Consider the following 57,671-nt stretch of genomic DNA (forward strand, 5'->3'; position numbering starts at 1 on the left):
TTATTTTTAATACAGTAGTTACTCACTGCTCGTTCAGTTTTTACTGAATCATCAGTGAGCAAGCACTGAACGAGCACTGAACAAGCACTGTCATAATGCAGGATTTGGTTGCGCTTTGGTCATAAGGTAATGCCGCTAAAAATTGAAGAAAAAAAAATGAAAAAGCTATGCTTACGTAACAAAAGGTGGATGCTGTATAGGAAGAAAAAATACTGATGACAAAATTTCGGTATAGCCCGATCATTTAGGGCCTGATAGAAAGTGATAATTAATCAAAAAAACACCCGAAAGCATGGGGTACCCCGGGTGTTTTAGCCATATTATTAACCTATTTTATGAAAAGTGCCCTTGAATGGGCAACACTAAAGTAAAAAATAACTTTGTATAAACAAAATAAAACTTTAAAAAAAAGCATTTTTTATCATTCACTAAATCGGTTAAACAGGACTTTAGCAATACGAATAGAAAAAACTAATCGTTGTTAGAAATATTGAAAGCCAGTTGCTTACAACCTGCTTTCAACCCAATATACTTTTCTTTGAACAATCTTAAAAACCGTCCCCATTAATCACAACAGTCTCCCCTCCTTTTTTGAGGTTGGCTGCATCTTGTTGGATTTTAAAATATTGCGCCGCTGGACAGGCCATCTGCGTCATCCGTCCCGCATGCATAGGCACTTCGATCACTTGCTTTGCATCATAACGGAGTAAAGTGGTGTAGGACCAAATCGCTTCCAATACTTTCGTCTTTGTTGCCTGTACAGGTTTGCCTTCATTGGCCACCTGATCGATAGCATTCACCCGCTTAAACTCACCCAATCCACCCAGGGTATATCCTGCACTTTCAAACGTAGCTTCATATTTTTTTCCTGCACCTTGTATTACAAACTTTAGCATGCCCGTGGATACAATTTCCAATGTCATCAACACCTTTTCTCCAGGATACCAATAATATTCCTCTTGTGCAGGTGCATTTTGGTAAAGACTTGCCTGGCCAGAGCTATGTGCTGCTCTTCGTAAAAATGGTCTGAAAGCTCGCCTGTCTTCGGTCACATTTCCTTTTTCATCTTTAATAACTTCCCAGGTAAGACCAATATCCGTTTCCTGTCCCCCCATGTTACCGCCCATATAAACAGAGGGATTATCCAGGTATTGCTTGGGTTTGCCCGGGTTCAACCGCGCCGGATCAAATTCCATCTTTGGTAAGGTAACTTCGGCCTTAATGCCGACCCAAACATCTGTACTGGAAACGACTTTTCGATAGTAGGCTCCTTGAAAACAAGCTTTTGAAGAAGCCGGACGCACCTCATTTTTGAGATACTCATTCCCATCAACACCTACGACCGGAAATTCTGGTTTAACAAATTCATTTTTTGCACTGCAGGCGGTCAGGCCTAGTAAAAAAAGTAAGAGTATGTGTTTCATTATTTCTTCGGATCAATGGGTAAAAAAATTAATGGTGTCGGTAGGCAGGAAGCTCCCGGAGGAGAATAGGTGAATTCTATTTCCTGTATTTCCTTCTTCGGGTCGGGCCAATAAGTTTCGATGAGAATTGCCTCTGGATAACCTTTTGTAATCAGCGCATTTTTGGGATATTGCATCACCGTCTTTTGACCGTCTTGCCCCACAAGTTCCATTGTCAGCCCCATACCACCACACCATTGGTTGTCACCAGATCGGCTGTTCCAGCTGACCAAAGCCAATCCTTTTCCGTCTGTACTCTTCCATTTGATCTTTGTTTTATACAGCACACCGTAGTTTCCGGCATTCTTGGCAAATTCCTTTTTCGCACCAATCGTTCCCGTGATCCACGGATCGTCCTGCCCGTCGGCAACAATCAGCTGCACTGCTCCCTTTTTGGTGTCAAGCGTATCTTTCGGATTAATCTGATAATTGGAAATTGGAAAAATACCACGCCCAGCGTTTGCGTGACTATGTGGAATCAGCGTCTTTATCCGCGGAAACACTTTTGGTCCAGACTCATTTGGGGCAAATTGTATGACAGCGATCTGCGCCGGCTGGTCTACCACAAATTCATAGAATCCATGGACAAGTTCATCGTATTGTACCAGCTGTTTTTCCAGTTTTTCATCGATAGCCATCACTTCCCCCGGTTTAAGCACTTTCACCTGATTGTTTACAGCAGATAAAAAGTAGTCCTCAAGCCCTTTCTTTCCAATTTCAAAGTAGTTTGAACTCGGTTTTTGTGAAGCATACTTCAACATGCGAAAATGCATATTTTCATGCCCCAGATTTTTTATGACCGCCGAAATCTTACGGGGCATTTTTTGAGGTTCTTTGACACCATTGACGTTATAGACATACAACCTAACTGCTCCGGGATCAACCGTCTCCTGTAGTGCAATGGCTTCCGGAACACGGATATACTCGGGATCATCAGATATGATATACTGCGGCCCCGGTAATACGGTCTTTGTGTAAGGCAACTTGGGAAAGTCCGTTTTTAGAAAATCCTCCAACAAAACGATATCGCCTTTATTTGCGCTGACAATCTTTTTGGACACGCTACTTAAATCACTTTTTTGTGCAAATCCAACTTTACACGAAACTAAACCTAACATCAACAATAAGCTTGTTTTGATGTGCTTGTTCATAATTTTATTTTTTTACGAATGAATACAATGTTCCTCCACTGCAACACAAGCTGCGTGAAGGAACGATTATTTTAATTTGAATCGGCATAAATGGTAAACTCCTGCGCAACGAGATAACCAAAGGTCGTCAACATATACACCTGAAGCCTTTGTCCATTTTCTGAAGTTCCCATACAGATGTCGCTGGTTGCGTTACCATTGGTACCGCCAGTAAACAGTTCGGACTCATAAACACGTAATTGGTTATAGGTCGTTGAACTCAGTGTGGTACCAATGCGGGCTCGATCGCTAATATCATAAACATATAGCTGACCAATCTCATTGCTTCCAAACAATTTGACCTGAGCCAAAATATCTGCGTTGTTAAAACGCTGAAAGGCGATACCACCATTCATAGCAGTACCTGTAATTGCCGGGAATGCTGCTAGCCGCCCCCAGGTACTTCCCGAAACATAAGCAAGTTCGGCGTTAGTGCTCGCGATCAGTTCGGCGTTAGTGCCGACCCCTAAAGGAAGATATTCCGGAAGGAAGCCCAATGATGTCGCACCATCCTTATATTCCAGGACATCGGCCGCGGTAGATTTTATCTGGCCATTTTCGACTGTCCAACGCAGGAGGTAACGACTGGTTGCAACCGAAGCGAGTAACTGACCGTTTCCGTCCATATCCCCTACCCAGTTAAGTTTACGACCGATATTGCCATCGCCGGCAGCTACCGCAGCAGGTTTGCTATAAGGTAGATCCAATAGCTTGGCAGGACTGGTATCAAAAACATCTCTGTATTTGTATAGCACAAAGCTCTGTCCATTCGGCGTATAAGTTCCTAACATAAATCGTCCTTTTTCATCGCTCACGCCTTGGAAGATCAAACGACCTGCCGGGAAAGGATTTGTTAGGTTATGGGAATAAGCTCCTGTGAAACGGTTATATACCTTAAATACAGATGGTGAAGTCCGGCTCACAATCACCAAGTAGTCGCCACTCACAAAACAGGACGTTTCACTATTTGCAGTGAAGCCCAAGTCTGCCGCTTTCTTCAGGAACAAGCGCCGGTTAATGCCCACCCCTTTTTCAAGTTTGACAGGTTCTTTGACAACCAATTTGAGCTGCCGCTTGATATTTCCGGCTCCAGAAATCGTCAGGGGTACTTCTGCACCGTTTGCTAAATTGACCTGAGCTCCGCTTGCTATAGAACCACTGGAATGTTTATTAATAACGTAACTCAGCGTAGATTGTGAAAGATCCATACCCGGCACCACATAAAACGTCACCGTATTCCCATTTAAGATCCCCTCAACCTCATTTTCCTTTTGTTCGCTGTCTTTAAATGTAATTTTGATTCCTGAAATATCTGTATTGCCTTTCTTCTCGGCAATAACCACATAATCCTTTGCGTCACCGTTTCCCGCGGTGACAGTAATTTTCTTGGGTGCCGTCAAGTCTGTAAATCCATTTAATCCCGGCGTCACCTGGGCATCAGCCGGAACGGAAGCGCGTAACATCAGTCGCGAAAGATCTACTTCATTGTCCGAATCGATCGGATAATAATAATCTACGTGCAAATACACCGTATCATTGCTGATCGTGCTCAAGAAGAGCCGATCTTGCCCTTTCCCATCAATCGTAGCGTAAAAATCCATCAATTGATTTTTCACATTCCGCTCCAGATAATTAGGTTTTTGACATCCTCCCAAAAGGATCGCACAGGCCCATAAACTGTAAAATTTTATTTTGTCCATTGCTAGTCTTTCATGTTTTTACCAACCTTTAATTTGAGTCAAAGCGCCGTTCAACTGCACTTCATTTTCAGGTATGGGCAGATAATATAATTTTGTACTGAAACTTCTGTTGGTTGCGTCTGCTGAGACAACTTCATACGTTAATCCTGTTGCGTTCGGACTGATCTTATGCCCTGTAAACTTCACATTATCTAACAGGAGGTGAGCTTTTCTCCAACGGCGCAAGTCCCAGAAACGATGTCCCTCGAAAGCCAGTTCAACTTTGCGCTCATGCTCCACTGCGGCCATTGCCTGATTATTGTTGGCAAGGCTAAGGGCATTAAGTCCACGCTTCTGACGAAGCTGATTGATGTAGGTAGTTGCAGTCGCAAAATCGCCCAATTGCGCTTTCGCTTCCGCCATAATCAACAAGACCTCGGCATAGCGCATTTCGATCCAGCTTTGTGTACTTTTATTTTGAACGAATGTCGTATTTGTAGGATCAAGCATTTTGCGTACATAGTATCCCGTAACGGTACGTTTGGGGTCACCACTCGCGCCAAATGTTGTAAATCCTTCTATCGCATCGGTCGTCGACGTATTCAGTGTTCTTCCTTTCCAGGTTGCACCATTGTATAAGATCGTCGCATAGAAACGAGGTTCACGATTTGTATAGGGAGCCGCTGCCTGCGCAGCATTCTGCCAGGAGAATTTGGATCCGTCAGCCATTTCAAATTCATTGACCAATTCAGCCGTTGGCACACCATAAACCAATGTATTACCCGGAGCATCTCGAGGTGGGGCATAGCCCAGGTCGTATTGATGCGTGACATCAGGTGCTGCAAAATCTACCCGGAAGATTGCTTCCTTTGTATTTTTATTGGTAAAAATGCTTGCAAAATTATCGTCCAAGGCATAGAGTCCCCCATTAGCCATATCGATGACTTTTTGCGCTGCATCGGCTGATTTTTTAAAATACTCCGCGCTCCTCGCCTGTGAAATGCCCGTCAAAGGATCCTGATTGAACTGCTTGAGATCATATTTAGCAATAGAGCCTGCATATAGTCCTACACGCGCCATCAGGGTATAGGCCGCGCCCTGGGTAGCCCGGCCGGCAAGATTGTTGAGCGGAAGATGATCCACCGCATATTGGAGATCCTCCAGGATAAAATCATAAACGGCTTCCTCACTCGAGCGTTCATGATCTTTTTCAGTATACTGATCCATACTCTTGAATAGAATCACGCTTCCATGGATCTTTGCCAGCCAGAAATAGGCATATGCTCTCACGAACCTGCCCTCAGCCTCATAAACCTGTTTTTGAGCATCGGAAAGGCTGGACTTGGTATTAATTCCATTGATCATTTCATTGATACGACGGATACGCTCATATCCACTCGCCCAATAATTCAATCCTACACTTGCGGAAGAAAACTGGTTTGAGTTGGATACAAGAATATTGACGGTACCATTCCCAGCGGTATTTGAGGTAAATTTCATTCCATCGGCTAAGGCATCCATTGCATTATCATAGCCTAAATTTGGAAATTGACCAAACTGGAATTTTTTAAATTCAGCATAGATACCCGACACATATAGTTCGGCCGAATTGGGGTCAGCCCATACTTTCTCTTCTGCGATCCGGTCCTGTGGAATTAGATCGACAGAACAACCTTGCAGCGCCATAAACAACAGGCCTAAAAATGAAAGCTGCCGACAGCTGGTATATAGAGTTGATTTCATCTGTAATAGTAATTTTTAGGAGATTAAAAAGTAACGCTTAAACCAAATTCAAAAATCCGTTGCTGCGGATAAAATCCATTATTGACGTTTGGCATTTCGGGATCGAGGTATTTCAAGTAATCCCATGTGAAAAGGTTTGAGCCCGAAGCAAACACGCGTACATGTTCAATCTTCGCTGCATTCAGCAATCCTTTCGGGAAAGTGTAGCCCAACTGCACGGATTTAAGCCGCAGATAATCTCCTTTTCTGATCCATCCTGAATTGGCATTTGCATTGTTCGTCGACATGCCTGTTGCTTTATAGGCACTCATACGTGGAAATTCGGCATTCGGATTGTCTTCGCGCCATGAGTTTTCAACCAAGAAATAAGGGGAGTTTCCATAGTTATAAAAAGGTCGCGTAAAAGGTGTATTATCCTCTACCCCTGAAGTTCCTGACGATCCTTCATAGGCTCCTGCTAGGGCAACATCAACACGTGCAGCACCTTGCAACAATGCTGAAAAGTCGAAGCCTTTATAAGCCATATCGAAATTCAAACCGAATGTTAATTCAGGTACGTTGGAGCGTCCAATATAGGTCATATCATCTGTTCTGGTAATCCGGCCGTCGCCATTCAAATCTTTAAATTTGAAAAAACCGGGAGCCATAAATCCCGAACTTGGTGAAGGTGTATTGCGTGCTTCCTCCCAGGTCTGTACCATCCCCTCTTTGACAAATCCAATTTTTGTTCCGATAGGTTTGCCAATGAGACTCTGCCAAGAAGGGATACCGTTCGCTTCATCCAGTTTCAGATACCTGTTTTTCGCCCAGTTGATATTGCCGGTTACGCCCAGTTTAAATTCACCAAAACGATCGTTATAACGCAATTGAGCATCAAAACCGCGATTATCAACTTCGCCAATATTGGCCAAACTCGGAAAATAACCACCCATCGACGCTGGATAAAGGTTTCCAACCTGTCCCAAAATACCGGAAGTATAACGATAGAACCATTCGAAATCAAAACCAAATTTTCCATTTAAAAACCGTGATTCAAATCCAACATTGGATGTGGTGGATTCTTCCCATTTCAATAGCGGGTTTTGAGGTGCATTGGTATATAAGGCTTTGACCGGCTTGCCGTCTATGACAATGACTGGTGTTGTATTTTGTGAAAGGGTATTAATGTAAGGGAAACTACCCACTTGTGCACGGTCGTTACCTGTACGCCCAATAGACCCTTTTAATTTAAGAAAATCTGCAAAAGGGACAGCTTCCTTAAAGAAGGACTCATTTGAGACAACCCAGCCCAATCCAATGGCCGGAAAAGATTTCCAGCGGTTTTCCTTGGCAAAGTTAGCGGAGGCGTCCCAACGCGATACCAACTCCACCAAATAACGATCGCGGAAAGCATAATTCAGCCGTGTCACAAATCCCGCACGTGCAGATTCGGCATCACTGGAACCTGTAGACTTGATAATGTCTTCCTGGGAAGCCGAACCATAGTTTATTTCCTGAATAATACTGATTGGAAAATTACTTGCGCCGGCACCAAATTGATTACCATGAGTTTTTGCATATTCATATAAACCTAACACACCGATGCTATGATCACCAAAAGTGCGGTTATAATTTAAACTGGCCTGCCAGGTGCTGCGATAGTTTGCAGCAAAACTCTGACGAAGAGATGTCTTCGTGATTCCGGGCAAAGTGGTCATCGCCACAAAGTCGCCTGCAACCTGGTCCCGCTGTCTTCCCATCGTCGGATAGGGTGTCAGCCAAGATTTGGATTCATCCGAATTATAGTCGTATGCGCCCTGAACTTTTGCCAGCAAACCTGTTACTCCCGGAACTTTAAAATCGATGTTTGCTGTTCCCTGAAAGATATTGCTTTTGAGCTTCTGGTATCCCGAATTTGCAACGGAAGCAATTGGGTTGACCCACCCTGCTCCGGCCTGATATGCTACCGGAAGTCCATTTGGGGCATACATAGGCAGATTCGGGAGCATCCGAACAGCCTGGTAAAATGGATTCATATAGGCCGAGTTATCGGGTGAAATACCGGGTAAATTGGTATTTTGATTACGTAAACCAATGTTCAAACCAACCGTCAGGTATTCATTAAGCTCACTTTTAAGGTTTGTACGGATATTGTAGCGTTTAAAATTGGTATTGTCGATCACCCCGTCCTGGTTCATATGGCTGACCGAAGCAAAATACTGCGTTTTGCCCGCTCCACCCGAAATTGTCGCTGCATGATGTTGCGAATAGCTATTATTATCTGCCAATAGGCCAATCCAGTCTGTATTCCCAAATAACGGATTGGTATTGGTTCCATTTGCCACAGCATCGATGAGTTCCTGAGTGTAGATGTAAGGTGCTTCAGTTTGCTTCGTATTTCGGAGAAAATCATTGTCCAGTTCTGTTCCTTTGTTATACCAGTTCATATAATCCGGTCCATTGAGGAATTTTGGAAAGCGGGTATTTTGGCCAATGCTGTATCCAAAGTCATAGGTTACTTTGGTCTGTTCCTTTCGTCCATTTTTTGTTTTAACCAATATAATACCATTGGCGGCCTGTACACCATAAGCGGCCGTGGAGACTGCATCCTTTAAAAAGGAAATCGTTTCTATCTCACTTGGGTCCAGATAAGCCAAGGTAGAAAGCGGTCTTTCGATATCATCGACAATCACCAAAGGACTTCGATTACCACCATAAGTTCCAACTCCGCGCAGATACAAGGTCGCGTTATCTGCCCCTGGGCGGCCGGATTGTTGCAATGCTGTCAATCCGGGAACACGTCCTACGAGTGCATTGGTCAAATTCATCGACGGGGCTTTCTTGAGCTGATCACCACCGATCTGAACGACAGATCCAACGACGTTGTTCTTCTTTTGCGTACCATAGGCTACTACTACAACCTCATCAATTTGACGCTGATCGGACTCCAAAACAAAACTCTGTGTACCGGCAACTGTGATCTTCCGCGACTGCGACAAATAGCCGATATAACTAACCTGAAGTTCAGCCGGAAGTCGGTCTACCTGCACGGTAAAACTCCCTTTTTGATCCGTACGTGTTGTTACAGAAGTCCCCACTACTTTAACCGTCGCGCCAGCAATAGGCTGTTCATCGCGATTTCGTATGGTACCATTTACAATGGATTGAGCAAAGCTTATTGCGGATTGCATAAAAACAATAAGTAATCCCAATGCCTTAAAAAGATACCTGCGTTTTACATGTGTTGGTTTCATAATTTAGGAATGAAAAAATAGTGTTATGTTAAAAAATAAGTATTTATGGTCACTCGGTTACCTAAACCATGATCAGACGTTTTTCATTGGATAAAACATGCAACGTTCTGACACCGGCACGGCAACGTATTTTGGTTTACAATTATTAGGTATATTATTTATACAACACTAAATAAGAAATAAAATTTTAAATATTCAAATTATTTCTAATTTTTTTTATTAATTGAGATCTACTAAAGAAGAAAAAACACAAACTTAATTTTGCATGATGATATATTTACTATATTTACCCATAAGTTAACGTAACACAGTTATGAGTATAAAATTCTTGAGTGACTTACATGATGCAAGCTATAGCGGTGTAGCCTATAAAAATATTTTGCTTAAAAAGGAGATTTTGACCTTTTTTGCGACCAAGGGGCCTTCAACTATTCCTGAACTGAGCAAGGAATTCAACATCAGTATCCCAAAAATCAACGAATCTATTAATGAACTTATGGAAGATGCATTGGTCCAGGACAATGGAAAGTCGACTTCGGGAATTGGTAGAAAACCGAATTCCTATGGTCTACTTGCAAATGCAGCCTTTTTTGTTGGCGTCCAAGTAAGCCATGATCATCTCAGTATCGTGGTGATGGATATGAAAAAAGACATTGTTGCTACACAAGAAGAAATTCCCCATCGCTTGGAAAATAACCAGGAATCGCTTCAAAATATTTGTCGGGAGATCAACCAGTTTATTGCAACGCATCAGATTCAAAAAGATAAAATATTGGGTGTCGGCATTAATTTATCTGGTCGCATTAACTACCGAACAGGTTATTCCTACAGTTATTTTAATTTTTATGAAGATCCCCTATCGAAATATTTTGAGCAGGAACTACAATTGCGCACCTATCTTGAAAACGATAGTAAGGCGCTTGCCTATGGAGAGTTTTCGAGTGGAATTTTAAAGGATGAGAAATTTGCTCTTTTTGTCAATGTGGACAATGGCATCGGACTAGGAATTTTGATCAATGGAAAGATTTATTATGGAAAATCCGGTTTCTCGGGTGAATTTGGCCATATTCCGATATTTGACAACGATATCATCTGCCGCTGTGGAAAAAAGGGCTGTCTTGAAACGGAAGCATCTGGTTTTGCCCTTCGTAACCGAGTCATTGCGGAAATAAAAAATGGCGCAACTAGTATTTTGACAAAAAAATTTAACAATCTGGAAGATATCCGGCTCAGCGATATTATAACAGCTGCAAAAAAAGATGATAATCTTGCTATTGAGCTCATCAATGAGCTTGGGGAAAAACTAGGTCGCGGGCTCGCAACGTTAATCAATATTTTTAATCCAGAAATCATCATTGTTGGTGGAATTTTAGCTAAAAGTGAGGAATATCTGATGTTACCGCTAAAGAATGCAGTCAATAAATTTTCATTGTCTATTGTCAACAAGGACACCAAACTTGCCAATTCAAATAATGGGGAAAAACTTGCAGCTTTAGGCGCCTGCCTTCTTATCCGAGACCGACTACTTTCCATTATCGATTAAACATAAAGCGTGGATTTCAATAAAATCCACGCTATTTTACCTTTCTACTCGTTCCTTGACGACCTCTCCATAGGGATCTTTTACTTCGGTTTTCGTTTGAGCGAGGTGTATCCACTTCTTAAACGTTCCAATAAAAACAATCGCCATAAGGGACATCGCCGCAATAGCCAATCCAGCCAGTAGATATTGACCTTTGGGTATGTAACCTTGCACAACCTGAAGATAGCCCGCCCAAAAGGTGATTATGGCCATAAAAACACCTGGAATGGCAGCAAACAAGACATATTTTCGCCTGTTCATTCGGATGAGCATCGTTGTACACACAATTAGACCACAAGCGGCCAACAGCTGATTGCTGATACCAAATAATGGCCAAATACTACTTACATTACCGGTATAAACCAAATATCCCCACGAAAACGTAAACAAGGCACTGCAAATCCATACACCTGGTTTCCAGTTTTTATCACTAAATTTAGGAAAAACGGTTCCGAGCATTTCCTGTAGGAAAAAGCGTCCCACCCGGGTACCTGCATCGATTGCGGTAAGGATAAACACGGCTTCAAACATAATAGCGAAATTGTACCAATAGGCCATAATATCGTTCATAAAAGGGACTTTATCAAAGATATGGGCCATTCCGACAGCCAAGGATACTGCCCCTCCCGTTCGACCGTGAAGGTCCACACCAATTCGATCGATAAAATGCTGTAAATCCACCGCTGAAAGATGCGGATGCTGGGCTAAAAATTGTGCATAGTCGGCTACTGGTGTATTGATGGCAAAATAATCCCCCGGCATCAACGTGCAAGCTGCAATTAAAGCCATCAGCGCGACAAAGCCTTCGACAAGCATGGCGCCATAGCCAACAAACAAGATCTCGCGTTCATTACCGATCATTTTGGGCGTCGTGCCTGTTGCAATAATAGCGTGAAAACCTGATATGGCACCACAAGCAATGACAATAAAGATAAAAGGCAAAACAGGACCTGCAATGACTGGCCCACCACCATGGATAAATGCGGTCAGAGCAGGCATCTGAATGGTTGGTGCGACAAAAAATATTCCTACCGTAAGCATCACAATTGTACCTATTTTGAGATAGGTCGAAAGGTAATCTCTTGGGACCAATAATAGCCAGATGGGCAATACTGAAGCAAAAAAACCATATACAGCAATACCGATGGAAATCGTTTTTACATCCCAGTTGAAAAGCGCGTGGAAAGTAGGAATTTGCATCAGGTGGTGACCTGAGATAATACCACCAATCAGTAGCACACCACCAATGATACTTGCCAAGGTAACCGAGCCTTCACGGTAGCGCATCATCAAGCCCATTAAAATAGCAATGGGCATTGTTAATATAATCGTAAATAATGACCATGGCGCCTCATGCATTGCACTGATACAGGCTAACGATAAACCGGCCAAGGTCAAAATCAAAATGAAAAGTACCGCAATACCGGCAACTGCTCCAATAGGCTTACTGACCTCCTTGGAGGCAATGGTCGCTAAACTTTCTCCTTTATGTCGTACAGAAGCGAAAAGCACGACCATATCGTGCACACCGCCACCTAATACACAACCAATTAGTATCCACAGAGCCCCCGGTAGATAACCAAACTGTGCCGCGAGCACTGGACCAACTAGTGGTCCTGCCGCGGCGATTGCCGCGAAATGATGACCGAACAGTACTTTCTTATCGGTTTTTACATAATCGTGTCCATCTGCAAACTCCACCGCCGGTGTCTGACGAGCGCCATTCAGTCTGAGCAATTTATTTGCGAGAAACAAGCCATAAAACCGATACGCAATCGCAAAGAGCAATATCGCAGCAAAAACTAAGGTCAACGCATTTATTCCATTGAGAGCATCCATACCAGTTAAGTTACACGATTATTTTTGCTTTTTCAAATACCTCATATACCTTCCATAATGCACGGGGAACATGGAAACACCCCTTCCATTTTCCGCCTTTAAGATCGAGCAATACCTCACCTCTTCGATTGAGGTAGCCAAACCATTCGCCATGTTCGGGGTCCCTAAAATGCGTCCAAGTATATTCATGAACCCGTTCGAACCAACGTTTAGCCTCTTCATTTCCCGTTAGTACCCAAGCTTTCGCCATACAGACCAGTGTTTCACAGTGCACCCACCATAACTTCTGGTCCCATTCCAACTGCTGGGTCGGTTTACCCTGCGCATCCATAAAGTAGAATATACCTCCATATTTCTCATCCCATCCATACTCCAGCATACGGACACCAACGCGCATGGCTTTTTCAATCAACGCTGGTCGCTGCAATCTTTCCCCCAAATCCATCATAAACCACATGGCCTCTATGGCATGTCCAGGATTAAGCAATCTTCCCTCAAAACTATCCAGCAATGCACCATTGGGACTTACATTCTCAAAGACAAGTCCCTGATCTTCTTTATAGAATACATCCATCACCTCGACCACAACATCTTCAATCAGTTCTTGCACCAAAGTAGGATCCAATAAGTGCTCTAATTCGATGGAGAGATTACTAAGAATCATGGGCAACGCAAAATTCTTTGATGGACGCGTCCCGGGAACTGTTTTGTCGTATATGCCTTTGGTATGGTTCCGGCGTTTCAATATATTGTGAAAGGTATGTTGCGCAATTTCTGCATAACGTTGCTCCTGGGTTGCCGTATATAAGGCACCAAACCCCATGGCAGCAAAGCAATCTGAAAAAATATTGTAAGGCTTTACAAGCGCTTTCCCTTGTCGATCGAGTGAAAAATACCAGTTCCCTTCGTCATCGCGACCGTATTTTTCCATAAAGTCGGCGCCATGCATTGCGATGTCCAACCAGGAGGAACGGCTTTCAATCTTGTTATAAATGCTCGAAAAAAGCCAAACTTGTCGCCCCTGCAGCCACATAAACTTATCCGTATCAAAAACTTCACCTCTTCTATCCAGGCAGGTAAAATACCCCCCATAATCCCTATCTAGGGAATGTGCTGTCCAAAAAGGAAGAATATGATTAAATAATTCGTCTTTGTAAATTGTACTATAATGATTCATATATAAATGAATTTGCTCTTTAAAGGCCATTTAAAATCTCTGGCCTACTCTTATCAATAATGCTATGTCTTGTTCTCTAACTTCTTCGAGATTACTTTTTGTCGTCATTTGGCGTGCTTTAAACACGTGATCCCTATCACCAATTGTTGTTCAGGGCATATTCTTGGTACCGATTGTAAAGGTGTCCTGCCTGTAAATAAGCGGACTGTGGACTCATAAAATGGGAGAATTCGAACGTAATTGCTTTATCATAGCCAGCCTTTGCCGCAGCCTCAAGCTTTAATCTTAGTTTATCAAACTTGATCGGCAAGAATTTAATCGGCATATCCCGGTCAAAAGATTCGGCATTCGTCCAACAGGCCATACCATATTTATCAGCCAATTTCTTATTGACCTCAAAGAAATCGGGAAGCTCATCGTAATCAATGTGTCCATCCTGAAAGGCCACTGCGTCGACCGCTCCTTGTATACCTTCAAAAATTTCGCCCCATTCCCGTTCATGTTCCAATACCGAAACTGCATCGGCTTTACTAAGCTCGGGAGAAGCGGCAAGCATAGCTTTTTTTCCATCAATCCAGGGCGATATAAATGTCGGCAAGCCCCCACTGACCGCCTTGCACTGTAACCCAAGTGTACGAAAAGCATGAACAGCTCCTTTCGTCTTACGGCTGATTTCCGTACTGATATACCATCCACCGAAGCTTTTATAATGCCCATATTTAGCCCAAACCTCTTCAATTACATATTGATTGGCATCGATTTCGTGACTCAGATCTCCTGTCTCCCAATAAATACCGCTGTCATAAAGTCCAAAATAGAATTTCATATCGTACTTGTCTGCAAGCTGCAGATAAAGCTCTACAAGATCCAACGATGGTTTAAAACAGCCATATTTGTCCATCAGATAAGCCGATGGATAGGTTATAAATTTACGATAGCCACTGCGAATCATAATAACAGTGTCTATACCAATTGCCTTCATATATGCAAAATCCCGATCCCACTCTTCCGGACCCCAATTCTGGTGCGGAATATCGTGGGAAATCTCGTCAATAAATGTTCCTGTAATTCTCATAAATATTTCTTTTCTTTTAATAATTGTACCCATTTTATATAGGCACTGGGTATCAGATGCACACCATCAGCTGAGTAAATTGCGTTAAGTTTTCCCTCATTGTCCTGAAAAAGTGGGCAGAGGTCAACAAATGGGATATTTTCATCTGCTGCAAGCTGTCTTAGTTTTTCATTTAAGATCGGAACCAACACATTTCTACCTTTTGTATAAGGCTCTTTTGTTCGTTCTTCATTGATCGGTAAAGCACTCTGAAGATAGATAAGGGTCTTTGGTGAGATCTTTTTTATTCGTTTAATGATACGCTTGTAGTTATTGACCGACACTTCCTGCGGAAGCTTTCGGAATTGGTCATTAATGCCATCCATCAGAAAAATTGCCCGTGGACGTCCGCGCAACACCTCATCTATACGCGCAAGAATCCCAAACGAATTATCTCCGCCTATCCCCCTGTTCAGTACAGGATATCTTGAATCTGCAAGCAATTCCTGCCATTCTGCCCGTTCAGTAATACTATTTCCCAAAAACACGATTGCTCCTTTAATTGTTGGACTTTGTTCGAAATAGGCCATTCGTTGTTGATAATACCAGTTGGCGTAACTGCTATCTATTTTAGTCTCCTGAGCTGAGAGGGACTGGGAAAATACCGATAGACATATTCCAATGAGGAAGCAACCTTGGAAAACACGATACCGCTTAAAAAATTCCAATGATCTCATAATAGTTTTTGCTGTTTTAAATAATTGGCCCAAATTAAATAGGTGGCTTGCTTCAGATGTAAGCCATCAATTGTTAGCTCAGCTTTTAGTTCCCCTTTACCATCTACCAATATCGGCTGTAAGTCTACAAAACGAACTTGATGTGCCGTACACAATTCTTTCAAAGCTTTGTTCAATAGCACGATCTTGTCATTCCGAACCTCTTCATAGATTTTTGGCAGTAAAGATTCATTCACAGGTAGAAGTCCCTGCACAAAAAGCGCTGTATTTGGCGACTGCTTTTTAACCTGCTTTATTATCCGCTCTATATTCGTTGAAATAATGGAAAGTGGTATTCCTCTTTTCATGTCGTTCACCCCACAGAGCAGAAATATTTTTCGTGGTCTGGACGCTAATATCTCGTCTAGTCGTGCTAAAATACCGTAAGTCACATCGCCGCTAATCCCACGATTGATCACATGCTTCCGCTGGAGGATTTCTTGCCATTTTCCACCTTCGGTAATGCTATTGCCAAGGAAAACGATTTCGTCCTTCTGATTGGGCATCGCTTTAAAAAACTCAAGCCTTGCGCGATAATGCTGATTATCAAACGTAGAATCAATACCCTTTGATTGCGCTAAAGTCAATGCCGGTAAAAAAAAAGGCAACAATAGGGCCTTCCAGTTCCTATAAGAAAGTCTGTTCATATGCATTAATTATTTTCGTCGGTATGCTCTTTTTCGGGTTTTCGCAATGGCACCCACCAGGAAACCAAAAAGGCTGGAATAGTAGAAATCAACACCCAGATAAAAAATTCTTTATAGCCCAAATGATCACTCAGCCAGCCGCTGATCATCGAAGGAATCATAAACCCCAGATTAACAAGTCCACTTCCGAAAGCGTAGTGTGCCATCTTATATTTGCCTGGGGCAATATTTTGCATGATAAAAAGAATAATTCCGATAAAGCCAAAACCATATCCAAAGTACTCGATGGCGACAGCAGCAGCTATGAGATAAAGGTTCGTCGGCAATGTGATCGCAAGAAATGCATAAGCTACAAATGGAACATTAAAGAAGGCACAAAGGATCATAAGTGTCCTCCGGTCTAAGCCCTTTTTGGATACAAAGTGCCCTGCGACAATCGACCCCAACACAAAAGCTATGGCACCAAATACACCATAAAGCAATCCAATTTCCGAAGTACTCAGGCCAAGGCCACCTTCGGTACGTTGCGCTTTAAAAAATAAGGGGGTGATCTTAATGGCCTGCCCTTCAGCAAAACGATAAAAGACAATAAAAAGCAAACTAAACCAAATATTCTTTTTCTGAAAAAAAGTTATGATAACGTCTTTAAGCGTATCCATTCCCTCCTTTAAAGAAGTGGATTTGGGAGCTTCATCGTGAGCAGGTAAAGCACGTATGCTGTACAATCCTATCCCCAACATAATAAATCCATAAGCAAACATCACCACCATCCACGCGGATTTAATGCCGATTTCCTGCTCCAATTGCCCCGCCAAATAAACGAGTACGCCGCCAGAAAAAACTTTGGCCACATTATAGAAGGCACCTTGCCAGCCGACATATTTTGCCTGTTGTTTTGCATTCAGTTCATTCAAATATACCCCGTCGGCTGCGGTATCATGTGTGGAGCCACTGAATGCGATCAGTGTCAATAAGGCAATGGAGAAGCTAAAGAAATGATCCAACTGTAGCGTAAGACCAAGCAGACCAAAGAGTAGCCCCGTGAGTATCTGCGTGGTATAGACAAAAAATTTCTTGGTCTTATACAGCTCCAAAAAAGGCCCCCATAAAGGTTTTATTGTCCAGGGCAGCATAATCAATGAGGTCCAAAAAGCAATCTGTGCGTCCGATACCCCCAAATTTTTATACATAATGGAGCTCGCACCCGAAAGGGCAACAAAAGGTAGCCCCATGGCAAACCACGTTGTGGAGATCCAAAAAATAGGCGGAAGTGCCTTACGCCCTTTGCGAAGCTCCACCGTTTGTTCTAATAATTCATTCATTTTATGACTTCCAATAAAGTTTTAACCGGCTGCTCACGATCGTCAACAGCGCCACGATTCCGGTGAATAATACACCGCGCATCACTCCCCCAAAAACACCCTGTGCCCCCATCTGATCAAGAGCGCTCTGTAGTCCCGTAAGCGCCAATAGTGGGATCAACAATAGATTTCCTGCGGTATAGGCGACCATCGGATTTTTACCAACCAATGCTATACCTAGAAACAGCGATTTTCCAAAAGCAAGTTTCTCGATACAACACAGCATTGTTAGCGCATAACAGGCTAAGCCCGTACAGACAAAATAATAGCTGTATGTGGAATAATCCTTTTTTATTCCCCCCTCATATGCTTCGAAGATCAGTCCTAAAAAAAGCAGATAGCTTCCGAGCACAGCCATTTTTGCCTGCAGTGTCAGTACTTCGCCCTTCCGAAAAACACCTGAACAGAAGCATAGCGAAAAGATCAACATCAGGGTAACTCCCATATTGATATCGAGATAGCGCATGTATAGATTGAAGACATTCAGCCCAATTAGAAGTGCACAGAGCAAGCCTTGTAATGCCAGTTGAGACCGCTGCATCCTGGGTTTGTCGGCCAACGACGTATCAGCAATAATCCACTCGCCGACAACTGTAGCCGGAAGGATAATAAAGAGGTATTTGAGGTAATAAAATTGATAAAGCCAAGTCGCAGGGCTGAGTTTGTAGATAAATTCGTTGATACTACCGACTTCTTTGGATCCCAAAAAAACGCCCATAATAAATGGTAAAATCGCCATACGTAACCAGATGGATTTCGCCGTCAGCCACCACCATACTGTCCCAAACAAAGCCATATTGGCCAACACCAAGATAATAATATCTGTTTTCTGGAGGGTAAATCTATCCGTCTGTGCATACACCAGATATAGCATCCCTACAGATAGCAACAGGGCCACTACGTGAACACGTCTCGCGGTCCGCATCGGCAAATAGGACTTTAAATCTGCGTAAATTAAGAAGAGTAAGATAAAGCCGATGATAGACATCATATAGTGCGATGTACCAGGCTCAGAACGCATCACCCAAGCGCGCATATAAAAAGAAAATAAGGCAAAAAAGAATAAGGCAAAAAAACGCTTAAAAATTGTACCCAAGATAGGCAAAGCGTTTAGGTTAGCCACTTTTTTCCGCATAGCCAATGGGATGGCCGCACCCATCGTAAAAAGGAAAATCGGAAAAACCAGATCTACCCAGGTTACACCTGCTACACTGGGATCAAATGCATGTTTTGGCGGTGGCACCTGTGCATGGTACATCCAAGCAGGCAGGTTTCCAAATGAAATGCTCGATGAAAGCACCATTAAAAGGATGGCAATTCCCCGCAGAACATCCAAACTATCGTTTCGCTGCTGTGGAGTCGCTGTAGAATTTGGTAAAATTGGTATCATCTCGTTTTTCTATGCGTTCGGAAATCAATTTTTTGTTGCTATAAATTGGCCGGTAAAATCCACCGGCCGTTCAAACGGCTTTAGGATATGATCCAGCACAACCGCCACTTGAGCCCTTGTTAACACTTGATTTTCTTTTGCTGCAATGACGGACCTGATTTTATCTTTATTCAAAGTGGGGTCGACCTGGAGCAATAGCGCCGCAAAAAATTCTGCTGTCACATCGGCCCCCGAGCCAGCGACTTTATCGGCAACTGGATAATAACTACGCATACCATCGATCAGGTCTACTTCGCTTATGCGGTGTTCGGGATAGAACCAAGTCTGATTGGCCCATTTGTAGGGTACACCTCTTCCTTTAAGAATGCCAGTTGCTCCAATTCTATGAATTGATTGAAAACGGGGATCGTTTAGATCCACATCAATAAAAGGCATGAGATAGGCATGGTTTTCCAAAAGCACTTGTTGAACATGTCGCAAAGAAAGATCTTTGGGACTCACACCTTGTTTTGCAGAAAGCGCAGCCAGTACGCCGGCAGCCTGACCAATGCCAAGCACAACGGGTTGAAGGCGGGTGGCCCCCGCAACAATATTGCTCACACTGATGCTCTTTTCGGCAACGATAAAGTCGTTAACTTGCTCAGGAATCAAACTTCCAAGAGGCACATTGTAAGATGGTACCCGAATTTTAACGAAATCGATTTTAGGTGCATCCGGGTTTTTCAGATGATGATGATCGATGGTATAATCACCTACTATCCCACCTGTTCGGTACAAAGGAAGCTCCTGCTGATAAGGACGCTGCACATAAGGCAATGTAAGCTGCACCAAGCCCTTAGCACGTCTAGACTCGCGGTGATAAGCAATAAAGGGAAGTTTATCGACCGTATCATATTCATCATCGGCAAGCCCCAAATTTTTAAAACCAAGCTGATTTTGAAGATGATATACGAAACGTAAAGTATGATCTTTCGCCTTTTGCAATTCCACCGCCCTCGCCTTTGGCGACATTTCGATAATATTCAGGTAGATATCATTTCCATCTTTCGGCCAGTTTATCATGTATTTTCCATTTGGCAATTTGCCATAGGTAATCATCTGATTACAATCAATAATTGGAGAATTATTATGAGAAGCGGGATCTTTAACATCACAGGCATGTTCAAACTCTTTCGGATCATAACCCTGAGGTTTCTTTAGCAATCTCTTTGGATCAGCACCATAGTCTTTCAAAATAGCGACATAAGTAAGGTCTTGAATAATTGAATTGGCCTTTTCGGGAGCAAATTCTTCTTTCGTATCGTAGCGGCTATCCATACCGATGCTGTAAGCAACACCCGCACGCGGCAAGAGATCCCCCAACTCCGTCGCATCGACTAAAATAGAAGCGCTTACGGTTTTCTTTTTTCCTTTCCGTTCAATGGCAACAGTCCAGCCTTTAGCCTGTTTTTTCAGATCTAAAAGGTTGCTTTTATACCAAACGGCAATATTTTTTTCGGCGCCAACCATTTTTTTTAGTATCTGGTTTCCTACCGAAGGCTCAAACAAGGTGTTACTTACCCAACCCGTTTCCACTGCCTTTGGACCACCATAATACGCATAAAGTTCTGCCCTAAATTCACCCCATATTCCCGAGGGCATACGATGGTTACCATCAATAGCCGACACTCCAGCCGACGTGAGCATACCGCCCAACCAGCCTGTCTCTTCTACGACAAGAACCTTACTTCCCAACCGCGCTGCCTGCAAAGCTGCCGCAACACCACTAGCACCGCCACCAACGATCAATACATCGTATGATGCTACAGTCTGCCCCTGCGAGGAGAGCGTGACAGAAACCAATAAAATAGAAAAAAAAGATTTAAACCAATTCATATGAAGTTAATTGCAGTAAATAATTTAAAAAATACGCACCAAATACCGGTTTAAGGACCAGAGATACATTATTTTGTTGTCGGACTAAAGGATCAGTATAAGGTGAATGAAACATATAGGTTATCGATTAATGGATCAGACGATTAAAATAAGCGAAATGAACCGGAATGGTTTTGGCCCAGTAGCCAGAGGTATGAGCGCCGGGTTGCGCAATATAAGTGGCTTTGATCTTGAGTACATCACAACTATCCCGAAGGGACTTATTGGCCCCATATAGATAATCTTCAGTACCACAATCAAAAATAAATGTCTTTTCACTCCCAGCGACCTTATGGACATTATGGATGACACTAAAACGATCGAATAATGGATTTTGATCGCTGTATTGACCTAAATGTTGGGCTAGACTTGTTTTCTTGAAAGCCGAATGTCTCAGATTGACAACTCCCGAACTGCTGCCAGCACTTTTAAAAAATGATGGATAGTTAAAAAAGAGCCAAAGTGCACCATGCCCCCCCATACTTACACCCGTAATAAATGAGTTTTCACGATCCGTGTGATATTTATGCTGAATGTAGGGCATCAATTCCTCAGTCAGAAACTGTCCGAATTGAGAACCATCTTTTTGTGGACTGTCTAAAAACCAGCTCGTCCGAAGACCGTCAGGGCATACCACTACAAAGCCATATTGATCGCTCAATGCCTGAAAATCGACAAATTTTGAAAGACTTTTATAATTTGCCCCATGACTGTGCAGCACATATACAACAGGTAAGGCTCGGTTGCCCGGCTTCATCTTTGGTATATAGACGTAGCCGGAATCTACTCCAGAAAGATGGGTAGATTTTAAAATGTACAGCTCTTGTCCTTTGGCCAACATTGTGCCAATGGCACATAAAAGGCATATGATTAAACGCATGGATATAATTGAGTCAGTCTTTAGATTTATCTTGAAGCTAAATTAATAATAAAATTTACAATAAAAAAAGTATTTAATAATTTTTTTTATTTAATATAATCGCATTACGTTATTTTATAACGAAGTCAGTTTATCAATTCACCTTAAATAAAAAGAGCATTGGAAAAACTTCCAATGCTCTTTTAGCTTGATGATTTAAAACGCTAATTAAATCAACCAGCCTTCCTATTTCTTGTCACTTATTATGCCCTTATTTTACCAGACACTGTACCGTTGCTGTTTTTAGCCAAGGTGATGTGAACCTTATATCGACTTTGTCGCCAGATTGGCCCAATACTTGAACATAAGCAATCATCTTACCATGATATACCCGCTGTTTGTTATCAGTATAATCGCCCATGTCGGCATTATTTCCTGCTTCCATTCCCAGCAGTCGTGCATTTCCAATGAGGTCGCAGGTTACTTCATCTTCTGACAGTATGACGGGTTCATCGTTGGCATCTACCAACTGCAAGGCAATTTGAATGATTGCGCCCGATTTTATGTCTTGTTCTCCAAGAATGGTGGCATGAATAGCCGTGGGCCGTTGAGTTGATTGTATTGCATGACGGACGATCTCCTTTTTATCATTGTCTAAACCTACAACTTCCAATTTGCCCGAAGTATAGGGAATATCCCAAAAGATAATACCTGTTTTCTCATCATATTTCTTTTCTTCGCCAACAAGCTTACCATTGAGTTCCAATCGTGCCTGCGCACTATTAGTATAGCAAACGACCCGAATTTGTTGTCCCTCTTGATAATTCCAAATTGGCCAAGCGTCCATAGAAGGGGCTTCATTCTTGCGCTGTCCTTCCTCCGACTCCAATGCCGACCACACATCGGTTGCTCCTGCCCCTCCTTTCAATGGATAAGTGCCTAAGTAAGCCATAGGTTTATCCGACCACAGCGATTGGCGATAATAACCTCTCGGTTTGACAAATCCCGCAAAATCCAGCAGTCCCGAATAGAATCCCCGGGAAGGCCAACGTCCGGATTCGCCGAGATAATCGATTCCTGTCCATAGAAATTGACCAAAAATATGCGCATTGTCACGTACCGCTAACCAAGCAGAAAGATCATGTCTATTTTCGCTGCCGAAAATAACGCGCTCGGGAAAGCGTTGATGATCCAGTTGATAACGGCTTTCTGTATAATTGTATCCAGCGATGTCAAGTGCGCCTGGATAGGCGGTTTCGTTAGACATTGCTACACCTGCAAGCCCTGCTGTAACCGCTCTGCTTTTATCGTATTTTTTTACAACCGCGACCAAGCGTTTGGCAATATCACCCAACCGCATCGCATCGGGTGCATCCTTTTTGTAGCCCCCATACGAAGCTTGTGTAAAGCCACCCTCTTTCTTTTCTCCGTTAAGAATAGGATGTGAGTAAGGATCATTTGGATAATCCACTTCATTGCCTATACTCCACGCAAAAATCGAAAGGTGATTGCGATCTCTTTTGACCATGTCAGCAAGATCCTGCTCTCCCCAAGATTCAAAAAAGTCGTATGATCCTTCGAAGCCGGGCGTACCAAAATTCCACCCCTGCAACCATTTTCTTTTTGGAAATTCCCATTCATCAAAAGCTTCATCCATCACCAAAAGACCAAGCTCGTCACATAGTGCATACAACGAAGATGCCTGCGGATTATGACTTGTACGAATAGCATTGACTCCCAGTGATTTTAAGGTTAGGAGACGTCGACGCCATACTTCTGGATACACTTCAGCTCCCAATACTCCAGCGTCGTGGTGCAAACACACTCCTTTTACCTTCATCCACTCTCCATTTAAAGCAAACCCTTTGTTGGCATCGAACGTAAATGCTCTGAAACCAGTCTTCACCTCCGACCGATCGATCTGCTGTCCATTTTGCGTCACAATTGTCCGTAAGGTATATTGTTGGGGTTGATCCAAACTCCATAGTTTGGGGTTCGACACGGTCAACTGCTGTTGTACGGTTGCCTTATCAGTGGCACCGACCTGTACTTTTTGCGTTTTTTTTGCGACAATACGGCCTGTCATGTCAATCAACTGCTGCTCGACTGCAACTGCAGAAGATGCTGCAGCGCTATTGACCACAGTTACTTCGGTATTTAAAATTCCCTTTCCACCTTTCATTTCTGGATAGGCGTACACGCCCCATTGGTCGATATGCAGCGGATTGGCCTTAACAATCCATACATCCCGATAGATTCCAGACCCTGTATACCACCGCGAATCGGCGCTTTGGCTATGGTCTACCCTAACGGCTATGGTATTTTCTTTGCCAAACTCAATAAATGGCGTAATATCGTAAGAAAAGGACACATAACCATTAGGCCTTTTGCCAACAGATTTACCATTGATAAAGACTTCACTTCGGTTGTACACTCCCTCAAAATAGATAAAAATCTTTTTACCCTGATCGTCTGCGGGTATAGTCAATTGTTTGCGGTACCATCCTATGCCGCCGGGCAAATATCCTGTCGCGCTGGCTAAATTAGGACTTAACGGGTATTTTACACTCCAATCATGAGGCAAACTCACCTGTTGCCATCCAACGCGATTCATTTCCGTTCCCGCTTTTATCTCCATGTCCCCCAAATGGAAGCGCCAGTCTGAGTTTACGCGTTCGGCGATGCCAAACCCGGGCTGTGCATATAGGTTATTGATACCTATATAGCTGGAGATCGCTAACACGGCCAACTTTCTTATTATTCTTTTCATTTTAATTATATGTAGATTTGGTTTAGTGATTAAAGCGTGGGAACTACTGGTATTACATGGCCCTCATCGTCGAAATACAACCGATCCATACACACCTCGCGATTAAATCCTGCAGCGTCACCCATTTCGATGCCTTTGGGATAATTAAAACGATGGTAAACAATATACCATTCATCTTTTCCTGGAATCTGCAAAATAGAATTATGTCCTGTTCCATATATCCCCTTTGCAGGATCTTTTTGTAAGACTAGATTATTTTCAGGAACAGTGATCGGTCCACCGGGGGAAGTGGCTGTTCCATAACGTACCCGATAATTTTCACTCCGTGTATCGTCTTCTGACCAAAAGAAATAATAGCGGCCTTTACGGTAGACTACATATGCACCTTCGCGAAACGTCTTATCAGGAGTTATGACTTTTACAGTGTTTTTCTTGATACTAACCATATCCTTGTTGAGTTCAGCTACCGCTAGATAGCCATTTCCCCAATATAGGTAGCTTTTCCCAGATTTTGGATCGTTAAACGCTGCTGGATCTATCTCCTGACCACCTTTTACACCTTCAGGTTTAAAATCTATCAATGGCTTTCCCGAATCCTTAAAAGGCCCTGTCGGCAAATCTGCTACCGCAACGCCTATCTTTTGCGCCGCCGTGAAATAATAATAGTATTTATAGTCGTTCTTAACTTTCTTTTCCGTAATTGTTGGTGCCCACGCATTTCTAGGTCCCCAGGCAACATCTTCTTTCAGGTCCAAAATCACCCCCTCGTCTTTCCACTTGCTGAGGTCCGGGGACGAAAAGGTCTTAAAATAATAGCCGCCCCAACCGTCAAAACCATCGCTCGTAGGGTAAATGTAGTATTTTTTGGTTTTATTGGAATAGAGTACATCCGGATCAGCATAAAAACCATCCAAAACTGGATTCTTTCTAAATGTGAATTGCATGTCTTTTGGTTTTCCCCATTTGCTGGTCAGATCAAGTAATTCTTGTCTGGAAACGGGGATAATGGTACCATGTCTTGGATGGAAATCCATATCAATTTCATGATCAATAACTTTAAAACGATCAAGATCATCAGAGATGCAAAATTGATATTTTCCTTTGCCATATACATCATACATAAGGATGTATTTGTCGGACTGATTGATCTTAAAGACGCTAGATCCTTCCACAGCATCGTTCGTCTGCTGTTTATACCCTGGCTGTTCAATCCATTTTCCTGATGTCAGAGAGTCTGTTATCGCTAGTTTGATACCATTGCCATGACCTTCAGTTTTATAGAAGAGGTAGAATAGACCATTCTTTTCAATAATATCGCCATCAATACAAGATTTACCGTTTTTCGGCAGAAAAAGTACTTTAGGATCAGAGTCAAAATCGGTAAACTCCTTATTAGCATAAGCGTAATAAATGATATCGGGATCGTTTCCATGCTGCATAGACCAATACACCATATATTTTCCTACCGAAGGATCAAATATTGTCTGCGGTGCCCACACCCTTTTCAAGGCTTCCTGGCCTTTAAAGCGCTGCTGAATGTCGATTGTTTGATACGACCAATGCACAAGGTCTTGGGACTTCAACAAGACCATTCCGCGGTTGGAGTCCCAGCCTTTAGAGGAGGTCATGTCAGTCAGCACCATATAAAATGTTTTCCCATCGTCGCCACGAAGAATATGTGGGTCTCTTACACCACCAGTTTTGCTGATAACCTTTGAATCTAAGATGGGTTGATTATCGTTTAGAGCCCTATATGTATAGCCATCAGTGCTAATCGCAAAACACACAGCCTCATCAGCTACAGCGTTCCCTTTAAAATAGGCGAATAGATAACCCGCAAAATCTTTTTCTGCTGGGCCATACTTGTATTCTTGTGCGTAAACTGCCGCCGCAATATTCATCAATAAAAATGTAATAAGTGTTAATCGCATGGAGTATTTGATTTATTAAAGGTTGATTTATTTCTCAAAAACATCCTCTTGACTCTTATTAAAGAACCAAGAGGATGAATAACTTACGTAAACAAATATGCTAATTAATAGCCAGGATTTTGCTCCAATTGTCCATTCGACGATAATATCTCAGAACGTGGAATCGGTAGCCAATAGTGCTTTTCTTCAAATCGGCGTCCTGAAAGCGCTTCCTTGCGTGTATACGTAAAACCCTCACCATTTTTATCTATAGTCACGCCATAAGCAGGGATATTTTCTGTTACCATCGCAATCTTCCATCTTCTGACATCGTAAAAACGATGTTCTTCAAACGCTAACTCAACTCTGCGCTCGTAACGCACTTGCTTTCTAAACTCATCTTTCGACTGTCCCATAGGAATTTCGGGCATATCGACAGATGGCCGCGTTCTAACCAAATTTAAAGCCTGTCTCGCTGTTAAGCTACCACCAGCAGGCAACACATCTGGACCGTAAGCTTCATTTGCTGCTTCTGCAAAATTCAAAAGGATTTCTGCATAGCGGAAGTAATTCCACGGTTGAAATCCCGCATTACCCCAAGGATTTTGAAGCGGATAGGCATCGTTCATAAATTTACGCAGATAGTATCCGGTTTTAGAAGTATTCCAGTTGTCACTTCCTTGCGGACTATCTTGCCCCTTTGGTATATATGTTTCCACTGCCCTACCCCTGTATAAAGCGCCATTATATAAAATAGTCGCGTCAAAACGGGGGTCGCGGTTAACATAAGGATTTTTCGGATCGTAACCTGAAGCCGTGTTGACGGTGCCGTCCTCATTGAAAGGGGCTTTTCCATTTTTCATTTCATAGGCATCGACCAAGTTTTGGTATGGTGTATTTCCGCCCCATCCGCCATAGCCATTCGGTCCGTTGGCAATTTCGAGGTGCACGTGATTGGCATTTTTGGTGTAGTATCTTGCAAAAATAGTTTCCGGATTTCGGTCTGTTAAAAACAACGATTGGTATCCGCCCGTGTATAGCTTGTACTTATTTAGGGCGATCACCTCCTGCGCTGCCTGGGCAGCGGCCGCCCAATTTCCGACATTATACAATGGACTTGCAGCATACAAAAGTAATCTCGATTTTAAAGCCATGGCTGCAGCCTTTGTGGCCCGTCCAGCGACCCAGGTTTTGTCGTTATTTTCAGCAGGCAGCTTTTCAATCGCTTCATTCAATTCTTTGATCACATAATCCATACCTTCTTGCATGGATTTTCGCTCAAAAAGACTTGCTTTGGTTAGATCATCCTTCAATCCATATACTGTATCTCCCACCAACACAACGCGTCCAAAATTTCGAATGAGATCATGATACCTAAATGCTCTTATAAATTGAAGTTCGCCTTCCAATTGGCGCTTATGCAACGTACTCATCTGTATATTAGCCAATACTTTTTTAGCGTAATTGCACTCGCGGATACTTCGGTAGCTACGCGCCCAAAGCGATCCGGCGGCACCTAAATTTTCTGGAGACAATTGTCCCCGGGTAATAAGCCAGGTATTATCATCATTGGTATACATGGATTCGTCTGTGAGAGAAGACCACAGCGCATATTCAAATCCGCGACCGAAGCCTGGATGAGTACCATCTGCCTCATTTGATATTATTTTCTCGCCAATATATCTATTGATGACAAAGGCTTCTAAAACGGCTGTATCTGTTTCAATAGCTTCTGTAGAAATACGATCAGTTGCTGTAACGTCCAAAAGGTTTTTGTTGCAAGCCGAAAAGATAGTCGTTCCCAAAGCCAAGGGCAGGAAATATTTACTTAAAGATTTCATCTGTTATGTTCCTCCTTAGAATTTTAAATTTACACCTACATTAATAATTCGTTGCTGCGGATAAAATTGTCCGCTGCCGCTACTTCCCTCTGGATCATAATCTTTGACTTTTGTCCAAGTCAACAGATTGAATCCATTCGCGTAGAAGCGCAGTCCACCCAGTTTCCATCGCGAAAGAACCTCATGTGGCAGTGTATACCCTATTTCAACATTTTTCAAACGCAGAAAGGAAGCATTATTCAACCAAAAATTATTTCCATACAGCCCTCCGCTGACCGCAGAAGAAGCACGTTCGGGAACCATTGGATATGTGCCATTCGGGTTATTAACGGCATTAAATCGGTTGTCGGCCCAACTGCTGTAGAAGTTTCCTACCGTACCAGATTCGGGAAGTACATGTTGGCTAACCCTGGCTTGCCCAGAAAATAATACTGCTGCATCAAAGTTTTTATAAGCCGCATTTAAGCTAAAACCATAGGTGATCTGTGGTATATTTCCATACTTTGTCCGCAGCATATCATCTGCGGTAATCTTACCATCTTGATTATAATCCTCGAAAATTAAATCGCCTATTTGCGCACCGGGAGCTTGCGGAGATCCTTTAAGATCTGCCTCATTTCTATTTAATCCAATAGCATTATAGAGCAGATAAGTTCCCAAAGGTCGTCCTGTCTGACGTTGGTAATCTAATGTCCCACTTGCCTCGTCAATAAAGATAATTTTACTCTTAGCAAAGGTAAAATTACCCGACATTCCCCAGCTAAATTCTCCCGGTTTTTGATAAGACAGTGTTCCTTCAAATCCTTCGCTATTCACCCTGCCAATATTCTCCGAAGGGACTAATGGTTTGGAACTACTCTCTTTATAGGGATTGACAATACCTGAAACTCCCGGAATCGATGCATTTCGTTCGGTCAGAATATCTGATCTCTTTTGTTTGAAATAAATGGCCTCTAGTGTAAAATTCTTGAGAAATTGTGCGTTTAGTCCGACGTCAAGCTTCTTCGATACTTCCCAAGTGATATCAGGATTGGCTAATTTCGCTAATTTAACATTCGGCTCGATCTGACTTTTTTCATTTAAAAGTGCTACTAATCCATTTCCCACGAGTGTATAATTATCAAAATATTGGAATGCATCCACATTATCGTTTCCAAGGCTACCGTAAGAAGCTCTCAGTTTTAAATCATCTAAAAATCCAATCTTGTCGGAAAACCAATCTTCTTTGCTGATTCGCCATCCAGCGGACACGGAAGGGAAGTACCCCCAACGCTTATTTGAAGGAAAAATTGACGAACCATCAGCCCTGAGCTGTCCTTCAAACAAATACTTTTCGCTATAATTATACGCTATACGGCTAATGATACTTTTACGGGTGTAATTGTTGCTATATCCGGAGTTGAGATAATCTGTAGCAGCGGATCCACCTTGGGATAATTCGGGCAATTGCGTAGATAGATAATTGAAACGCTGTGCATCGAAATACTCCAAATGTCGTTTACTCTGCTCATATCCTACAAAGGCATTGATAGCATGATCTCCAAATTTTCGTTCGAAATTCAACTTAATATTACTTGTAATCAACGACTCGTTCGTATGCGACTCAGTCAGTGTAGCTTTATTATTGTTTCCGCCAACAATCGACTCCTCATAGCTATTTTTCTCTTGATTGTAATTATTTAAAACATACGGAACACTAAAATTCTTACTAAAATTTGTGGATTTATCTATTGAAAGAAAACCATCTACAGATAATCCTTCTACCCAAGGAAGTTGATAACTCGCTTTGAGGATACCGTTAAACACCTGCTTGGGATTGACAACAGTGCCACCTATATCGGTCACCATTAAAGCTGGATTAGAGCCTTCGATGCCCCGTGTAGGCAAGCCATTCGGATAATATGCACTTACTGTAGGGTAAGCACGGTAGATCGAACGGAAAATATCTCCTGCCGACGCTATCGGGAATTTGCGGTCTTCTTGTCTGCCCGAAAGCGATAGGCCAACTTTAAATCGATCGGTTATATTGGCCTCCAGGTTTGTTCTAAAATTATATTGCTTATATTTCGTGACACCTTTTTTGTAGATCCCGTCTTGATAGACCGAGCCTAAGGACATAAAATAGCGGACATCCTCCGTCCCCCCTGCAATAGATAGATTTTGTTGACTTTGTAAGGCGGTATTTTTCAGGGCGACATCAGCCCAATTGGTATTCGGATACAATAAAGGATCGGAACCATCCCTAAACTTCTGGATCTGCTCTTCTGAATAGATTTGGTTCATCCCAGCTGAAGAACTGTTACCATAGGCGATTTCGTTTCGCAATAGCGCATATGTTGCCGCATCCGCCATTTTGGGCAATCTCGTTGGTGAACTAAATCCAAGATTCCCGCTATAGGTGATGGATGGCTTACCACTCTTTCCGCGTTTGGTGGTTACTAAAATTACTCCGTTAGCAGCCCTATTTCCGTAAATTGCAGCGGAAGCATCTTTCAAAACCGAGATACTTTCAATATCGTTGGGGTCTAGGCGCTCCAGACCACCTATCTGCCCCGGCACTCCATCGACAACAACCAACACGTCATTACTACCTGTTGTCGCTTGGCCCCGCACCGTGATTGATGAACCATCGTATCCAGGCTCTCCGCTACGATTGTTGATCACCACTCCCGAAAATCTTCCAGCTAAAGAGTTGGACAGATTTGGCTGCGGACTTTTTACGAGATCTTTTCCTTTTACTTCTGAAATGGATCCCGTTAACGTCGCCTTTCGTTGCGTACCGTAACCTACAACGACGACATCTTCCAATACATGTTCATCACGTTCTAACTGAATAGTTAAATCTGATTTTCCATCCAATGGAATTTTTAAAGTTTTATACCCGACAAATGATACGACGAGAATACCTTTATTGGCATTGAGTTCAAACTTACCTGACATGTCTGTCTTCGTCCCTTTACCCGCCCCCTCGACGATAACACTTGCGCCAAGAATCGGTTCGTTTGATTTGTTCAAAACCTGTCCCGTAATTTTCCCTTGTTGTGCGTATACCAATGTTGGCGCAACGCTCAACAGGGTATAAAGAGAAACAATTTTTAGGTTGTTCATAAAGTAATTATGCTAATTAAACAGTAAAAAATATAATCAGGTCAGAATAGACAAAAAGATGTCGCACCATGGTTTATATTGGTTATATCAGCGGCATCGCTGCCCTTCCTCCCTAGATTTATAATTGAATTGTAAGCCAAACTTAGCGAGTTTTACCTCACCAAAACATATATAAATCCGTCAAAAAACATACAATATTCGGTCAAAATCAATGATTAGAAACCCCTAGAGCTTATTTTTTGGCCTATGGAAGCTATTTCCCCTTTCCATCTGATTTTTGGTATTCAGACGGAAGTTTGCCAAACTCTTCTTTAAAACATTGACGAAAATAGATAGCACTATTGATACCGACCAAGAAGGAAACTTCAGTCACATTATGATTTCCGGAACGAAGCAGTTCGGCTGCCTTATGTATCCGGATCTTACGTACCAGTTGGTTGATATTCTTCCCCGTAATCCCTTTAAGTTTCCTATACAGTGTGGACTGGCTCATATTCATCCGTTCTGCTAGCGTAGCGGCGTCCAAAACTTCATCCTGCATATGCTCTTCTACAATAGTGATAAAATCCTGAACGAATGTATTCTCACGCCATAAATTATCTTTTTCAATCATTTCACCTTTTAGTTCCGGCGGATTATCCGATTTTATCTTTTGCAATACAACGGCGTTCATTATTTTTTGCTTCTGCAAAAGATTTTCAATACGTTTCAACAAAAGCATGCTCCCAATGGGCTTAGTCAGATAAGAATCAATCCCAAGCTCATAACCACGTTGTCTATCCAAATCGGTATCTCTTGCAGTTAATAAAATGATTGGGATATGACTTGTCACCCGCTCTGCTTTGAGCTTTTCAGCCAAAAGAAACCCGTCCATATCGGGCATCATGACATCACTTAACACTAAATCAGGAACGACAGCTTGAGCACGCTCAAATCCTATAGCTCCATTTTCGGCCGTCAGTACATCATAATGATTGCTTAACACCTTCACCATGTATTCGCTCAAATCCACATCATCCTCAACCAAGAGTATCAGCGGACGAATAGGATCAAGCGAAGGACGACTTTCTTCCACACTTAACGCTGGTTCTTCAGATTTTTTAGAGACCACTCGATTTAATAAAAATCGGACTGAAACTGTTGTCCCAACACCTTCCTTACTTACTACGCCTATTTTTCCTTGGTGAATTGCTGTTAACTCCTTAACTAAGGCTAGACCTATTCCTGTACCTTGAACTCCAACTTTGGAGATTTGATAAAATTTTTCAAAAATTCGTTCAATATCCTTAGCAGGAATACCACAACCAGTATCTTCTACCGTTAATACCGTCCAGTTGGCAAGATTGGTTTCCTCATATTTGAGACTCAATCTGATATAACCTGCATCTGTATATTTATAGGCATTTGATAAAAGATTATCAACAATCAATTGCATAATTTCGGCATCAAACAGCGTACGAGTTTCAACTTCGGGAAAATCCGATAGTATTTGAAGTCGCGGCTTAGTGTTTAGCGTTTTATATTTATGAATGATGTCGTTGAGCAAGTCACGTAAAGATCCGGATTCAAGTACCAAAGGTTTAAATTGTGATTCCACTTTGCGAAACTCCAAAAGCTGATTCACCAACGTAAAAAGTCTATTTGCACTTTTCTGTACAGTCTGAACCAAACTTCTATTTTTTGCTGACAGCTCCCCTTCGTGTGATAAATCATCCAGAGGCCCTAAAATAAGTGTCAATGGTGTACGGAGCTCATGCGTAATTCGCGTATAAAAATTCATCCGCTCCGAGTGCAGCTGCTCATCCTGTTGATGTTGCCTCTCTTTAAGTTTCAATTCGGTTTCCGCTTTCATTCTTTTGAAGTAAAAGAATATGAGTGTATAAACGATAAGCAGTATCAGAATCAAATAAACTATTTTAGCGCCTAAACTTAAATATATCGGCGGTGTAATCTTAATAAGCAGTCGTTCATATGTCTTGGACCATTGCCCATTCTTCATCCGCGTCCGTATCAACAATTCATGATCCCCATATGGAATATTCCGAAAATCTAGATTCGTCTCGTTCCCAAGGAAGATCCAATCATTGTTGAGTCCTTGTAGTTGATAACTGAATTCAACCAATCCATCCAACGCAACATCCATTACGGCAAGTTCGACACGAAAGCTATTCTCCTTATAGTTGAGGTTAATCTCATTTTTAGGCGAGGGGTATTCGTCTTGTTGGGTATTTGATTCGCCGGATCTAAAAACAATAAATCGGCTTACCCGGACAGGCGATAACGGTAGATTTGAGGGGATCTCATTCGGATCAAAATAACAGATTCCGTCTTGCATTCCAAAGAACAGCCTATTTTTCAAATCTTTTCCCACGCTACCATTAATAAACCCGCCAAGTGGTAGGCCAAATGACTGATCATATTGTAGAAAGCGCTTTTCTAAAGGTAGGAACCTGAGCATTCCAGACTTCGTCGAACACCAAATGTGACCATTCTGATCCTCCGCAAGACCATTGATAAACAGCCAGGCATTGCCGCCAGGAACGGACAATATTTTTAAGTCTCCAATTTTTTTCTGAGACTCCTGCAGTGCTAAACCTTGGTTTGTTGCCACCCAAATGTTATTATTCCTATCACGCAAGAGATAGTTGATGGTATTATTTCGTAACCCATTCTCACTATCCATTTTTCGAATTAATTGATGATTGCTGTTGTAGATATAGAGGCCTTGTCCATAGGTGCCTACCCACATATTGTGCTGCCCGTCCTCGACTAGCGCCCTAGGCGCATAGTCACCTAACATAGGGTTATTAATCAGCATTTTTTCTACAGTATGTTTTATGGGATCATATATAAATATACCTTGATATCCAGCAATCCAAATTCCTCCGCGGTGATCTTCATAAATTGCACGGACTTCTGTAACGCGCTCTCCAAGATCAATTTCATGCCATGCGGACGAGCCAGCATATCTAACAGCTACTCCACCTTTCCGCAAACCTGCCCAAACATGTTTATTGTGATCGCTAAAAGCAGTCAATATAAAATCGTCCGGGCTGCCTTCCTTATGCGTTATCTGTTTGTTCAAACGACCATCTTTGTCCATCTCAATAATACCCGATCCTTCTGTTGTTAGCCAAATTGTTTGGCTATCGCGAACGATGATATTACTTACTGTTGCTAGGCGATCAGGCAGCGTATTTTCTTCGGGGAATACATTAAAAAAAGGGCGTATATGATTTATAACACCAACACCTCCACCATATAACCCAAGCCAAACATTCCCAAATCGATCTGCTACAATACGTTGGACCATTGCATTATTGCCCTTTCCCAAATCCATAGTTTTTAGCTCTTTAACACCCGAGATTTGCTGATCAAAACCATATGCTGGTTGAAAAAGAAAAAGCTGAGAAGATTCAGCCCCGATCCAAATCGTATTTCCGATTTCCTCAATCGTATATACAAATGGTTCATTTCCATTTTTTGATGCTACGGCCAACGGTATGTGCATAATTTCACCTGTTGAAGGAGAATAGACAGCAAGCCCTTTTCGGGTACCTATCCAAATGTTATCGAAACGATCACAAAACAAAGCTTTCACTTCGTTATCAGGCAATTGCCCATTTGTATTTTGAACAGTCAATCTTTTGGCAGATTGACTAATAGGATTAAATATGGTCACCCCTTCATTTACATGACCAATATAAAGTGTCCTGTTTCTATCTTCAGCCAACGACCAGATACTATTTTCGGGAAGACCAGGCAAACTCTTTTTATTGAAACAGCGAAATTCTTTCTTTGTGATGTCAAAATACTGTAATCCCTGATGGTAAGTTGCCAACCATAGATTGCCGTCCGCACCTTTGATCATGTCCGTAATATCGTTGGTGGCGATAGACTTCGGATTATTCGAATCGTGCGTATAATAACTGAATTTATTGGTCTTCAGATCGAGAACATTGAGCCCATTGGCACGCGTACCTATAAAAACTTTTTTATTATCGTACAGTAAGGTATTGATTTCATTACTATTGACAGACAAGCCTTCTGGTTTCTCCAAAGCGTAATAGCTCTTAAATGCTTTTCCTGCAAATCGATTTAAACCAAGCTCTGTCGCTATCCACATAAATCCTTCATCATCATGAACAAGGTCCAAGACCTGTTGATTGGTCAGACCATCTTGAATAGAAAAAAAATGAGCGCGACTAGGCTGCGCAAAAACTTGGCTCAAGTGCCACAGAAAAATAACGACAACTAGCAAATTTTTCATAGATACAACATTCACAACACCATAAAATCTAACGTCACATTAGCCACAGTTTACTTTCAATTGGGATACACTGCGCCAAGTCAGGAAACAGTACATTATCAAATAGTAAACAGGTTAAAATATCAAAAATAGGGTGTATTACACAATATTTCCTCGTCCAAAGGTTATTTCAGCGCTAAATATACTACATTATTCATACATGTCGGTCAAACAGTTATAAACAGAAATTAATCGTATTAGCAACAGTAAGTGAAGCGTTTTGCGATCGAATACCTGAAATATTGGTATATTGCAGCTCATTCTAACATACTTGTGGATTACTAAAGAGTACAATTTATGAATAAAATTCTAGCAACCATTCTTCTGTCCTGCGCCCTATACTTGCCAACGACAAACTTTGCGCAAAACAAAACTACTGTTCCGCAACTCATTCCTTTTCCTCAACAATTAGCATCCAATCCCGGTCTTTTTCAGCTAAAGGGACAAGAATTGGGTTACTACATCGATCCAGCGCTATCTTCTCAATCTTTATCTGGATGGATCGACCGTGCGCTGTTCGGGAAATTGAATAAAAAAAGCGTTAAGCGAGCTGGTGCTTCGCTGCAATTGATCAAAGGTCAAGGGCTCTCAGATGAGGCCTATGAATTGAAAATAGATCAAAAAGGCATTCAGATCGTTGCTGCTTCGGAGAAGGGGGCATTTTATGGTTTACAGACAGTTCAGCAATTATATTTACTTTCGGGCACAACAGCTAAAGTGGCTCTTCCGTATATTACAATCAAAGACCAGCCTGCTTTTCAATGGCGTGGGGTCGAACTCGATGTTGCACGCCATTTTTTTCCAAAAGAGTATCTCTATAAATTTATCGATCTCATTGCAAGCTACAAGTTCAACAAATTCCACCTCCACTTGACGGACGATCAGGGTTGGCGGATAGAAATTAAGAAGTACCCTAAACTTACCGAATATGGTGCCTGGAGAACGTATAACAACCAAGATTCCGCCTGCTTTGTAAAGGCCAAAGAAAATCCAGACTTTAATTTGCCCAAAGAATTGATACGCACAACAAACGGAAAAGAAGAGTATGGGGGATTTTATACCCAACAGGATATCAGAGACATTGTTGCTTATGCGCAGCGCCGACAAATAGAAATCATTCCCGAAATAGATATGCCAGGGCATATGATGGTAGCTACAAAAGCTTATCCCGAACTGCTGTTGGACAGTCAAACCGCCGGCTGGGGAAAACAATTCTCCGTACCGATCAGTCCGTGGAAAGAAAGCAGTTATACTTTTGTTGAAAATGTGCTCAGTGAAATCATTGAACTATTCCCCTCCCACTATATTCATATCGGTGCCGATGAAGTAGAAAAAGATTCTTGGGCAAAATCGGCTGCTGCTAAAGCTTTTATGGAAGAAAAGCAAATTGCCAATTTACATGATCTCCAGAGCTATTTCGTCAAACGGGTAAACAATTTTATCCGTTCAAAAAATAAACAGAGCATCGGCTGGGATGAGATATTGGACGGCAGCTCAGACACTAGCATGATGGTTATGTACTGGCGTGGCTGGGAAAAAAATGCACCAAAGGAGGCTGTGAACCGCGGTCATAGGGTCGTTATGACACCCACCAATCCGCTATATTTTGATTATCTTCCGAATAGCAGCAGCCTTGATGCTGTGTATAACATGAACGTGATACCTTCAGATATATCTAGTTCAAAAGCTCATTTGATCCAAGGTGCTCAGACCAATATATGGACAGAAATGATTCCAACCACTGCGCGATTAGAGTTTATGATTCTCCCGCGTTTAAGTGCGCTATCTGAACGCGTATGGACCAACAAACCGTTATACGATAGTTATAGAAATCGAGTAATTTCCCACTTTGGACTCTGGGATAAAATGGGTTTGCGCTATCGCATGCCCGACCTCGAAGGTTTTGCCGAAACACAGGTGATTGTTGATGGACAATCTATATTAAAGGTCGCGAATGAACTTCCTCAAAATCCAATACACTATACTACCGACGGTAGTCTTCCAACCCAGCAAAGCCCCGTACTGAAAGATTCGCTCGCTGTAAAAAAAGAAGGTCCTATTCGATTTGCAACAATCTCGTCTTCAGGTGCAAAAAGTGAGCTCTATCAAATTAGTTTTAAGTATGATACCTGGAAAAAAAGTGTGAGAGTGGATGAATCAACATTGGCACCAGGCCTTAAAGCAACTTTCTTTAATGGAACTTTTGCTAATACATCTGCCATTGCCGGTCCCGAAGTACGCCACGAAGTGATCAGCAATGTATCACTAAGCGATACCATCAAAATGCCTTCTTTTGGTGCTAAAATAAGAGGATATTTCTATGTCAAAGAAAAAGGAGTCTATAATTTCTATTTCACTTGTGATGATGGTGGTGTCCTTCGGATACACGATCAGCCTGTCGTCGATAATGATGGACAGCATGCGCCAATTATGAAAAGTGGACAGATTGCGTTAGAACCTGGCTACCATCCAATTGCTATTGATTTCATCGAAGCAGGTGGAGGATTCACCCTAAAACTTCAATATAGCGTCAAAGATTCACCGGTGATCGATATTCCAAAAGCATCTTTTTTCCATAAGAAAGATTAGTAAGATCAATAGACAATTTATAGTAGCATATCCCCAGTGAAGTTGATAGCACTGGGGATATTTTATATTGTATCAATCTCGCTTTGTATAAAAATTAAATACTTTCGTATAATATAGATTGCAGTAAATAGTCAAGAACATAGATTTGTATCAATATCTCCACAGGTGATTGGAGATTGCAGTGATTTTGAACGCATATAAATTAGTAATGATGAAAGCTAGGCAAGTGTTGATTTTTAAAAGTTCAGTAAAGACAGAAGATAAGAAAAATTTTTTAATGCAATTAGTCAAAACTCATCTTCCACAAGTACAAGATGCTACTGTCGATCTCGATGATGAGGACGCTATTTTCCGCTTCGAAACAGAAGAATGTTCTGTTGAATATCTGACAGATTTCCTACAGCGTTACAATATTCAAGTTCATTTCCTAGATCGCTTTGTAGTTGCTTAGGGCGACTGTTCAATCAGAGGAGTCCCCCGGTATATTGTTTAAAGAATGACTCTCGATAGATCTCACCAATCGGGATTTCAAACTTATCGATGTAAATAGTGTGACTATCAAAAGAATCAATAAACGATAAATTAATCAGATAGGATTTACTGGTACGCGCAAACAGCCTCACAGGAAGTTTCTGGTGAATTGTCTTCAAGTTCATTGCAGTAATCAGTTTATTGTTCTGAGTATAGATGACCACATAATCTTTGAGCGCTTCTATAAAGCGAATATCGGTAAATGCAATTTTATAGTATTTCCTATCCGATTTAATAAAAAGTGCGTCCTCACTGTACTTCTCAACCGTATTTTGGTTTTCTTTTAGCTCCAATAGTTTTTTATAAGCTATTGATTTGTTGATCGCTTTGGCCAGACGGTCTTTGCTAATGGGTTTCAGCAGATAATCTATTGCATCCAATTCGTAACTTTTCAGGGCATAATGCGCATAGGCAGTCGTAAGGATCACTAATTTGTCGTCTGGAAGAGATTGTGCAAAATCAAGCCCATTGACCGTGGGCATCTCGATATCCAAAAAAAGCAAGTCAACCGGATTCGTTTTGATACATTCCAATGCAGATATCGCATTGGAAAATGTACCAACAATCTGAAGGGTAGAAATCTCTTCGATTAAATTCTTCATTTCTTCCCTAGCCAGGGGTTCATCGTCTACAATGATGCAATTCATAATGGAATAGTAAGTTTAACCTGATACAACACCTCGGTTGTTAAAATCGAGAGCTCATAATCATTTCTATACAGAAGGTCTAGCCTTCTTTTGGCATTAGCCAGTCCTAATCCGCTAAATTTGCTGCTAACATACCGGCTATTGGGATCTTTCGAATTTTCACATTCAAAACAAAGTTGCTGATCCCGCTCAGAAAAATGGATTGTGATAAAAGTAGAGCCATCACCTGCGCTGAGGCTATGTTTAATTGCGTTTTCAACAAAGGCCGTAAAAAGATGTGGCGGTAGAAATACACCTTTTTTTTCTAATTCAACAGGACAGGATATACGCGTTTTTAAGTTATCGCGGCGTATTTCCTCTAATTTCAGAAAATTGCTAATAAAGTTGATTTCAGACTTCAAAAGCGTCTTATCATCGTTATTTTCATACAGCTGATATCTTAAAAAATCTGACAACTTCATGATCACTTCAGTAGCCATAATAGGATCTTTTCGAATTAAAGCTTTAACATTGTTAAGCATGTTGAATAAAAAATGTGGCTGAATCTGATTTTTCAAGGAAATAAGCTCCGTGGTCAAAGCCAGATTTTTCAATTCAGAAATACGCTTATTATCTTCCAACCAGCGTTTAAAGAGCTTAAAAGTCGTGGTGGTCAGAATGATAGGCATACAGATAAATAAAGCTGCAATTAGCCCCATAGAGTCCGACTCAGCCTTTTTTATCACCGGAATATGAATGGAATAGATGTAATTAGCAATATACATAACAACCAGCACGCTGGCCGTCACGAGCAATATTAATGCGAGTACATATAACTCATATTTGGCCTTAAAGAAAAACTTTGGTATCAATACGTACATATTAGCATAAAACATGCAGACAAATACAAACCATAGGACAATAGAAAAATAAAACCGATAACTGCTCTGAAAATGGGAACGTAAATTTGCATTAGCAAAGAGCAAGAGTAACCCGATCAGAAAAAATATATGTCGCAATGGCCTGAATTTATTTTCTGTAAAAAACCTTAAAACAATACTATTATTAAAGTCTTGCATGGATTAGAATAGATTTAACTTAAATAACAAAAATAAAGTTTTTCTAGGCAAGAATCAGATCTCTTATACGAAGACCTGTTTTTTTTATACCAAAATTAGTAGATGATGTATAGCTTCGCTTTCCGTAGTTCTTCTAAATTGGGCTTTTGTATAAAAACAACACCTGTTGGTCTAAAAAAAAAATACCACCTACAAATTTCAGCTATTCTTACAATAATTTTAATGAAACATCTATGCAAAAAATACTTTTAGTGTTTATATTACTGTTTTGGTCATACACTTTAATCGCACAAACTAAGGATAGCGTGCAGCAAAAAGTGATGGCAGTGATTACCGACAAATTTCCCATAACACGCGTCCTCAATTTGACCTTTGAATCCAATGCAGGATATAGCTATTCATCAAAACTCCACGGTAGGGATTTATCCGAAACGAAAGTAGAATCAATGTACCAAGCAGGAGGTAGTATCAACATTAACTTTTTAAAGAGCCGAACATGGAATCTGGGGACCAATATTGGCTATCAGTTCACTTCTGTAAACTCCAGTCGTCCAGACCTTGTTGCGCATTCCATCACACATTTAGCCAGCCACTATCATTATCAATACGAATCACTTAATCTGACCCGTTATTCACGTTTATGGGGTAAAGTAGCCTTTTACACAGCAACGGTCGCTACAAATGGGAGTGAAAAAGCAATCGAACGCGTGAATGGGATGCTCTCTGCCACTGTAGTACTAAAAGCTACGCAGGAGATTCAAATGGCCGTAGGTATTATCGGGATTATAGACCCGGCAGCAATTCTTCCGATTTTACCAACCTTCGCCTACAAACAGCAATTTGGCAAAGGGATGATACTTGATGTGATCTTACCAAAAGGAATATATCTCCGAAAAGGGGTATTGTGGAATGGCCGAGTTTCGATCGGTTCAGATTTGAATAGTACAATCTTTTACCTTTATAACTTTCCAAGTTCTGAAAAAGTATATACTTTCAATCAGATGGAGATCAATTCGGGCCTGACTTATGAGCATAACCTCGGGCGATCATTTATTGCCACCTTTAAATCAGGAATAAAAGCCATACCTCGCGCACGTATATTTGAGAAAAACAAACCCCAACGCGATTATATATGGGAAGCAAGCCCCGAACCTTCATTTTATATGAATGCGGGGCTTTCCTTCAATCCCTTTGCTAAGAAAAGGAAATAATATCTTTTTTTCGGGTTATCCAGCCCATATATATTGAGGATTGAAAGAATCGAACAGGAGGTTCAAATCCAGCTTCTTCACAGAGTTCTGCTAAGCGCTCTTCAGAAACATGCAACAATTCATGTTCGATTCGTTGCAATCTTTGAGCGACCTGTGTTTCATCTATACCCTTAGGCAGAAGAAGTCTCAACAGCCCCAAGTTTTGCTGAATTTGCTCCTTATTGCCTGTTATATCTAATAATACCAATGGTGCTTGAGACATCATTCTTTTACAAATATCTTGCAACATACCCAATTTTTCGCCATCGTCTTTTAAAAAGTGTAATACAAGCAAAAGCGTCGCGGCGCCATATTGTTTTCCTTCATCCAAATCACTTACTAGACCTTCCACAAGGTTAACATTCTCATCTGCTTCAAATTTCTCCCTCGCTTGACCAATCATCTCGGGTGAGGGATCGACCCCTGTTATTTTCCAAGATTCTGATGTGTCGACAAAGCGTTCGATTTCATTTCCTGTACCACATCCGACCACTAATAAATCTTTGTGCTCTATTTCGGACAGGATCTTAGGCAACTGATCTAAAAAATAATGGTAATTGGGGATCCAGGTTTCAACAAATTCATCATAGCCACTTGCACGTTCATTTTCAAACAGTTCTACTGTATTCATAATCATAAGAATAATCGTTTTACTTACATAAGTAGAGATATACCCTATCTTATTCCAATATACAAGCAAAGATAGTTATTTAAAATAATTCTAAATAACTTTATTCATAGTCGTCCAACTGTGGTAGATAAAGCATCCAATTGCTTTAGTTTTGAATTGCTTTAGGCTATTTGACCGTCACAGCAAAAGCGTATTCATCTGGAGGAAGACATTGTGAAGCATCACAAGCTTGCCATTCCACAGTGCCTTTTACTGTCGCCGCTCCTTTAGTAAGAGAAACTTTTTGTTGAAAGATTACCTCATTGGTGAAATACCCTACATCCATTTTGAAAACCTCTTCGTGTTTGATCTTGGGTTTTGGTTCGGCCGTATTACCGACTAGCGCATAATCAGTAGCTTTACTGAAATTAAAGGAAGTTGATATCGGGCCACCATCTTTCACATGTTGGGAATATATGTGCCAACCATTTTGAATAGTCGCCTTAACGTAAATAATTGCTTCCTTGTTATTGAGTTTTTTACTAGCAACAGTCCATTTAACAGGTTTATGAATCTGAGCAAAAGCACCTGTAATGGAAAACATAACCAAGGTTGCTAAAATTAAAATCTTTTTCATCTTTTTATAAATTTTTCAGTTTATTATTTTATTGGCATTACATATAAACAGTATCCTTACTACAAGAACCTGCACCTGAATACGCACGTCAATATTCGTTATAAACAGAATAAAACACAACCATATTATATTTAAACAATAAATTTTACAAAAAATAATACCATAAGCCATATTATTTTCATTTTAAATCGTGGAATTTTCTCAATTTCAATAATAAGTTCGAAATAACTATTGCATTAAAACAATAGCTCAAGTCAGATAATGCTGTTTGCCGATCAGCATTCCAGCAACGCTAGGAGCATAACATTATTTTATAATCAACTTTTTGAGAAATTAGCTGTAATTTATGTTATTTCAAATTTATATCATGGCAATACCAACTACGAAAGAGGAACTCCTTAAAGCGATTCAAACAAATCACAACAAGCTCGTCCATGAACTGTCCAGTATTCCCATTGATTAAACCAGTTTATTGACACTAGAAGGACATAGCAAAGGAACGCTAATGAGTGTAAATAACCTACTTTCTTATTTGATTGGATGGGGTGAATTGGTTCTCAAATGGAATAGGAAAAGCGAGGAAAACAGCCACATCGAACTCCCTGAGACAGGCTTTAAATGGAATGAACTAGGCAAATTAGCGCAAAAATTCTACGGGGATTATGCCGATTTAGATTTTACGACTCTATGTACCAAACTCAATCAAACTGTTTTTAAAATCTTGGATTTAATTGAGCAAAAAACAAACTATGAACTCTATGGAGTGACTTGGTATGGCAAATGGACCTTAGGCCGCATGATACAATTTAATACCGCTTCACCATATCAAAATGCAACCGGGAGAATTCGTAAATGGAAAAAAATACAAAAAAATAACCAGCAATTGGATTCGGTTAATGAATAAAAAAGATTAAATATAGTAAACCATCGTTCGATAAATATTGTTATTCAATAAACAGATATATATTTATTACTATGGGAAATTTATTATATACAATTGCAGTTATTTTGGTGCTCATATGGGCCATCAGCTTTTTTGGCGGCTTTGCGGGCGGGGGACTAATTCATATACTATTGGTAATCGCTATCATTGCGGTTCTCCTTCGTGTTATTAAAGGAAATGCATAACTGGTCGGGCCGTTGCTCCTGTCATAAAAAAGGCTCCCCAATTTCAATACTGAGGAGCCTTTTTTATACATTTAATATGAAGCACGCTATATATTAAGATCTCCCTCTTTACCTATATCTTCTGTCTCGCCTGTTACTCTCGATTTAAGCATTTTAAACAAGTTGACAATCATATTAGAGTTTGAATCCCAATAATGAGCATCTTGGGGAGTAACTTTTAACAACTTAATATTTGGATCCTCTTTCCCTTTTTCAAACCAGCCTTCCATCATCTTATTCCAATAACGATCTATCCTTTCTTGATCCCGCGAAAGACTCGCCTCGCCATTTATACTGAGAAAGGTATAATTTCCAGGATCTGCGTAAAACAAAGAAACTCTTGAATCTAGTGAAAGATTTGTAAAGGTTTCGCTTTCTGCCGAACAGATATACCAAATGTTACCTTCTTCATCAACTTCTTGTCTACTCATCGGGACACCATGGGGATAGTCCGAATCTTTTGGAAAAGAGCAGACTGTACCTACGTCAATCTTATCAACGATTTCTTTTAGCTTTTCTAAAGCGTCTTTATCACTTAAATTATTCTCTGCCATAATACTATTTTTAATAAAGAACAACGTCCCCTTATAAATCGTTTTCTATTTAACCAAATTCAGGCAGTATACTTTAAATAAAAGGGGACGATACTTTTTAAAATTAAAACACGTAATTCTACGCGTGTTATTTACTAAAAATATTAGTATTTTTACCAATATAAAAATGATGTATTGAATATGTTTGGATTTGATGATAAACTACAGATACTAGCGGATGCTGCTAAATATGACGTAAGCTGCAGCTCAAGCGGAAGTAAGCGAAAAAATAGTGGTGGTATCGGTGATTCATCAGCAAGTGGTATCTGCCATACGTATACCGAAGATGGGCGCTGTGTTTCCCTTCTAAAAATCTTAATGACTAACTTTTGCATTTACGATTGCTCCTTTTGTGTGAGTCGGCGCAGCAATGATGTGCAGCGGGCAGCATTTTCGGTTAAGGAAGTTGTCGAATTGACGATGAATTTCTACCGTCGAAATTATATTGAGGGACTTTTTTTAAGTTCAGGTATTTTTAAATCTGCAGACTATACCATGGAACGCTTAATGTTAGTTGTCAAGAAGCTTCGAACTGAAGAGCGGTTTAATGGTTATATTCATCTTAAGGCTATTCCTGGAGCAAGTGAATCTTTGCTAAAAGAAGCAGGTCTATATGTTGACCGTATGAGTGTAAATCTCGAAATACCTACCGAAGAGGGATTAAAACTTGTCGCTCCCGAAAAAGATCATCAATCTGTTCGCGAACCGTTGACAATAATTAAAAATGAAATCCAAAATCTTCAGCAGGACCGAAAAATCAATAAGAAAACACCTTTGTTTGTGCCGGCAGGACAAAGTACACAAATGGTTATCGGGGCAACACCAGAGAATGATTTCCAAATTATGCAGGCTGCAAATACATTCTATAATGATTATAATCTCAAAAGGGTTTATTATTCGGGTTATATTCCTATTAATGCAACGGACTCCAACCTTCCTCAAATTGGAACAGCACCACCGCTGGTTCGTGAAAATAGACTTTATCAAACAGATTGGTTACTTCGATTTTATGGCTTTTCGCTTCATGAAATACTTAATAGTAAACATCAGGACCTCGATCTAGAAATAGATCCTAAACTTGCTTGGGCACTTCGCAATCCACAATTCTTCCCTATTGACATTAACACCGCTACCTATAATTGGATCATACGAATTCCGGGGATAGGAAGACAATCCGCTAAAAAAATAATACAGGCACGCAAATATGGAAAATTAAAAGAACAGCAAGTGCAAAAAATTGGAATAGCTTATAATCGAGCGAAATATTTTATGCTATGTCAGGATACATTGATCACTGCGGGCTTTCACTATCCGGAAAAGATCAGAAAATCCATACTGGAACATAATCCCCAATCGCAAATAAAAGGTTCGAATAGCCAATTAACTTTATTTTAATGGATTATATTTTTGACGGAAGTTATTCCGGCTATCTGTGTTGCGTATTTGAAGCGTTTGAAAGGAAAGAGTTTGACAGCATTCCTAAAACAGGAAAAGCGACGGAAGTTACTCTTTTTTCGGAAAAACGACTCATTTCAACAGATAATAAAAAAGCCCAACGCATTCTTGCGGGAATGAAAAAAATAATTGGAAACCAAGGCACGATTTTTTTTTACCATAATTTTTTGTCCGATAATCAGATTGAATGGCTCAATGGATTTCGGCTGATTGTCGAATTATTTCGCACAAAACAGTTGGATATACATAATTATGGTTATCCTCCTATACTTCGTTTGCATCAATCGATTAAAAAGATCAATAGGGAACGGCACCGTATGAAAGCATTTATACGATTTGTCAAATCTAATGACCATCTGTATACAGCGGTTGTTGAGCCCGATTTCAATGTGATTCCGCTTGTTGTGCAATTCTTTAAAAATCGATTTGCAGACCAGTGTTGGTTAATTTATGATTTAAGGCGAAATTATGGCTTTCATTATGATGGAAATACTATTGTCGAAGTATCGCCAAATGAAAGTGATGAAATTCGAGATCCATATCAGCTAGAAGTGGATCTCGATCCTCAAGAAAAGGCTTATCAGCATCTTTGGAAAACCTACTTTAAGAGTACAACCATTGAATCACGTAAAAATCTGAAACTTCATTTAAGGCATGTTCCGAAACGTTACTGGAAATATCTAGTAGAAAAAATATAGCTTTCTAAGCATGTAAAGATCAAATATTCATTATCATCTTGATCCGCCAAATAATTTGCTTACCAACCAAATTACAAGAGCAACAACCACTACAACCAATAGAATACCAGACCATACGCCGGCTTTAAATATACCTTCAATCGCTGCACAACTTGATACGAGCACCAATAAACTCGACATCAGTGCAAATGGAATTATCTTTTTCATAAATACCTGTTTTAATTATTAATCTGAAATAAAGACAATATTGGCCTGAAAATGTTTTACCGCAAACATGTTCAGGTTATTATTACGCCAAACGCGTATCGAACTTATAATTTCATCGCATTTAATACCCACATTACACGTATTTTTTTGTTAAAAAGTGAAAACTCTACGCAATTTACCACTTAAAAATACGGGTAGCTCGTAGTTAGCGTATTTTGGGTATAGCATTTGATCTAATTAACCAAATACAAATTAGTTAAGAAACAATAATTGAATAAAGATATGGACACTATCAACCAAAAAGCACAAAAAATGGGATTAGAAAAAGGCTATTATCTACTATTGATGGCTATTTTAGATTTACCTGCTGAAGAAGAGAAAAAATCCAGAAAGAAAAAATAAGTTTGGATCTCCGGCACATTAGTTATGGACTGATAAGAGATTTAAGTAAAAGCCTTTTCCTGCTATATGAAAAAGGCTTTTTGTATTTTTTAAAAACAAATTATTGCTCCATTATTCGGCATAGAGATGATGCATCGCACTATTGTTCGGTTCTTGACAATAGACATATAGAATTTTAAAATTCGATTAAAAGTCTAAAAACGCGCCCAGGATCTCTTAGCCATGATTCTAAAGCTAACTGTGCATCTTCTACACGATATACTCCTGTTATAAGCTGTTCTATTGGGCACTTTTTCATTTTTAAATAATGCATTACCGCTGCAAAATCTTTCACTGTGGCATTGCGTGAGCCTCTGATATCCAACTCTTTTTTGACAAAAAACTGTGTATCAAAAGGGATAGCTTCTTTTGCATAACCTATATACATAACCCGGCCTGTATACGCCGCGGCATCAATCGCCGCTAAGTAGGTTTCCTTGCGTCCTACGGCTTCGATAACAACGTCAGCCCCCATGGAGTGCGTCAGTGTATCCAAGCTAGCCGCCAAGTCTTCCTCAGCGCTATTGATGGTGAATGTCGCTCCGAGAATTTTTGCCAACTCAAGTTTTTCTTTGCTCACGTCAACTGCTATAACGGTGGCACCCCGTAAAGCAGACCGAACAATCGCTCCAACTCCGATCATACCACATCCCAACACCAATACGATATCGCTGTCGGTGACATCGGCCCGATCAACGGCGTGGAAACCTACACTCATAGGCTCCACCAAGGCCAATTCTTTGGACGATAGTTGTCCACCCACAATGACCTTTTGTATTGGTACGACAAGGTATTCTGTCATGGCACCGTCGCGCTGTACCCCCATCGTTTCATTGTAGCGGCAAGCATTAGGTCGATTATTTTTACATGCAGTACAAATACCACAGTTTGAATAAGGATTTACGGTAACTCTTGTACCAATCTTAATATCAGGTCCAACATCAGTCCCCAATCCAACTACTGTTGCTCCAATTTCATGTCCAGGTATAACCGGTAGCTGAACTAATGGATTCAAGCCCCGAAATGTATTCAGATCAGAGCCGCAGAAACCAACATAATCTATTTTTAAAAGGACATGTCCATCCTTAACGGTAGGCTGAGGAATATCCGTGATTTCCACACGTCCCTCTTTTACTATTTTTATAGCTTTCATTTATAAATGGCATCAAGATTTAAATAGCACTTGCGATTGTTATTGATCACAACAAAGCTCAAGCTCAAACTTAAGAGATTTACTGGCTTGAGATCTTTGATATTATGGTATAGCCAAAAATAATTATATAGAACGGATAAAGAAACTCCATTAACGATAAAAAATAACACGATATCGATGCAAGCGCAATGATCCACTACCATACTGCTAGCAACGAAAATAAAAAATTAGCAAACTAAATATCAAATACTTACATCCTGTTTTAGAAAGAGAAATATGTAAAAAAACGCTATATACAGATAAATCAACTATAACATTATCGATATTTACACTTTAAAAACGCTATTCTTTTTAAGAAAACGACTAATATTGTATCTAACTATTTCTTCTTCGCGTAATGATAAATAACGAAAATAATAAACTTGATTTTACACTATTGAACATTGGCTATGCGGAACATCAGGCGAATTGGAATTTCAAAGATATTCAGAGCCCTTTTGCGCGGATACACTATGTGTGTGAAGGAGAAGCATCAATAATTTTAACGGACGAAACCATCAAACTTCGGCCCGGCTATCTCTATCTCACACCTGCGTATATCCAACATAGCTACGCTTGTTCCGCTAAACTATCACTCTACTATATCCATATCTATGAAAATCCAGAGCTAAGATCGAGTATTTTCGACCGCTACTCCTTCCCGAAGGAAATCAAATCAGATCAGCTGTTAGCAACAGTCATTCAACACCTCTACGATTTAAATCCCGGTCGTGAGTTAAAAATGTATGATCCGAAAGGTTATGATAATTCAACAGAATTAATGAAAAACATGGCGCTGCAAACGGCGTCACCTATCGCCAGAGCAGCCGAAAACCAAGCTATCATTCATTTATTAATGAGCCGATTTCTAGCCGAAGCAACGAACAAAATACCACAGGTGGAAAAACGACTCTTGCGTGTACTAGATTACATAGACGAAAATATCCATCATCCGATCGCTATAGAACAACTTGCCAATCTGATTTTTATATCCAAAGATCACCTTATCCGACTGTTCAAAAAACACATGAATGCCACACCTGTACATTACATCAATCAAAAGAAAATAGAAAAAGCACAATTGATGATGTTAATCGATGAAGATAATATCCAACAATTGTGCTTTAAATTAGGTTTTGAAAATATCTCTTACTTTAATCGACTATTTAAAAAATTCACAGGTGAAACACCAATGAGTTACAAACGCCGAATAAGTAGATAAATCGTGCTTCACATCATCTACGACGACAATCCATCGATTGGTATAATGTGACCTTTCTCATCATATGTTAACTCAATAACTTTCATGCTTCTCAACCAGGTCTTTCCTCCTGAGGGAACTGAATCATGATAAAATAAATACCATTTACCTTTGTATTCCAAGATACTATGATGAGTGGTCCAACCGACAACCGGTGATAGAATTACACCCTGATAGGTAAATGGACCATATGGATTGTCTCCAGTGGCATAACAGATTAAATGACTATCTCCTGTAGAATAGGAAAAATAGTATCTCCCTTGATATTTGTGCATCCAAGAAGCTTCAAAAAATCGCTTTTCCGTGTCCCCATGTTTCAATGGCGTGCCATTTTTATCCAAAATGACAAGATCCTTTGGCTCTTCCGAAAATTCCAGCATATCAGCAGACAGCTTGACAACTTTTGGAGACAAAGCATCTTCGTGATCTTGAGGCAATTCATTGGGTGATATAATCTTATTATTTCGATAAAATTGGAGCTGCCCCCCCCAGATACCGCCAAAATACAGATAATAGTCTCCAGTAGTATCTTTAAATGCACAAGGGTCAATACTATAACTACCCTTAATTGGATGCTCCTGCGGAATAAATGGCCCATAGGGCTGACTTGCAACAGCAACACCTAGTCTGAAAACATCATTTTTATCCTTCATGGAAAAATACATATAGTACTTTTCGTTTTTCTCCGTCACATCTGAATCCCAAAGCTGACGACCAGCCCAAGGAATGTCTTTTACATCTAACACCTTACCATGATCAACCACATCCCCCTGAATATCCTCAAGAGAAAATACGTGGTAATCTCGCATATCAAAATGGTCTCCATTGTCATTTTCCGGTATTCCACTTTCTCGATCATGAGAGGGATAAATGTAAATTTTATCTTCAAAAACATGTGCTGATGGATCAGCCATATAATCTTTGGGATATAAATACTTGCTCTTATTCATGCTTACTATTTCTTTTTTTTTTGAGTTAATGAAGTAATATCTTTTAAAAAGGGCTTAGGCTGATAATTCCGGTCAAATAATAATGGATAGTCTGTACGTCCCGGAATAGGCCAACCGTTCTTCCATGAGTCTCCGTCACCAACACCCCACAACGTCACACGTGATATTTTATCCTTATGTTTGAGGTATAACTTAAAAAACGATACGTATCGTCTTCCCAACTCATCCATTTTCTTAGCAGGTAGCCCTTTTTCGTATGGATTCATCTCCTTGCTATAAGCATATTGCTCCCCAATTTCGGCGCCCATATTAGGACGAACATGTGGCAAAACCGAAATATCCATTTCCGTAACCATTACTTTCGCATCAAGTCCCGCAAATCCAAGTATAGTTTTTTCGACCTCATCAATAGGTGGATTATCCAGTGCATTGTGCTCTTGCATACCAATTCCGCTGACGCGACCACCCGCTGCTTTTACTTGACGAATCATTTCGATAATGCCCTTTCTTTTTTCTGGAACGGCGGTTGAATAATCGTTATAATACAACTCCGCATTTGGATCTGCCTCATGTGCAAATTTAAATGCCAATTCAATAAACTGAGGACCAATAATTTCGTAAAATTTGCTTTTGCGCCATTCTCCATTATCCAATATGGCCTCATTCACCACATCCCAGCCGTATACCCGTCCTTTATAGCGGGACACCACGGTATGAATATGCTTCTGCATGCGTGCTATAAGTACATCCCTGGACACCTCTTTTCCATTTTTATCAACAAAAAACCAATCTGGTGTCTGGGAATGCCAGATGAGCGTATGCCCAATAATCTGCATCTTATTTTTTTCGCCAAACAATACGAAACGATCCGCATCTTTAAAATCGAACACGCCTTCCTGCGGCTGCAGGAACATACTTTTCATACAATTTTCCGCTACAATAGAATTGAAATGTTTTTTGACGACAGCTACTGCGGCGGCATCCCGCTCCCAGATCTGATCAAGGTTTAAAGCCGTTCCGATAAAAAACTTACCTTCAAATGCATCCTTTAAGGTCAATGAATCAGGTGCCAGCTTCAGTTTTTGCAAAGTAGCTGAAGCAGATAGATTTGATAGTAAGGCTGCTACAGCCACAACAATAGTTTTTAACATCTTCATGATTTAGTTTTTAATTAATAAGTATGTCTAGACTCTATGTCCTGATTGATTGCATCAATGGTACTATCGTCCAGTTCGTATTTGGAAATAACATACATGGCCACGACTAAAAGTATTGCTGGAATAATGGCTACCAACCATAGAATTCCCATTTCAGCACGCGCTGACTGGGCTGTTGCATTATCTTTATCAAAGTTAACATATGCTAGCACCAGCCCCGGCACGACACCTCCAAGGGCCATCCCAGCTTTGTAAAAAATACCGGTAAGCGCATTGACAATACCTGAAATACGCTTCCCGGTTTTATATTCGCCATAGGAAATGACTTCAGGAACGAGTGCCCACATATATCCCGTTGCAACAATTACTCCGGTCGACTTGATAAACTGAGCAGCCAGTACCAAAACAATATTTGCCTTGAGGCTTTCGTTTGATGAAATAACGTATAGCATCACCATTCCAAGGATTGCAATAGTCAGGAAGACATAGAACATCTGCTTTTTACCAATTGCCCGCTTGATGGCTGGCACTAAAGGCATAAAAATAAAAGCAGGCAAAGATCCTAATGCCATAAAATAAGGTAGCATATCCGGAGCATGTACATTATATATCATGTAGTATGATCCTGCCGAGTTACCGATTGCCATCATAGCAAATGCAGTAATGAAAAAAAATGCCAAAATACGCAAAGGACGATTATGCTTAAATTCTCGCCACAGGTCGGAAACCTGCACATTATCTGTATCTTTCTCATCCATGATGACACGTTCTTTTGTTTGTGAGAAGCAAAAGATTAAAAGAACTAACCCAACTAAAGCATAGATCAGCATCGTTGTAAACCAGGCTTCGGCAGAATCTTTCGAGTTTATCTTTCCATCTGGAGAGAAATACTTTACGACGAGTGGTACCCCATATCCAACAGCCAGACCACCCACGTTCGCCATAAACATACGCGTAGACGTTAGTTTTGTAACCTCATCCGTATCTCTGGTCAAGGAGGCATTTAAAGCGCCATACGGAACATTCACCAACGTGTACAACATCGATAAACCAACATAGGTGATATAAGCATAGGTTAAAGATCCCGAAAAACCATTCCAAAAACACAAAATTGCAAATCCTGTCAGCGGAATTCCTCCCAGCACCAAATAAGACCTATACTTTCCCATGCGGGGATTTCTTTTATCAACAAATGCGCCTACGATGGGGTCCCATAGTACATCGACAATTCGAACAATGAGAAACATGACCCCTGCAGAAGCTGCAGAGATCCCATAAACATTGGTATAAAAAATCAGTAGATACATCGAAACAGTCTGGTAAATGAGATTCTGTGCAAGATCGCCAGCACCAAACCCTACGCGCTGCTTCGTTGAAAGCTTGTAAAAACCTCTGAAAGGCTTCACTTCTGTCATATTTTGGTCCATATAATTGGTTATTCGATTAGTTATATTACAATGGTAAAACTACAAGTAGCTTTTTTCCATTACCCATTACAAATGTTTTATATTCCAATAAAAATGTTTAAAAAGCCCACTTAACAAAGAATAAATCGATAAAAATCTTCATCGTAGCACTGAGCCGTTCCAGTAAAAATTACTTCTTTAAAAATAAATCTAACTGTCGGTATGCGGACAGCAGAAATGATATCGTCAAAGATATTACGTAGCCTGAAAAATATAGGCTGCCCAAACTTTTTTTGGACAGCCCATTTCTACCTGCTATTAAACTGCTTAGTTTTTACCGTTTAATTCTTAGGATATTTTACCACATAGCTTTTTGTTTGCCCTCTATAAAGGCAATCAACTTGAGCGTAACCCGTCGGCGAAGTAGCTTGATTCACTTTAATCTTAACTTCAGGATTATCGGCAGTCGCTTTTACCAAAGGAATGTTTTTACTTTTTGCTTCCATCGGAAAGGAAACTTCATAAACATGATAACCAATAATACCATTCTCATCCGTAGATCGTACAGGAATGGATGGTAAAGCTAGTTTGGTCCCATTTACTGTAATGGTGACCGAAGGTGGTATTGGACGTTCAATTTTTTTGTCTTTCGAACTAAATCCTAAGCCTATAAAATCGAAAAGCGGCTTTCCTTCCTCACCCTCAGCAACTAAAAATAAGGCGTGTTTACCGTCCAATTGATCTACAAATTTGGAAACGTCGACCGTAAATTGCTTGACTTCAGCCGCAGAATTCGCCGGAACAGAAATTTGCGCAATTCGCTTACCTTTCCAGGTTTCGTTATCCCAAGGGCCATCTAACCATACGTTGACCTTAAAGGCAGCTTTTGTTTTTGGCGTAATAAACACATTGAAAGCCGTTTGATTTCCAATTTTAGTCCCCTCAAAAGCTTTCAATCCAAACTTATCTTGATCCAAACCTCCAAATCCGAAATATTTAAAACCTGCAATATTTCCGTTTTTCATATTTGTCACCGGCATATGATTATCCCATACATCCCATGAATCCTGTTGCAAACTGATATCAGACAGGTAGCAAGCATATCCAGCCGAATAATACTGATAGGGATTTAATCCATAAAAATGAAATCCTTCCGATGTCACTTCTGCACCTTTATACTCTTTCCCTTGTTTATCTTTAATAGTCAAATTCTCTTGAAAGGGGTCAAACGCTCTTAGGGACACCATTCCGCCATCTTTAACACTTTTCTCATCCCAAGATACTTTGATAGGTTCAACCACCGCCTGACGTGCAAAGCCAAATCCACGCGGTGGTCTATGGTAAAATACATACCATTGTCCATTGATCAGTTCGATACTACCATGTGTGTTATGACCTGCATTGCTGGTTTCAATAGCAGATCCGTCCTTGTTTAAGACTGGAGCACGTGAATCGACTAAAACGCCGCCGCTCTTCCATGGTCCTAGTGGCGAGTCTGCTACCGCATAGCGCAAAGTGGAATTTGAACTTCCTACGCCATATTCCGGGCCGGAGTAACCACTATATACCGAAACATACTTGTTTCCCACTTTACGAATGGATGATGCTTCAAAAAAATTAAAGGTTCCCAAATCCTCACCTTCAAAAATATTAGGATAGGAAGTTCCTTTTGGATCGCGTAATTGGCCATATCGCGCACTTGCTGGCAATAAATAATTGATCACCTCCGTACCAGGCCTCAACGAATACATTGTTTTCTGATCCAGTTGTGCAGCCATAGAACGTTGGAATCCCCAAAAACCATATGCCCGGAATCCAATGTCAAAATCAGGATCTTGAGGGTCCGTAACGTATTCGATATAAATGGCAGGATCAAATCCTAAGATACTTCCAGGCAAAGTACGCTTGCCATCTTCAGTCAGATTGACAGGTTTAAAGGGACCATTAGGCCTGTCACCTTTAACAACCATCGCTTCACGGCCCTCACCTCTGCTATGAGGAAACAAGTAGTAATCCTTTTTTCCATCTTTTCGCTTAACCTCTACAAGATCTGGCGCATACATCACATCCCATTTACCATCGATCGCGTACGTAAAGATAGCGCCCTCGTCCCGCCAGCTGCTCAAATTCTCAATAGGAGCTGACCACATTCTAATGTCAGGCCCACAATAGCTGCTAAAACGTAAGTCATGGGAACCAATGATGTAAGCACGATATTTCCCAGGCTGGTCAGGATCTTCGAAAACACGGGGTTCGCCATCCGGGAGATGCTCCCATAGCGGTAGATAAGGATTTCCTATAGACTGGTGCACAAACCCCTTACTAGGATCGTTGAGGTGGTTTTGCTGCTGCCCAAGTGCTGTTGCTGCTGATAAAATTCCTGTAACGGATAATAAAAATGCCATTGTCCGTTTTTTTAAGACAATATTTAGTCCCTTCATAAATTGAGTAAATTAATTTTTCTTAAATTGTTGAGTTATCTTGTATGCTGTTGCATTTTTTCCCTTGGCTCAAACTACTTTGCTTCATGTTAGTATGTTACTTTCCAAATTTCCAGCAATCGAAAAACAGGATATTTGACGGTGCCTTACCTTTAAAAACAAAATATAGATCGTGTAGTCCCGATACTTTATCGGACAGTGCTGTCTCAACTGTAGTCCATCTGTCATCTCCCCCCGTCATGGGCACCTGTATCGTACCTAACAACGCTCCATCAACCGCTCCCAAACGTACCTCCATATGGATACCTCCATTATGCGTCGTTCCTACCCGTGCAAAAAAATTACGTGCTCCCTCCTCACCAAAGTCAACATTCTTCACGCAGGTGAAAGCCCCATCTTTTTTTGCCTTTATAAAAACGCCCACCTTTTTATTTTGGTAGGATTTAACGTGCTCGGACCAAGCAATCGTTTCAGCCTGATGAAGTTCATAGGGATTCACTTTGCCGGTCGCTTGAGTAATTCCATTTGTCATTTTCATTGGATCGATACTGCCGTCTGGATTAAAGTTCAGTTCTTGAACAGCGACAGACCGCGTAAAGCCTCCCCCTCCAGGTAAGGCACCATTATGGTAAAAGAAATAGGTTTTTCCTTTAAAATCGACAACGCCAGGATGATTTGTGAAGGCTTTTCCTTCCGCAGGCATGATTATACCACCGTACTTCCAAGGTCCCTCGGCTTTTTGGCTTGTCGAATAACCAATAAATTCTGGCAAAGGACCTCCCGGCCAAAAAAGATAATATAAACTATTTCTTTTATATAACCATGGCCCTTCCTCATAGCCCGTAGGCCGCTTCGGGTCGCCCTCCCTCTTTCCAAACGATGCCGCAGTCATCGGAACCTCAACAATATCACCTTTATAGGAGATCATATCTTCATTCAGCTTAACATATTTCAGCTGGGGGTTACCCCAATACATATGAGCTTGGCCGTCGTCATCAATAAACACAGTAGGATCGATATCTCCCCATTCGCTTTGCAGTAATGGTTTCCCCAAAGGATCATAAAATGGTCCCAATGGGCTATCTCCTACAGCAACGCCGATCGCACCTCGATTGTTCACTTTGGAAATGACAGGTACATAAAGATAAAATTTACCATTCTTTTCAACACATTGCGCCGCCCAGGCATCACCTTTTGCCCATTCAAAATCTGTATAAGAAAGAATCGCACCATGATCGGTCCAATTCACCATATCATCGGTTGAATACACACGCCAATTGTTCATGTTAAACCAGGTGGATTCTTCTTCATCCTGTGTAGTATAAAGATAAAGTCTGTTGTTATACACCAAAGGGGCCGGATCCGCAGTATAAGCAGTCTGCACAATGGGGTTTTGTGCCCTTAATGTACCCACCTTAACCAAAAATAGAAGCAAAAATCCGAATAGGGATTGTATAAAAAATCGTTTCATCATATTATCTTAATTTGCGGTCAAATGGAAATAATCAAAATCTACATAGCCACCGCCGGCTTTGG

41 protein-coding genes (1 of these 41 cut by a window edge) are annotated in these 57,671 nt (G+C 40.9%); 9 read left to right on the forward strand and 32 right to left on the reverse strand.

Annotated elements, in window-relative coordinates; translation table 11 throughout:
- Positions 1-548: 548 nt before the first annotated feature.
- From J2X77_RS05835 to J2X77_RS05855, 5 genes are all read right to left on the reverse strand, one after another.
- The gene (locus J2X77_RS05835) at positions 549-1,424 is read right to left on the reverse strand and encodes a hypothetical protein (protein WP_209574896.1); all 876 of its coding nucleotides are present in this window, start codon (positions 1,422-1,424) and stop codon (positions 549-551) included.
- Positions 1,424-2,614, reverse strand: coding sequence for a copper amine oxidase (locus tag J2X77_RS05840; RefSeq protein ID WP_209574898.1), 1,191 nt, complete (start codon positions 2,612-2,614; stop codon positions 1,424-1,426). The genes J2X77_RS05835 and J2X77_RS05840 overlap by 1 nt, the downstream gene beginning before the upstream one ends.
- 71 nt (positions 2,615-2,685) lie before the next feature.
- Positions 2,686-4,353 carry a DUF5018 domain-containing protein gene (locus tag J2X77_RS05845; RefSeq protein WP_209574900.1) on the reverse strand — a complete coding sequence of 556 codons (1,668 nt, stop codon included), beginning with the start codon at positions 4,351-4,353 and terminating at the stop codon, positions 2,686-2,688.
- A gap of 18 nt (positions 4,354-4,371) precedes the next feature.
- Positions 4,372-6,075, reverse strand: coding sequence for a RagB/SusD family nutrient uptake outer membrane protein (locus J2X77_RS05850; protein WP_209574902.1), 1,704 nt, complete (start codon positions 6,073-6,075; stop codon positions 4,372-4,374).
- 23 nt (positions 6,076-6,098) lie between these two features.
- Positions 6,099-9,308, reverse strand: coding sequence for a TonB-dependent receptor (locus J2X77_RS05855; RefSeq protein ID WP_209574904.1), 3,210 nt, complete (start codon positions 9,306-9,308; stop codon positions 6,099-6,101).
- 313 nt (positions 9,309-9,621) lie between these two features.
- Here J2X77_RS05855 and J2X77_RS05860 point away from each other — a divergent pair, with 313 nt between their 5' ends.
- Positions 9,622-10,851 carry an ROK family protein gene (locus J2X77_RS05860; protein WP_310079605.1) on the forward strand — a complete coding sequence of 410 codons (1,230 nt, stop codon included), beginning with the start codon at positions 9,622-9,624 and terminating at the stop codon, positions 10,849-10,851.
- Between the two features lie 36 nt (positions 10,852-10,887).
- Here J2X77_RS05860 and J2X77_RS05865 read toward each other — a convergent pair whose 3' ends face one another.
- From J2X77_RS05865 to J2X77_RS05930, 14 genes are all read right to left on the reverse strand, one after another.
- Positions 10,888-12,729 (reverse strand): carbon starvation protein A, encoded by a 1,842-nt coding sequence (locus tag J2X77_RS05865; RefSeq protein WP_209574907.1) that lies wholly within the window; start codon positions 12,727-12,729, stop codon positions 10,888-10,890.
- Positions 12,730-12,739: 10 nt separating this feature from the next.
- A complete protein-coding gene (locus tag J2X77_RS05870) occupies positions 12,740-13,906 on the reverse strand; it encodes an AGE family epimerase/isomerase (protein WP_209574909.1) in 1,167 nt (388 codons plus the stop codon).
- 136 nt (positions 13,907-14,042) lie between these two features.
- Positions 14,043-14,981, reverse strand: coding sequence for a DUF4434 domain-containing protein (locus tag J2X77_RS05875; RefSeq protein ID WP_310079607.1), 939 nt, complete (start codon positions 14,979-14,981; stop codon positions 14,043-14,045).
- Positions 14,978-15,697 carry a GDSL-type esterase/lipase family protein gene (locus tag J2X77_RS05880; protein ID WP_310079609.1) on the reverse strand — a complete coding sequence of 240 codons (720 nt, stop codon included), beginning with the start codon at positions 15,695-15,697 and terminating at the stop codon, positions 14,978-14,980. The genes J2X77_RS05875 and J2X77_RS05880 overlap by 4 nt, the downstream gene beginning before the upstream one ends.
- Positions 15,694-16,383 (reverse strand): GDSL-type esterase/lipase family protein, encoded by a 690-nt coding sequence (locus tag J2X77_RS05885; protein WP_294182870.1) that lies wholly within the window; start codon positions 16,381-16,383, stop codon positions 15,694-15,696. The genes J2X77_RS05880 and J2X77_RS05885 overlap by 4 nt, the downstream gene beginning before the upstream one ends.
- Positions 16,384-16,388: 5 nt before the next feature.
- Positions 16,389-17,705, reverse strand: a complete 1,317-nt coding sequence (locus J2X77_RS05890; RefSeq protein ID WP_201667666.1) for an MFS transporter — start codon at positions 17,703-17,705, stop codon at positions 16,389-16,391.
- Position 17,706: 1 nt separating this feature from the next.
- On the reverse strand, positions 17,707-19,134 hold the full coding sequence (locus J2X77_RS05895; RefSeq protein WP_310079615.1) for a DUF5009 domain-containing protein: 1,428 nt from the start codon (positions 19,132-19,134) through the stop codon (positions 17,707-17,709).
- A gap of 24 nt (positions 19,135-19,158) precedes the next feature.
- Positions 19,159-21,009: an FAD-dependent oxidoreductase gene (locus J2X77_RS05900; RefSeq protein WP_310079617.1), complete on the reverse strand. Its 1,851-nt coding sequence runs from the start codon at positions 21,007-21,009 to the stop codon at positions 19,159-19,161.
- A 127-nt stretch (positions 21,010-21,136) separates the two neighbouring features.
- Complete coding sequence (locus J2X77_RS05905) at positions 21,137-21,928, reverse strand: alpha/beta hydrolase-fold protein (RefSeq protein ID WP_310079619.1); 792 nt, start codon at positions 21,926-21,928, stop codon at positions 21,137-21,139.
- A 250-nt stretch (positions 21,929-22,178) separates the two neighbouring features.
- Positions 22,179-24,677, reverse strand: a complete 2,499-nt coding sequence (locus J2X77_RS05910; RefSeq protein ID WP_209574924.1) for a sugar-binding domain-containing protein — start codon at positions 24,675-24,677, stop codon at positions 22,179-22,181.
- A gap of 29 nt (positions 24,678-24,706) precedes the next feature.
- Positions 24,707-26,608, reverse strand: a complete 1,902-nt coding sequence (locus tag J2X77_RS05915; protein WP_310079622.1) for a family 43 glycosylhydrolase — start codon at positions 26,606-26,608, stop codon at positions 24,707-24,709.
- 104 nt (positions 26,609-26,712) lie between these two features.
- Entirely contained in the window at positions 26,713-28,428 is a 1,716-nt protein-coding gene (locus J2X77_RS05920) for a RagB/SusD family nutrient uptake outer membrane protein (protein WP_310079623.1), read from the reverse strand.
- Between the two features lie 15 nt (positions 28,429-28,443).
- A complete protein-coding gene (locus J2X77_RS05925; RefSeq protein ID WP_310079626.1) occupies positions 28,444-31,536 on the reverse strand; it encodes a TonB-dependent receptor in 3,093 nt (1,030 codons plus the stop codon).
- Between the two features lie 253 nt (positions 31,537-31,789).
- On the reverse strand, positions 31,790-35,806 hold the full coding sequence (locus J2X77_RS05930) for a two-component regulator propeller domain-containing protein (RefSeq protein ID WP_310079628.1): 4,017 nt from the start codon (positions 35,804-35,806) through the stop codon (positions 31,790-31,792).
- 336 nt (positions 35,807-36,142) lie between these two features.
- Between J2X77_RS05930 and J2X77_RS05935 the strand changes: the two genes are divergently transcribed.
- Positions 36,143-38,434, forward strand: a complete 2,292-nt coding sequence (locus tag J2X77_RS05935; protein ID WP_310079630.1) for a family 20 glycosylhydrolase — start codon at positions 36,143-36,145, stop codon at positions 38,432-38,434.
- Positions 38,435-38,711: 277 nt separating this feature from the next.
- Positions 38,712-38,885 (forward strand): hypothetical protein, encoded by a 174-nt coding sequence (locus J2X77_RS05940; protein WP_293937822.1) that lies wholly within the window; start codon positions 38,712-38,714, stop codon positions 38,883-38,885.
- 13 nt (positions 38,886-38,898) lie between these two features.
- Here the strand turns inward: J2X77_RS05940 and J2X77_RS05945 are convergent, their stop codons facing one another.
- Entirely contained in the window at positions 38,899-39,612 is a 714-nt protein-coding gene (locus J2X77_RS05945) for a LytTR family DNA-binding domain-containing protein (protein WP_209574936.1), read from the reverse strand.
- Complete coding sequence (locus J2X77_RS05950) at positions 39,609-40,472, reverse strand: sensor histidine kinase (protein WP_293884994.1); 864 nt, start codon at positions 40,470-40,472, stop codon at positions 39,609-39,611. The genes J2X77_RS05945 and J2X77_RS05950 overlap by 4 nt, the downstream gene beginning before the upstream one ends.
- Positions 40,473-40,903: 431 nt before the next feature.
- On the opposite strand from J2X77_RS05950, the gene J2X77_RS05955 reads away from it, so the two are divergent.
- A complete protein-coding gene (locus J2X77_RS05955; RefSeq protein ID WP_293884993.1) occupies positions 40,904-41,881 on the forward strand; it encodes a hypothetical protein in 978 nt (325 codons plus the stop codon).
- On the opposite strand, the gene J2X77_RS05960 is transcribed toward J2X77_RS05955, so the two are convergent.
- Positions 41,865-42,551 carry a class I SAM-dependent methyltransferase gene (locus tag J2X77_RS05960; RefSeq protein WP_293884992.1) on the reverse strand — a complete coding sequence of 229 codons (687 nt, stop codon included), beginning with the start codon at positions 42,549-42,551 and terminating at the stop codon, positions 41,865-41,867. The genes J2X77_RS05955 and J2X77_RS05960 overlap by 17 nt on opposite strands.
- 166 nt (positions 42,552-42,717) lie before the next feature.
- Positions 42,718-43,167: a protein-disulfide reductase DsbD N-terminal domain-containing protein gene (locus J2X77_RS05965; RefSeq protein ID WP_209574944.1), complete on the reverse strand. Its 450-nt coding sequence runs from the start codon at positions 43,165-43,167 to the stop codon at positions 42,718-42,720.
- A gap of 472 nt (positions 43,168-43,639) precedes the next feature.
- On the opposite strand from J2X77_RS05965, the gene J2X77_RS05970 reads away from it, so the two are divergent.
- Positions 43,640-44,071: a ClbS/DfsB family four-helix bundle protein gene (locus J2X77_RS05970; RefSeq protein WP_310079635.1), complete on the forward strand. Its 432-nt coding sequence runs from the start codon at positions 43,640-43,642 to the stop codon at positions 44,069-44,071.
- A gap of 71 nt (positions 44,072-44,142) precedes the next feature.
- Positions 44,143-44,295: a lmo0937 family membrane protein gene (locus J2X77_RS05975; protein WP_209574947.1), complete on the forward strand. Its 153-nt coding sequence runs from the start codon at positions 44,143-44,145 to the stop codon at positions 44,293-44,295.
- Between the two features lie 86 nt (positions 44,296-44,381).
- On the opposite strand, the gene J2X77_RS05980 is transcribed toward J2X77_RS05975, so the two are convergent.
- The gene (locus J2X77_RS05980; protein ID WP_209574949.1) at positions 44,382-44,888 is read right to left on the reverse strand and encodes a pyridoxamine 5'-phosphate oxidase family protein; all 507 of its coding nucleotides are present in this window, start codon (positions 44,886-44,888) and stop codon (positions 44,382-44,384) included.
- Positions 44,889-45,068: 180 nt separating this feature from the next.
- On the opposite strand from J2X77_RS05980, the gene J2X77_RS05985 reads away from it, so the two are divergent.
- On the forward strand, positions 45,069-46,322 hold the full coding sequence (locus J2X77_RS05985; protein ID WP_209574951.1) for a putative DNA modification/repair radical SAM protein: 1,254 nt from the start codon (positions 45,069-45,071) through the stop codon (positions 46,320-46,322).
- Positions 46,322-47,080: a TIGR03915 family putative DNA repair protein gene (locus J2X77_RS05990; RefSeq protein WP_209574953.1), complete on the forward strand. Its 759-nt coding sequence runs from the start codon at positions 46,322-46,324 to the stop codon at positions 47,078-47,080. Before J2X77_RS05985 ends, J2X77_RS05990 begins: the two co-directional genes overlap by 1 nt.
- Positions 47,081-47,113: 33 nt before the next feature.
- Here the strand turns inward: J2X77_RS05990 and J2X77_RS05995 are convergent, their stop codons facing one another.
- Both J2X77_RS05995 and J2X77_RS06000 read right to left on the reverse strand, forming a co-directional pair.
- Complete coding sequence (locus J2X77_RS05995) at positions 47,114-47,287, reverse strand: hypothetical protein (RefSeq protein ID WP_209574955.1); 174 nt, start codon at positions 47,285-47,287, stop codon at positions 47,114-47,116.
- 577 nt (positions 47,288-47,864) lie between these two features.
- A complete protein-coding gene (locus J2X77_RS06000; RefSeq protein ID WP_209574957.1) occupies positions 47,865-48,881 on the reverse strand; it encodes a zinc-binding alcohol dehydrogenase family protein in 1,017 nt (338 codons plus the stop codon).
- Positions 48,882-49,278: 397 nt separating this feature from the next.
- Between J2X77_RS06000 and J2X77_RS06005 the strand changes: the two genes are divergently transcribed.
- Entirely contained in the window at positions 49,279-50,142 is an 864-nt protein-coding gene (locus tag J2X77_RS06005) for an AraC family transcriptional regulator (RefSeq protein WP_209574959.1), read from the forward strand.
- A 17-nt stretch (positions 50,143-50,159) separates the two neighbouring features.
- Here the strand turns inward: J2X77_RS06005 and J2X77_RS06010 are convergent, their stop codons facing one another.
- The 6 genes from J2X77_RS06010 to J2X77_RS06035 form a co-directional block, all read right to left on the reverse strand.
- Entirely contained in the window at positions 50,160-51,131 is a 972-nt protein-coding gene (locus J2X77_RS06010) for a glycoside hydrolase family 43 protein (RefSeq protein ID WP_209574961.1), read from the reverse strand.
- A 5-nt stretch (positions 51,132-51,136) separates the two neighbouring features.
- Positions 51,137-52,288, reverse strand: a complete 1,152-nt coding sequence (locus tag J2X77_RS06015; protein ID WP_310079641.1) for an endo-1,4-beta-xylanase — start codon at positions 52,286-52,288, stop codon at positions 51,137-51,139.
- A 14-nt stretch (positions 52,289-52,302) separates the two neighbouring features.
- Complete coding sequence (locus J2X77_RS06020; RefSeq protein WP_310079643.1) at positions 52,303-53,703, reverse strand: MFS transporter; 1,401 nt, start codon at positions 53,701-53,703, stop codon at positions 52,303-52,305.
- 332 nt (positions 53,704-54,035) lie between these two features.
- Positions 54,036-56,099, reverse strand: coding sequence for a hypothetical protein (locus tag J2X77_RS06025; RefSeq protein ID WP_209574965.1), 2,064 nt, complete (start codon positions 56,097-56,099; stop codon positions 54,036-54,038).
- 133 nt (positions 56,100-56,232) lie between these two features.
- Entirely contained in the window at positions 56,233-57,609 is a 1,377-nt protein-coding gene (locus J2X77_RS06030) for a glycoside hydrolase family 43 protein (RefSeq protein WP_310079645.1), read from the reverse strand.
- Positions 57,610-57,615: 6 nt separating this feature from the next.
- Positions 57,616-57,671, reverse strand: the 3' portion of a protein-coding gene (locus tag J2X77_RS06035) for a glycoside hydrolase 43 family protein (protein WP_310079647.1). It continues 1,504 nt past the right edge of the window; only the last 56 of its 1,560 coding nucleotides appear in the window; the start codon falls outside the window, past its right edge — the gene reads right to left on this strand; its stop codon occupies positions 57,616-57,618.

Source organism: Sphingobacterium sp. 2149 (assembly GCF_031455655.1).
Taxonomy (GTDB): Bacteria; Bacteroidota; Bacteroidia; order Sphingobacteriales; family Sphingobacteriaceae; genus Sphingobacterium.

Bases quoted from the DNA above. Each gene is read 5' to 3' on its own strand.
- J2X77_RS05835 (WP_209574896.1), bottom strand. From the start codon at position 1,424: ATGAAACACATACTCTTACTTTTTTTACTAGGCCTGACCGCCTGCAGT.
- J2X77_RS05840 (WP_209574898.1), bottom strand. From the start codon at position 2,614: ATGAACAAGCACATCAAAACAAGCTTATTGTTGATGTTAGGTTTAGTT.
- J2X77_RS05845 (WP_209574900.1), bottom strand. From the start codon at position 4,353: ATGGACAAAATAAAATTTTACAGTTTATGGGCCTGTGCGATCCTTTTG.
- J2X77_RS05850 (WP_209574902.1), bottom strand. From the start codon at position 6,075: ATGAAATCAACTCTATATACCAGCTGTCGGCAGCTTTCATTTTTAGGC.
- J2X77_RS05855 (WP_209574904.1), bottom strand. From the start codon at position 9,308: ATGAAACCAACACATGTAAAACGCAGGTATCTTTTTAAGGCATTGGGA.
- J2X77_RS05860 (WP_310079605.1), top strand. From the start codon at position 9,622: ATGAGTATAAAATTCTTGAGTGACTTACATGATGCAAGCTATAGCGGT.
- J2X77_RS05865 (WP_209574907.1), bottom strand. From the start codon at position 12,729: ATGGATGCTCTCAATGGAATAAATGCGTTGACCTTAGTTTTTGCTGCG.
- J2X77_RS05870 (WP_209574909.1), bottom strand. From the start codon at position 13,906: ATGAATCATTATAGTACAATTTACAAAGACGAATTATTTAATCATATT.
- J2X77_RS05875 (WP_310079607.1), bottom strand. From the start codon at position 14,981: ATGAGAATTACAGGAACATTTATTGACGAGATTTCCCACGATATTCCG.
- J2X77_RS05880 (WP_310079609.1), bottom strand. From the start codon at position 15,697: ATGAGATCATTGGAATTTTTTAAGCGGTATCGTGTTTTCCAAGGTTGC.
- J2X77_RS05885 (WP_294182870.1), bottom strand. From the start codon at position 16,383: ATGAACAGACTTTCTTATAGGAACTGGAAGGCCCTATTGTTGCCTTTT.
- J2X77_RS05890 (WP_201667666.1), bottom strand. From the start codon at position 17,705: ATGAATGAATTATTAGAACAAACGGTGGAGCTTCGCAAAGGGCGTAAG.
- J2X77_RS05895 (WP_310079615.1), bottom strand. From the start codon at position 19,134: ATGATACCAATTTTACCAAATTCTACAGCGACTCCACAGCAGCGAAAC.
- J2X77_RS05900 (WP_310079617.1), bottom strand. From the start codon at position 21,009: ATGAATTGGTTTAAATCTTTTTTTTCTATTTTATTGGTTTCTGTCACG.
- J2X77_RS05905 (WP_310079619.1), bottom strand. From the start codon at position 21,928: ATGCGTTTAATCATATGCCTTTTATGTGCCATTGGCACAATGTTGGCC.
- J2X77_RS05910 (WP_209574924.1), bottom strand. From the start codon at position 24,677: ATGAAAAGAATAATAAGAAAGTTGGCCGTGTTAGCGATCTCCAGCTAT.
- J2X77_RS05915 (WP_310079622.1), bottom strand. From the start codon at position 26,608: ATGCGATTAACACTTATTACATTTTTATTGATGAATATTGCGGCGGCA.
- J2X77_RS05920 (WP_310079623.1), bottom strand. From the start codon at position 28,428: ATGAAATCTTTAAGTAAATATTTCCTGCCCTTGGCTTTGGGAACGACT.
- J2X77_RS05925 (WP_310079626.1), bottom strand. From the start codon at position 31,536: ATGAACAACCTAAAAATTGTTTCTCTTTATACCCTGTTGAGCGTTGCG.
- J2X77_RS05930 (WP_310079628.1), bottom strand. From the start codon at position 35,806: ATGAAAAATTTGCTAGTTGTCGTTATTTTTCTGTGGCACTTGAGCCAA.
- J2X77_RS05935 (WP_310079630.1), top strand. From the start codon at position 36,143: ATGAATAAAATTCTAGCAACCATTCTTCTGTCCTGCGCCCTATACTTG.
- J2X77_RS05940 (WP_293937822.1), top strand. From the start codon at position 38,712: ATGCAATTAGTCAAAACTCATCTTCCACAAGTACAAGATGCTACTGTC.
- J2X77_RS05945 (WP_209574936.1), bottom strand. From the start codon at position 39,612: ATGAATTGCATCATTGTAGACGATGAACCCCTGGCTAGGGAAGAAATG.
- J2X77_RS05950 (WP_293884994.1), bottom strand. From the start codon at position 40,472: ATGTACGTATTGATACCAAAGTTTTTCTTTAAGGCCAAATATGAGTTA.
- J2X77_RS05955 (WP_293884993.1), top strand. From the start codon at position 40,904: ATGCAAAAAATACTTTTAGTGTTTATATTACTGTTTTGGTCATACACT.
- J2X77_RS05960 (WP_293884992.1), bottom strand. From the start codon at position 42,551: ATGAATACAGTAGAACTGTTTGAAAATGAACGTGCAAGTGGCTATGAT.
- J2X77_RS05965 (WP_209574944.1), bottom strand. From the start codon at position 43,167: ATGAAAAAGATTTTAATTTTAGCAACCTTGGTTATGTTTTCCATTACA.
- J2X77_RS05975 (WP_209574947.1), top strand. From the start codon at position 44,143: ATGGGAAATTTATTATATACAATTGCAGTTATTTTGGTGCTCATATGG.
- J2X77_RS05980 (WP_209574949.1), bottom strand. From the start codon at position 44,888: ATGGCAGAGAATAATTTAAGTGATAAAGACGCTTTAGAAAAGCTAAAA.
- J2X77_RS05985 (WP_209574951.1), top strand. From the start codon at position 45,069: ATGTTTGGATTTGATGATAAACTACAGATACTAGCGGATGCTGCTAAA.
- J2X77_RS05990 (WP_209574953.1), top strand. From the start codon at position 46,322: ATGGATTATATTTTTGACGGAAGTTATTCCGGCTATCTGTGTTGCGTA.
- J2X77_RS05995 (WP_209574955.1), bottom strand. From the start codon at position 47,287: ATGAAAAAGATAATTCCATTTGCACTGATGTCGAGTTTATTGGTGCTC.
- J2X77_RS06000 (WP_209574957.1), bottom strand. From the start codon at position 48,881: ATGAAAGCTATAAAAATAGTAAAAGAGGGACGTGTGGAAATCACGGAT.
- J2X77_RS06005 (WP_209574959.1), top strand. From the start codon at position 49,279: ATGATAAATAACGAAAATAATAAACTTGATTTTACACTATTGAACATT.
- J2X77_RS06010 (WP_209574961.1), bottom strand. From the start codon at position 51,131: ATGAATAAGAGCAAGTATTTATATCCCAAAGATTATATGGCTGATCCA.
- J2X77_RS06015 (WP_310079641.1), bottom strand. From the start codon at position 52,288: ATGAAGATGTTAAAAACTATTGTTGTGGCTGTAGCAGCCTTACTATCA.
- J2X77_RS06020 (WP_310079643.1), bottom strand. From the start codon at position 53,703: ATGACAGAAGTGAAGCCTTTCAGAGGTTTTTACAAGCTTTCAACGAAG.
- J2X77_RS06025 (WP_209574965.1), bottom strand. From the start codon at position 56,099: ATGGCATTTTTATTATCCGTTACAGGAATTTTATCAGCAGCAACAGCA.
- J2X77_RS06030 (WP_310079645.1), bottom strand. From the start codon at position 57,609: ATGATGAAACGATTTTTTATACAATCCCTATTCGGATTTTTGCTTCTA.